The sequence below is a fragment of the Bacillus sp. 0102A genome (assembly GCF_036765155.1).
In the GTDB taxonomy this organism is placed as follows: domain Bacteria; phylum Bacillota; class Bacilli; order Bacillales; family Bacillaceae; genus Bacillus; species Bacillus subtilis_G.
This window is the reverse complement of the sequence record NZ_JBAIZW010000007.1, coordinates 230,687-288,357: the sequence shown is the minus strand read 5'-3', so window position 1 is coordinate 288,357 and position 57,671 is coordinate 230,687. Positions and strand designations below refer to the sequence as shown.

The following is a 57,671-nucleotide window of genomic DNA, read 5'->3' as shown; positions in this document are numbered from 1 at the left end:
CTGCGGCAGAGCAAGCGGTGAAAAAAGCGGAACAAACAAAAACACAAACAGATATCAACAAAGCGAGAGGACTCGTCAGCCAGCTGCCGAATTCTGAAGCCAAAACGGCCCTGCAAAAAAGACTGGATAAAGTACAGTCATTCAGAAATGTAAAAGATGCGAAAGACAAAGTCGTAAAAGCTCAAAAATATAAAACTCAGCAAACCGTTGATACAGCACAAGCTGCCATTAACAAGCTGCCGAACGGAACAGACAAAAAGAACCTGCAAAAACGCTTAGACCAAGTAAAACGCTATATCGCATCAAAGCAGGCGAAAGAGAAAGTGGCGAAAGCGGAAAAAAGCAAAAAGAAAACAGATGTTAACAGCGCACAATCAGCAGTGAGCAAGCTGCCGGCAGGTTCAGAAAAAACGTCCCTGCAGAAGCGCCTTGCCAAAGTAAAAAGCACCAATTTGAAAACGGCGAAGCAATCCGTATCTGCAGCAGAAAAGAAATCAACTCATGCCAATGCGGCAAAAGCACAATCAGCCGTCAATCAGCTTCAATCAGGCAAGGACAAAACGTCATTGCAAAAACGGTTAGACAAAGTGAAGAAAAAAGCGGCCGCAGCCGAAGTGAAAAAAGTTGAAACTGCCAAAGCAAAAGTGAAGAAAGCGGAAAAAGACAAAACAAAAAAATCAAAGACATCCGCACAGTCTGCAGTGAATCAATTAAAAACATCCAGCGAAAAAACAAAGCTGCAAAAACGTCTAAATGCCGTCAGGCCGAAAAAATAACCAAAAAGCCTTTAAGACCTTGTATTCTAGGTTTTAAAGGCTTTTTTCTATTCTAAGAACCCGAATACAACCTTTTTCCCAGTCACCGCACAGGCTTTTCCTACTATTGCTATCCAGCCATGAACAGCATAAAATGAACGTTATTACAGTTATCACCACATATGGAGGGATTGTGACTGGCAGGCAGGCAAGACCCAATGATGCAAAGGGAGTATTAGTGCCTAAAAAAGCAGGGCGTTTTAACTCTTCTTTTCGTGTTGGGCTTATAACGGCGCCATGGACAACCCCTATTCTCATGCCCCGTCACCGACGCGGGCATTTTTTGTTGTCCCTGCTCATTTTGTCATTTTCAGCCGGTATTTCTCACTTTTTTCATTTTGATTGTCAACTTTTCATTTGATACGATGAACAAGCCGACTTTTCTTCAGCAAAGGAGGTTTTGATTGCTTGCAAAGAGAGATTGCAAAAGAATTATTGCTCCTCACAGGAGGAAAAAGCAATATTATCAGCATCAGCCATTGTACGACCCGTCTTCGTTTTGAGGTAAAAGACGAGACGAAAATCGATATACATGCCATTGAACATCTGCAAGGTGTGCAGGGCACCTTTTTCCGATATGGGTTATTCCAGATTATCTTCGGAGCAGGCGTCGTCAACAAAATATATAAAGAAGTCGTTCACGTGTGGGAGGCCGCGCCTTCTGAGGAGCCTGTTCATCAGAAAAAGGCAAGCCGGAAGCTGACCCCTGTCGCAGCATTCGCGAAAACGTTGTCCGATATTTTTGTGCCGATTATCCCGGCAATCACAGCAAGCGGCCTGCTCATGGGGCTGATTGGCATGATTAAGGTGTTTCACTGGATTGCAGCCGGCAGCCCTTGGATCAAAATGCTCGACCTCGTGTCCAGCACAGCCTTTATTTTGCTGCCGATTTTGGTTGGCTTCAGTGCCGCACGGCAATTTGGCAGCAATCCCTATTTAGGGGCAGTGTTAGCAGGGCTCTTGACGCATCCCGATCTTCTGGACCCGTCTATGCTCGGCAGCAAAACCCCTGCTTCCTTAGACATATGGGGGCTTCATATTCCAATGATGGGCTATCAAGGCTCCATTATACCGATTCTTCTTTCCGTTTATGTCATGAGCAAAATTGAGAAGCTACTAAAATGGATTGTGCCGAAGTCGCTTGATGTCATCATCATTCCTTTTATTACAGTCATGGTGACAGGATGCCTCGCACTGATTGTCATGAATCCCGCCGCATCCATCATCGGCCAGATCATGACACAGTCGATTGTCTATATTTATGATCACGCCGGCATTGCCGCAGGTGCCCTATTCGGCGGCATCTACTCCACTGTCGTTCTATCTGGCTTGCATCATAGCTTTTATGCGATTGAAGCAACGCTGCTTGCTGACCCGCATGTCGGTGTGAACTTTTTAGTGCCGATATGGTCGATGGCGAATGTGGCCCAAGGCGGAGCGGGACTTGCGGTCTTTTTCAAAACGAAACAATCAAGCCTGAAAAAAATTGCGCTCCCCGCTGCCCTCACCGCGTTTTTAGGCATTGTGGAGCCCATTGTGTTCGGGGTAAATGTCAAATTGATCCGTCCCTTTATCGGAGCTGCCATCGGCGGCGCTATTGGCGGAGCATACGTGGTTGCGGTACACGTCGTGTCGAATTCCTACGGGCTGACAGGCATTCCGATGATTTCAATCGTGCTGCCGTTCGGCGCCGCCAATTTTGTTCATTATATGATCGGTTTTTTGATCGCGGCCGTCTCTGCTTTTCTAGCTACATTGTTTCTCGGGTTTAAAGAAGAGACAGAATAACTGGATTTATTCGTTTTCATTCATAAAACGGGGGATGAAAGGAAAAAAAAGCTATGAAAATTAAAAGAATCTTAAATCATAATGCTATCGTCGTAAAGGATCAAAGTGAAGAGAAGATTCTCTTAGGTGCAGGAATTGCTTTCGACAAAAAGAAAAATGATATTGTCGATCCGTCAAAAATAGAAAAAACCTTTGTCAGAAAAGACACAGCTGACTATAAGCAGTTCGAAGAGATTTTAGAAACATTGCCGGAAGACCATATTCAGATTTCCGAGCAAATTATCTCCCATGCCGAAAAAGAGCTGAACATTAAAATCAACGAGCGCATACACGTCGCTTTTTCAGACCATCTTTCCTTTGCGATCGAACGCCTGAGCAATGGAATGGTGATCAAAAATCCGCTGCTGAATGAAATCAAAGTCCTTTATCCCAAGGAATTTCAGATCGGCTTGTGGGCCAGAGCGCTGATTAAAGATAAACTGGGGATACACATTCCTGATGATGAAATCGGCAATATCGCCATGCATATCCACACAGCAAGAAACAATGCCGGTGATATGACACAGACGCTTGATATTACAACTATGATCCGTGATATCATTGAGATTATTGAAATTCAGCTATCAATCAATATTGTAGAAGATACCATTTCTTATGAGCGGCTTGTGACCCATCTCCGCTTTGCGATCCAGCATATCAAAGCGGGGGAATCCATTTACGAGCTGGACGCAGAAATGATCGACATTATTAAAGAGAAGTTTAAGGATGCATTCCTCTGTGCCCTAAGCATCGGTACATTCGTGAAGAAGGAATACGGCTTTGTGTTTCCTGAAAAAGAATTATGCTATATCGCCATGCATATTCAGCGATTTTACCAACGGTCAGTCGCACGCTGAGGCAAAAAAAAACGCTTTTGAGATGATCAAAAGCGTTTTTATATTCAGTTTATTGGTTGATCGCCGGATTGCTGATCGTATTCCACTTCGTATACGACATGTAATGGAAATACTGGTCGCGATACGGGTGTTTCGTATTGGAATTCCAAGGCTTTTCTCCGCCGCAGAAGTGGACAATGGCCGGGTTCTCTCTCGTTTCTCTATAAAGCTTCTGGCCTGACAGCGTCGCAGGCGTTTTTTGTTTTAGTATGATATAGGTTTGAGCGTTCCAGCGCGGATGAAGTTCATACCACTGATCATACAAGATCGCATTCAGCGCATCTTGGTCGTGAAGCACAAGAAAGTCTTCAGACGGGTTTTCATTGATAAAGTTGATGACTTTTTCAGTGATGTTTTGCTTTCTCCAAGAATCAAAGTCAATAATCATCATACCTGAGTTAAAATACTTCCCTGTATCACTGACGTTCATTTCTTTCAGGCGTTCATGCTGCCCCGCATCCTCAACAGCAGCAACCGTATATGGCGCAATATCCAAGTCCCACAGTTTCGAAATATCCTCCAGAATAATCGCGTCACAATCGATATAAATCATTCGTTCGATGCTTTCATCCTTAATTAAGTCGGGAATTGAAATGCGGTAATACGCCGCTTTTGTAATATGGCTGCTTTCCACCGCATGTTCATACATGTTGGCATCCACTTCTAAAAATTCAATCGGCACGCCGAACTTCAATGTGGATTCTTCCAGTCTTTTTTTGTTATCAGGCGTAATTCCGCCATCAATGACGTATAGTTTTAACTCTCTCTCCCGATCCATGTTTGTCAATAAAGAAACGAACATTCCACCTAAATGACGAGCATAATTATCATCAGCGCATGACACGATATGCATAATTTCATCTTTCTTCAATGGTATTCATCTCCCTTTGTGTTGTACAAGTTACATTCCCGATTTCAGAAAAGTAAACACTATTCATCAATACTTTTTTAGACAGAATGTGCTATACAACAAAAAAAGGCGTCATGTTTTGAACCTGCGATAAAGCCAATAAAGAATGTAAAAGCATGCGATCGTAATGGCTTCAGCCGAAACGATATACCATGGCCACGGCCCGAGAACATCCAAGAGAGAAGAGCCGCCCGGTTTTTTCGTCAAATACATATAATTCGCGCCAAGCCAGCGATCAAGCAAATAAATGCAGACCCCGTACACATTGACAATGAGGACGGTCACCCACAAAGAACGCTGTCTAAGCCTGTACGTCCCAATTACCGTCATCAGCAGGCAGGAGAGAAACACAGATCCGTGCGAAATAAAAAAGAGGATATATCGAATATGCGGAAAAGAAAACATACCGAGATCAGGAGTGGCAAGAGCCTGAATCGAACTGCCGATGCCGACAAAGTATAAAAATACAAACAGCTTCCTGCTTTTGGTCACCAGCATAATGGCCGACAAATACACCGACAGGTCACTAAGCTGGAGAGGCAATGAAGTCCGCACCGACCACCTGCCCGCGGCGATCATCCATATTTGATAACCGATTTGCGAACCAAGCAGCAGAAAGACAAACAAATAGCGCAAAAACTGGCTGAGTTTAGGCCGTTTGACCGTCTGGCGGAACAAAAACAACAGAATGGCCAAGACGGCGATCACTGCTAATGTCACCACATGCTCTGCTGAAAAAAGGTGAAACGGATCATGTTTATGAACGGCTTGAACATATTTTTGCAAGATGGCACCCCCGTTTGCAGGTTTTTGTTTATTTTGGTGTTGTTTTGGCCTTTTTTATTCAATCAAGCGAGAAAACGATAACAATTGTTGATCTGCTCGTCACATTGGAGCTCTTACCTTCGAAGAGCGAGCCATGCCGCATGATTCAAAACGGCGGTGTTCGAATTGACGGAGAGAAAATAACAGATATCCACGCTGATGCAGAGATAACTGAAAATATGATTATCCAAGTCGGCAAACGCAAGTTTTTAAAAATCCAATAGCCTGTTATCCCAAAACGCTTATGACCCCTCATTCATAAGCGTTTTCCGCAGGTATAAAGCACTGTCTTTTCAAAACCGCTTTCCAATTTGCAGGAGATTCTTTTAGCATCCCGAAATATTCCCCATCCATACATTAGGGGAGGTTTATTTTCGATGAAAAAGTTTTTGACTGTAGTGACGATGGCCGTTTTAACTGCCGGAACGGTTCTCTTGCCGGCACAGAGTGTCACACCTGCCGCGCGCGCTGTTCAAATACCAGACAGTGAGCGAGAGCTTCCATTCAAAGCAAAGCGTGCGTACTCAACCATTTCTCAGCTTAGTGAAGCAATCGGCCCCAGAATAGCCGGAACGGCCGCTGAAAAAAAGAGTGCCCTTTTGATCGCTTCATCCTTGAGAAAATTAAAGTTTGATGTGAAGGTTCAACGATTCGGTATTCCTGACCGGCTTGAGGGAACGCTTTCTTCAGAAGGACACGATATTCTTCTCCGAGCGGCATCCGGCTCAGCCCCTACAGAAAAAAAAGGGCTGACGGCTCAGCTTTACACTGCCGGCTTGGGCTATCCAAAGGACTTCACCGCTGACGCCAAGAGCAAAATCGCCTTGATTTCCAGAGGAGACCTTACATTTTACGAGAAAGCGAAAAATGCCCAAACCGCCGGAGCCAAGGCTGTCATCATTTATAACAACAAAGAAAGCCTCGTGCCTGTGACGCCAAACCTGTCAGGCAATGAAGTCGGCATTCCCGTCGTCGGAATTAAAAAAGAAGACGGCGAAACCCTTACCCAGCAAAAAGAAGCAACCTTAAACCTAAAAGCAATCACAAACCAGACCTCCCAGAACATCATCGGTATCAAAAAACCGAAGAACATCAAACATCCAGACATTGTATACGTGACGGCCCATTACGACAGTGTTCCTTTTTCGCCCGGAGCAAATGACAATGGCTCAGGAACCTCTGTCATGCTGGAAATGGCGCGCGTCTTAAAAAGCCTTCCTTCCGACAAAGAAATCCGCTTTATCGCTTTCGGCGCTGAAGAGCTTGGCCTGCTCGGCTCATCATATTATGTAGATCATCTATCGGAAAAAGAGTTGAAACGAAGTGAAGTGAACTTCAACTTAGACATGGTAGGCACAAGCTGGGAGAATGCGTCTGAGCTGTATGTCAACACATTGGACGGCCAATCTAACGCTGTTTGGGAATCCAGCCATACAGCCGCTGAAAAAATTGGGTTTGACAGCCTGTCTCTGACACAGGGAGGATCGTCTGATCATGTGCCGTTCCACGAAGCCGGCATTGATTCCGCCAACTTTATTTGGGGAGACCCTGAAACTGAAGAGGTTGAGCCGTGGTATCATACCCCTGAAGACTCGATCGAACATATCAGCAAAGAACGCCTTCAGCAGGCCGGCGATCTTGTGACAAACGCTGTCTATCAGGCTGTGAAAAAAGAGAAGAAACAAAAAGCCATTAAAAAACAAATGAAGGCCAAAGCCTCCGACATTTATGAAGATATCAAATAAAAAAGACGGCACGTTGCTGCCGTCTTTTCTAATCCACTTCTTTCTTAATCCCCAGCATTTTCTCATCTAAATAATGGGCGATCTCCGCGGCTTCCTTCAGCTCATCTGTTAATGGCTTAGGAACGTCATTGTTCAATTTATAGTAAATTTTATGCTCAAGACTCGCCCAAAAATCCATCGCGATCGTCCGAATTTGAATTTCCGCTTTAACGTATTCCACACGGTTCGTTAAATTCACAGGCATCTCAATGATTAAATGCAGGCTTCGGTAGCCGTTCGGTTTTGGCGTCTGGATATAATCCTTTACCTTTACGATTCGCAGGTCATCATGCTGCTTTAAGACATTCACGACATTATAAATATCCGAAATAAAGGAGCAAATGATGCGAACACCGGCAATGTCGTGAATGTGCTCCTTCATTTCCTTCGTCGTAATCTCGCAGCCCTTTCTCATTAACTTATTCACGATGCTTTCAAAGCTTTTGACACGGGATTTCGTATGTTCAATCGGGTTGTGTCCGTGAATGAGGTTATATTCCTGGCTGATAATTGAGAACTTTGTATCCAGTGCATCAAGCGCAAATTTATAAACTAATAATTCATTTTTCCAATCTTCCATTACCGTTTTTAAATCGTCCATATGTGTTACAGATAAATCCATTTTCGTCATCTCCTTTAACGGATCTTTATCCGCTGTCCCTGTACTAGACGTCCCTGCTTCCAGTATGGTTCTATGAATTTTTTTACAAAATGCGGTCAAATGTAACAAAAAAAGACCGCACGAAAAACAAGCGGTCTTTCTTTTTACCGGAAGTAGCTGATCAATAATCCGATTGAGAGCAGGAATCCGAAAAATGTATTCGTTTGGGCTGTTGATTTCATTGCGACAATCATATTCATCGGCAATTCTTTTTGGACGAAGCCCTTCACTGCCTGAACCGGCTTAGGCACGCTCAAAAAGACGACAAACAGCCACGGGCTTGCAGCACCGGTGATGACCAAGCCGACAACCCAGATATAAGCGACAGCAAACGACGCAGCTAAGACCGTGACAGCTCCCTTATGCCCCATCAAAATCGCTAATGTTTTGCGTCCGCCTTTTTTGTCCTCTTCAATGTCGCGAATGTTGTTCGACAGGTTAATCGCACCGACAAGAATCGCAATCGGGATCGAAATCAAAATGCTTTGCGTATTGATCCTATCTGTCTGAATGAAAAACGATATCAGCACAAACACCGAACCCATACAAATGCCTGAGAATAACTCACCGAACGGCGTGTATGCAATCGGCAGCGGCCCGCCTGTATACAGGTAGCCGATCGCCATGCCGACAAGGCCGATCAGAGCCAGCCACCAGCTGCTGCTCGCGCAAATATAGACGCCGAGTAAAATGGCTATCCCATATGATACAAGGGCTAATTGCAAAATCGTGATCGGCTTCATTCCGTGGCGTACAATCGCACCTCCGATTCCGACAGATTCTGCTGTATCTAACCCGCGTTTAAAATCGTAGTATTCATTAAATAAGTTCGTCGCAATCTGGATCCATAAGCAAGAAAACAGCATAGCCAGAAACAGCAGCAGATCAACCTTCACATAAAACATCGCCAAAACCGTTCCGAGCAGCACAGGCACAAACGATGCGGTTAACGTATGAGGACGGGTTAACTGCCAAAGGATCTGCCCCATGCTTTCTTTTTCCGGCGCTATCTGACCCTCACCCTTATTTGTTTGGTTCATCTTCCTCTTCCTTTCTATTAAAAGGCTTACTTTTTTTCAGCCGGCAGCTTTGATAAAAACTCCTTTTGCTTCCTTATCTATCATAATGACTTCTCCCCCATTTCACAAGATACCGCAAGAAGGCGTTTTCTTTCTTATTATACGCTTTCCGCCCCGATTTCATCAGGTTTCTGCTTTCACCTGAACGAACAAATACAGAAAAATTTTTTTAAGTGCATTACGCTTTTTAAAAGTTAAAAAGATCATTTTTACTCCTTCTACCTTTTCCTTTTATAATGAACCAGCCCCAGACAATTCATTCTTGCCCTAGCGGGTATAAAGATTCATTTTCAATAGCAAAATGCCGATATATTTATTTGAGGAGTTTAGGGAAAAAATGAAACTTTTTGAGCATCTAATCGTCAAATACTCATGTGATTGTCGAAAAAACGGGAAAGGACTTTTGATATGCTGCAATTGATGAAACAGCTGTATGAAAAGCCCGCTGTCAAGTGGACATGTCATACAGGTTTTTATTTGATAATACTGCTTGTTTTGTTTTTTATGTATGGTTTTCACACCGCGAACACCGGTTCATATATTTATAACGATTTCTAATTGGAGAGAGAATAAAGATGAAACTTTTACATGCTATTCAAACACATGCGGAATCTTATCCGCAAACCGTTGTCTTCCGCTCTCAAGGCCAGTCGCTCACGTATCAGGAATTATGGGAGCAGTCTGACCGTGCGGCTGCCGCGATCCAACAACGCTTTTCCGGGGAAAAGAAAGCCCCTATCCTTGTGTACGGCCATATGGAGCCGCACATGATCGTTTCCTTCTTGGGAAGCGTCAAAGCGGGACACCCTTATATTCCGATTGATCTGTCGATTCCGTCCGAGCGGATCGCGAAAATTATCGAAAGCTCTGGAGCAGAATTGCTGATCCATGCAGCCGGACTTTCAATTACAGACAGCTACCAAGTTCAGACGGTTTCAGCAGAAGAACTGCTGGAAAACGAAGACGGCTCTGTCAGCCAAGGTCAATGGGTCAAGGAACACGAAACGTTTTATATCATTTACACTTCCGGAAGCACAGGAAATCCGAAAGGCGTGCAGATTTCCGCCGCGAATCTTCAAAGCTTCACAGACTGGATTTGTGCAGATTTTCCAGTCAGCGGAGGAAAAACATTTTTAAACCAAGCGCCGTTTTCATTTGATTTATCTGTTATGGACCTTTATCCGTGCCTTCAATCAGGCGGGACTTTACACTGCGTGACAAAGGATGCTGTGAATAAGCCGAAAATCTTATTCGAGGAGCTGAAGAAGTCCGGGCTGAATGTGTGGACTTCAACGCCTTCCTTTGTGCAGATGTGTCTGATGGACCCGGGTTTTTCACAGGACCTGCTGCCTCATGCGGACACATTTATGTTCTGCGGAGAGGTACTCCCGGTTTCTGTTGCAAAAGCGCTACTTGAGCGTTTTCCGAAAGCAAACATCTTTAATACGTATGGTCCGACCGAAGCAACAGTAGCTGTCACATCCGTTGAGATTACGGATGACGTCATAAGCCACAGTGAGTCGCTTCCCGTCGGCTTCGCTAAGCCAGATATGAACATTTTCATTATGGATGAACAGGGACAGCCGCTTCCTGATGGAGAAAAAGGAGAGATCGTCATTGCAGGGCCGAGCGTAAGCCGAGGCTACCTTGGCGAACCTGAACTGACGGATAAAGCGTTTTTCTCTTATCAAGGCCAGTGGGCATACCGGACTGGCGATGCAGGCTATATTCAAGATGGTCAGATTTTCTGCCAAGGACGTTTGGATTTCCAAATTAAACTTCACGGCTACCGAATGGAGCTCGAGGAAATCGAGGTCCATGTCAGACAGTCTCAGTACGTTCGCTCTGCTGTCGTGATTCCGTATCAGCCAAACGGAACAGTCGAATATTTGATCGCGGCTATTGTGCCTGAGGAGCATGAGTTCCAGAAGGAATTCCAGCTGACAAGCGCCATTAAAAAAGAGCTTGCCGCTTCCCTTCCGGCGTATATGATTCCGAGAAAATTCATTTACCAAGATCACATTCAAATGACGGCTAACGGCAAAATTGACCGGAAACGCATCGGCGAAGAGGTTCTTGTATGACGCCTTACAGCTCGTTTTTATTCTTTATACTGCTTGGCATTCTTCTTCTGCCGACGATCATTCTCGGCCTGAACGGAAAAAGATTTCAAGCATACAACATGTTCATATCTATCATTATATTGGCTTTAATTTTTTCGCACGACTTACACGGGGTCATCGCACTGTGTCTGTTTACGATATGGCAGGTGCTCCTGATCAGCGGCTACTTGGCATACAGGCAGAAAGCGAATAGCGGCTTTGTCTTTTGCGGAGCTGTGATCGCGTCGATTCTGCCTTTATTCTTGTCAAAAATATGGCCGTTTCTTTCACACCCGCAGCCGCACCACCCGCCACATAATCTGATCAGCTTTTTAGGGATTTCGTATTTAACCTTTAAAGGCATTCAGCTGATTATGGAAGCAAGAGACGGTCTGCTGAAGGAACAGCTGCCGCTACACCGCCTGCTGTATTTTATCCTGTTTTTCCCGACGATTTCCTCCGGCCCGATCGACAGATACCGCCGGTTCGTCAAGGATGAACAGAAGGCTTGGACGAAAGAAGAATACGCCGATCTATTGTATACAGGGATTCATAAAATCTTTATCGGTTTCCTGTACAAGTTTATTATCGGCTACGCAATCAACACGTACTTCATCATGAATCTTCCCGCGATCACGCACAATAAGATTCTTGGGAACCTCCTGTACATGTACGGCTACAGCATGTATTTATTTTTTGATTTCGCCGGCTACACAATGTTTGCCGTCGGGGTCAGCTATATAATGGGCATTAAATCACCTGAAAACTTTAATAAACCGTTTATCAGTAAAAATATTAAAGATTTCTGGAACCGCTGGCATATGTCTCTGTCATTCTGGTTCAGAGATTATGTGTTTATGAGATTTGTATTTTGGATGACAAAGAAAAAGTGGATCAAAAACCGTATGGCCGTCTCAAACATCGGGTATTTCCTGCTGTTTATGCTGATGGGGGTTTGGCACGGGCTTGCCCCGCAATATATCATCTACGGCCTCTATCACGCCGTGCTGATGACGTGTTACAACTTTTTCGAGAAGTGGAATAAGAAATACAAATGGCTTCCGTCCAACCGCTGGACAACCGTTCTCGCGATTGTGATCACGTTCCACTTCGTTTGCTTCGGATTTTATATTTTCTCAGGAAAACTATTTCATCACCACCATTAAAGGAGATTAGAAAGCTATGGAATTTAAACAAGAGGTATTAGACGTTTTAGCAGAGGTTTGCCAGGATGACATCGTAAAGGAAAATCCTGATATTGAAATTTTTGAAGAAGGTTTGCTTGATTCTTTTGGAACAGTAGAATTGCTGCTTGCGATTGAAAACCGTTTTGATATTTTAGTGCCGATCACTGAATTTGACCGGGATGTATGGAATACACCTAACAACATTGTAAATCAGCTGTCTGAGTTGAAATAATGAAAAAGCGTTTTTTCGGTCCAATTATTTTGGCGTTTATTCTATTCGCAGGCGCCATCGCAGTTCCATCTTCATGGCTGTCAGGCTTCATCACCGATAAGCGGGTGAAAGAATCAGCAACAGCCTTGAACCCAAGTATGTTTCAAGGGCTTTATTTACAAGACCAGATGCTCAAAGATCCGGCATATCTTCCGATTTACGGATCTTCTGAGCTTTCCCGGCTGGACGAATTCCATCCATCTAACTATTTTCAGGTGAACAATGAGGGGTTCACGCCATACCTTGTCGGCAAAGGCGGATCACAGTCATTGATTCATTCTTTAAACTTCGCTGCCCATATGGATCAGTTGAAGGGCAAAAAAATCGTATTCATCGTGTCTCCGCAATGGTTTATTAAGCGCGGGTCTGATGAACAGCATTTCGCGCCGAACTATTCAGCGCTGCAAGGGCTTGATTTGGCGTTTAACGAGCAGGTCGACCCCGATGTGAAAAAGAAAATGATGAAACGCATGCTGCGCTTTAAGGCCGTGCAAAACGATGCAATTCTTTCCGAGCTGTACAAAGCAATCGTAAACGGGCAGACGTGGAAAGTGAACGCGCTAAAGCCGGCGGCAAAAGTGTATTACAGCATGCTGGAAAAGAAAGACCTGTATTATTCAGCGACGGAATCATCCGGTCCAAAGCGGCATATCTCACAGTCAGTAAAGGATAAGTCATGGACTGAATTAAATAAACTCGCAGAACAATCCGGCAAACGCCACTCCGGGTCTAACGATTTTTACATCGACAACCCTGTTTATAAAAAGCTAAAACCGAAAGTGCCTAAGCTGAAAGGGAAAAACAAAGGAAAATCGTATGCGGTGTCACCGGAATACGGTGATTTCGAGCTGATGCTTGATATCCTGAAGGATGCGGGAGCAGAACCTATGTTTGTCACTATCCCTGTTAACGGAAAATGGTACGACTACACAGGCTTTCCGAAAAAAGGCCGCACTGACTATTACCAAAAGGTGAATAAACAGATTAAAGCGAAGGGCTTCCAGATTGCTGATTTTTCAGGGCATGAACATGACCCGTACTTCATGAAAGATACCATTCACATCGGCTGGAAAGGCTGGGTGTATGTCGATAAAGCGATTGACGAATTTTATAAAACCGGAAAAGTCACTTCGTCCTGAGCATCTCATAGGACGCGGCTGCATATTTCCTGCTCAGATTTGAAATAGTAAAGGAATCACAGCCAACTGAATTAGAGGTGTTACATCCATGAAGATGACAGGCAATACAGTTTTAATCACAGGCGGTTCCGCGGGCATCGGGCTTGAACTGGCCAAGCGGCTTTTGGAACTCGGCAGTGAAGTCATCATTTGCGGACGCAGCGAAGCGCGTCTCAAGGAAGCGAAACAGCAGCTCCCAAACATCCACACAAAGCAAAGTGATGTTGCAAACCGTTCGCAGCGGGAAGCTTTGTTTGAATGGGCTCTAAAGGAATTTCCGGAGCTGAATGTTCTCGTCAACAACGCGGGCATTCAAAAGGAAATCGACTTTGCCAAAGGGACTGAGGAGCTTTTTGTGGACGGAGATGAAATTGAACTTAATTTCCAAGCGCCTGTCCATTTATCAGCCCTTTTCACACCTCATTTGATGAAGCAATCCGAGGCGGCAATTGTTCAGGTCACGTCGGGGCTTGCGTTTAACCCTTTAGCTGTTTATCCAGTGTACTGCGCAACAAAAGCGGCGCTGCACTCGTTCTCGCTTACGCTCAGACACCAGCTTCGCGATACGAGCGTGGAAGTGATTGAAATGGCGCCTCCTATGGTGGACACGGGATTAAACCAAAAGTCACGCGATAAACAAGGCCTGACGTACCGTGGCATTTCAGCTGAAGAATATGTTCAATATTTCTTGGACCGCTTGAAAGAAGGCAAACAAGAGATTACAAATGAACGTGTTGAAGGTCTTCGAAACGCCACTCGCGCCGATTATGACAGGGTGTTCGAACAAATGAACATGCAGGAGAATTAATTTCTCCTGCTTTTTTCTTATGAATTTCTTACAAATTTGAGCAAACCTATTGCGAATATTTGTTGAAGGTATACAATAGAATATAAATTATTTTCAAATAAGTTTGATAATATAAACAATTTAACAGCAGGGAGATTGACCATGACTAAACATACGATTCACGTTGAATTGACATCAACAAAAAAACCGAAACCAGATCCTAATCAGCTTTCGTTCGGAAGAGTGTTTACAGACCACATGTTTGTAATGGACTATGCGGCAGATAAAGGATGGTACGATCCGAGAATCATTCCTTATCAACCCTTTTCAATGGACCCGGCCGCAATGGTATATCACTACGGCCAAACCGTGTTTGAAGGGTTAAAGGCTTACGTGTCAGAGAATGACCATGTCCTGCTTTTCAGACCGGAAAAAAATATGGAGCGCCTGAATCAATCAAACGACCGACTCTGCATCCCGGAAATCGATGAAGAACAGGTTCTCGAAGGTTTAAAACAGCTTGTCGCAATCGATAAAGACTGGATTCCGAATGCGGAGGGCACGTCCCTTTATATCCGTCCGTTCATCATCGCAACCGAGCCTTTTCTCGGTGTTGCGGCATCTCATACGTATAAACTATTTATCATTCTCTCTCCGGTCGGCTCTTATTATAAAGAAGGCATCAAGCCGGTCAAAATCGCTGTTGAAAATGAATTTGTCCGTGCGGTAAAAGGCGGAACGGGAAATGCCAAAACCGCGGGAAACTACGCTTCAAGCTTAAAAGCGCAGCAGGTAGCCGAAGAGAAAGGATTTTCTCAAGTGCTCTGGCTGGACGGGATTGAGAAGAAATACATCGAAGAAGTCGGCAGCATGAACATCTTCTTCAAAATCAACGGTGAAATCGTAACGCCGATGCTGAACGGAAGCATCCTGGAAGGCATTACGCGCAATTCAGTCATCGCCTTGCTAAAGCATTGGGGCCTTCAAGTTTCTGAACGGAAAATTGCGATCGACGAGGTCATCCAAGCCCATCAAGACGGCATCCTTGAAGAAGCTTTCGGAACCGGTACAGCGGCTGTTATTTCTCCAGTCGGCGAGCTGATCTGGCAGGATGAAACACTGTCGATTAACAACGGTGAAACAGGAAAAATCGCCAAAAAACTATATGACACGATTACTGGCATTCAAAAAGGCGCTGTCGCAGACGAATTCGGATGGACGACCGAGGTCGCAGCGCTGACTGAAAGCAAGTAAGAAAAAGCCGGCCCACTGAAGGCCGGCTTTTCTATGCTTCAATCTTGTTAAAGAACTGCGGCAGATACCTTTTATGCGCCTCAAGCATTTCGTCTAAAATCTGTTTAGCGACCGTGTCGGACGGAACGAGCGGGTTAATCGCCATGGCGAGGAGCGCTGTTTGGTAGTCGCCTGTGACAGCCGCTTCTGCCGCGACACGTTCAAAGGATTTGATTTGCTGGACGAGGCCCCGGACAGATACCGGCAAGTCGCCGACAGCAATTGGCTGAGGGCCGTTTTTCGTCATCACGCAGTTCACTTCAACCGCGGAATCGTCTGGGATGCTGGCTATCGCACCATTATTGATCGTGTTTACCGGCTGAATATCGTGTTTATCATTGTAAATGGAGCTGATTAAATTACACGCGGCATCGCTGTAGTAAGCGCCGCCCCGTTTTTCCAGCTGCGGCGGTTTGATCGCAAGGTTCGGGTCTTTGTAGAGTTCGAATAGCTCTTTTTCGACCTTCTGCACCACTTCAGCGCGAGTGCCTTCCGTTTGTGATGCTTCCAGTTCGTGCTCCAGCATCTCTTTTGTTTTAAAATAGTACCGGTGGTAGCCGCAAGGGATGATATCGAGCGCTTTTAAAAATTCCGGCTCCCACTCTGCGCCTGAGATGTTTTTCATCGTCATCGCATTTTTCGGATCACCCATTGCTTCGATGACTTGATCCTTCACACTGACGCCGTCCAAGAAGACATCCAGCCCGAACACCATATGATTCAATCCGGCGAATTGGACTTCTACGCGGTCCACATCTACATCAAGCGCTTCGGCAACACCCATTTTAATGCCGATAGGAACATTACAGAGACCGACAACTTTCTTCAGGTTGGAGTAACGAAGCAAGGCTTCTGTCACCATGCCGGCAGGGTTTGTGAAGTTAACGAGCCATGCGTTCGGGCAGAGCTCTTCTATGTCCTTTGCGATCTCAAGGATGACCGGAATCGTGCGCAATCCTTTAAACAGGCCTCCCGGGCCGTTCGTTTCCTGGCCGATGACGCCGTATTTTAATGGGATGCGCTCATCCTTGGCTCTTGCCTGCAGAAGTCCGACGCGGAATTGAGTCGTGACAAAGTCTGCGTCTTTCAGCGCTTTTCTTCGGTCGAGCGTAAGATGAATGTCAATCGGGACACCGGCTTTTTCAACCATCCGTTTGGCGAGCGTGCCGACAATATTGAGTTTTTCTTCGCCCTCAGGGATATCGACGAGCCATAATTCACGGACAGGCAGCTCCTCATACCGTTTAATCAATCCCTCCACTAGCTCTGGCGTGTAGCTTGAACCTCCGCCAATCGTTACAATCTTTAATCCTTTTGTCATATGCTTGCTCCCCTTTGCTCGGTGACTTTTTCATATAACTCAATGATCTCCGCCGCCAGGTCCTTCACTGTCATCGCATTCATTAAATGATCCTGTGCATGAACCATCAGAAGCGTCATTTCCGTTTTTTCTCCGCCCGCTTCATTTTGAATCAGCTCTGTCTGATAGTGATGGGCTTTTGACAATTCTTCTGCGGCATCTTGAAGCTTGTTCCGCGCTTCTTCTGCGTCACCGCTTTTCGCAGCGGCAATGGCCTCCATTGCGGAGCTCCTTCCGTTTCCTCCGTGAAGGATGATTTGAAAAATGATTTGCTCCATTTTCTCATTCACGCGATTCACTTCCTTTCTCTACAGAGCCGCTTCTTTGTCATCTGATGCTGCAGGCGTTTGGGCCAGCTCTAGATCGTTTTCTTCTTTCAGCTTCTGTTTATCCCACATTCTGAAAAACGGATAGTAGACAACAAAGGATACGGCGAGATTAATGGCTTGCATGACCGCACCTGAGACTTTCCCCCCTGTCGCCAAATAGCCTGAAAAGATTGGCGGCATGGTCCACGGCACTGCGATCCCCGCCGGTTTGGCGACAAGCCCGGTGCTCATTCCGATGTATGTGAGTGTCACTGTGACAAGCGGCGTGATGATAAACGGAAGTAAAAGCATCGGGTTCATGACGATCGGCATTCCGAAAATAATCGGTTCGTTAATATTGAAGATGGCCGGCCCGATCGCAAGCTTTCCGAGCTGCTTCATTTGTTTGCTTCGGGCGCGCAGGAACATCGTGACAACCAGCGCCAAAGTTGCGCCGCTTCCGCCGATATTAATCCAGATATCAAAAAATTGCTGGGTGAAAATCTTAGGCAGCTCCTCACCGGCTTGGAAGGCAATCCTATTGGCATCCATGGCGCCGTACCAAATCGGTGCCATGACGCCGCCAACAATGTTTGCTCCATGAAGACCGCAGGCCCATAAAAGCATTTTGACGGCTTCAGCGACAAGGCTGCCTCCGAGGCTTCCGCCAAGAATAGAAAGCGGCGTCCCCAGTAGAACGCTTACAATATTATGAAGGCTTTCAAACGGTGTCGCTTCAACAATCAGCCGGGCTGCCCAAATCAGGAAGATGACGGCAAAGCCGGGAATTAACGCGACAAATGACTTGCTGACTGCCGGGGGAACACCGTCCGGCATTTTGAAGACCAAATTGCGCTGGATAATGAGGCGGTAAATCTCAGTTGATACCATCGCGATAATCATGGCGACAAACAGACCTTTGCTTCCCATGAGTGTTAGCGGAATTCCGCCGCCGACCATGATTTCTTTCGTCGAACCATCAGGCGTAAACGGCACTTGATACGGTGTCGCTAACAAAAATGCCGCAAGTGAAATAGCTCCGGCCGACAAGGCATCCACACCATATTTCTCGGCGAGCCGGTAGGCGATGCCGAACGCGGCGACAAGACCCATAATTTCAAAGGTGGCGTCAACTGGGTAAGCCAGTTTTTCAGACCAGGAGCTTCCAAACGTTTTGGCCATAAACTCAGCGTAGCCCGGGATCGGGAGGTTGCCGATGATGAGGAAAAAGGAACCGATGATAATCAGCGGCATCGTGAGAATGATACCATCACGCAGCGCCTGCAAATGACGCTGGCCCGCAATTCTTCCCGCTATAGGCATGACCTTTTCTTCTAAGATCTGATTGACTTTATTCACATAGCCCGCCCCTCTCTATGACACATGTCCAAGCTGTTCAGCCGATTTCAGCACTTCCGCCCCGTTGCACGTGCCATAATGGACGGTATTAATGACGTCTACCGGAACCCCCTTTGCCTCTCCTAATTTTTTCAGCTGCGGAAGCATATAACGGACTTGCGGGCCGAGAAGCAATACATCCGCTTTATTAATATGTTGTTGTACAGAATCCCCTGAAACTGCCCAAATGGTATAGTCTTTTCCTTGTTCCTGCGCACTTTTTTCCATCTTGCTCACCAGTAAGCTGGTAGACATGCCTGCTGCACAAACGAGTAATATATTCATGTAAAAGACCTCCTAGAGTTTGATCAATTTTGTCATGTCCTGCTGTTGATATCATCATATTATGAAATCGCTTTCATAAACACTCAAGGTTTTTCCGCAGGAAACGGAAAAAAGGTATATACAGGCTGTCAGCTCAGCATTTTTTGGTCAAACACTTCCGAAAGCTCTTGATACGAACGGCATTTGATCAGCTGGTTTACCGCCGACGGGTCATCCAACATGCTGCCGAGCAATTTGTACATGCTTTGCAAATCCGCTTTGTTCTCCTTTTCAACACAAAGCAGACAAACAAATTGAACACGCTGACTCTCCCAATCTATCGGTTTTTTCAGCGTACAAACCACCCAAAACGTTGTTTTCGTCTGCGGAACGAGCGGGTGCGGGATGGCAACAAGATTGCCAAAGCACGTTGGCGACATGGCTTCTCGTTCAAAAATGGAAGCGATGAGTTCATCATCTGCATAGCCGCAATCAACCGCTTTCCGCCCTAAAAATTGAATCACTTCTTCTTTTGAGCGCAGATCCTTCTGGAAGAAAACGAGGTCTTTTTTCAGGTAGCGGACCGCTTTTTCTTTTTCATCCCTTAGAATGGATTCTATTTTTGTAAAGTCGGTTCCGCCCAAGAGTGTGTTGACCTTCAGCACTGGTACAGGCAGCTCTTTTTTGATCGGGATGGTGCTGATGACAAAATCAATGGATTCATAGGATATCTGGTCAAGACTGTAATACTCAGCAGTTCCCAGAATATCGAGCCGCTTGCCGAAATGGGAACGGAGTTTTTCACGCAGAAGCTGAGCGCTCCCGGCACCTGATGCACACACAATGATACAGCGTTTCGGCGGTCTTTCTGTTTTTTTTCGTTCAATCGCGGCGCCAAAATGGAGGGCCAGATAACCCATTTCGTTTTCATGAATGTCAATGCCCGTTTCTTCCTTTATCACCATTCCCGCAATGATTCCGGCTTCAAAAGCGAGAGGATAATGTTCCTTGATCGCTGCCAGCATCGGATTTCGCAGGTTCATGCCGTATCGATTGCGGCTGATCGCCGGCTTCACATGCAGCGCCAAGCCAATTTTCAGCTCTTTGTCATGCAGAATGCCGAGCTTCAGTTCACGATCAACGGCCTTGATCATAGCAAAAGTCAGCTGATCGGTTTCTTCGTCTATTGAAAATGTGTCTTCCCCGCATTGGGATTGTGTCATTCGTTTTGTGCCGAGGAGATGCATGGCGATATAGGCCGCCTCGTCTTTCGGAAATGTAACGACGAGAGCTGATTCCAGCTCTTTTACGATGGCTTTTGCAGCCTGATATTCTTTTTGATGCAGGATATGATCCATATCTTCCGGGAAAAGAGAGACATAGTTTTCCGTTCTGATTCGTTTACAAGCGATGGCGATATGGATGATGAGGTTATTCAGTCCCAAGTTAGAGAGAGGAATGCGGTCGTTTTTCATTTTTTTCAGGATGGCGGAACGGATGATCTCAATTTCTTCCTTCGGCAAAATATTAGTCTTTTCATTCAGAACATCAATCTCCGTTTCTCTTTCATCGACAATGTACTCAGCCATACAATATCTCATCTGCACCTCGTCCCCGCGCAGCTTGAAGCCGTAATTCGGTCGTGTTTCCATGACGATGCGGTAAGGCACCAGCCGTCTCTTTACTTCTTTTAAGTCCGTTTGCAGCGTAGATTTTGAGATAAATAGTTCTTCAGCCAATTCATCGAGCTTGAGGTAATGCTCCGCCAGCAGCAGCCGTTTCATAAGATAAACCATTCTCTCCTCCGGCAACACCGGCAGGCCCTTTTTTTGCTGAAATACATCTTGCAGCAGCGTTCTGAATGTCTGCTCATCATGAATGCTGAGTTTGTAACCGGAGCCTCTTACCGATTGGACCAAGGCGCCATGACCGTTCAGCACACCTTGCAGTTCCTTTATATCATTGCGGACCGTCCGCGTCGTTACGTTTAATTGCGCGGCAAAAAACGAGCTAGTCACCGGGGATTCAGCCGCCATCAGCAAGCGCAGAATATCACGAAGTCGCCCATGAAGCATGAGAAAAACCTCCTATCAAGTAGATGCAGGGATAAAGTCAATAGGCAGAAAGGATGGTGAAGGAATGAAATGTATATAAATTCTATAATGGAGAGAATGGCAAGTCAATGAACATCGGGAGGACAAGAGGGAAAACGGACCCATAAAAAAACAGCCGGGTTCAGCCGGCTGTTCGGGATGAAGACGTGTTCTTTTGTTTTGATGCCTTCCGATCCTTCATGATTTTTCGTACAATCGGGTAAATGAGCGGCGCCCATTTGATAACGGTTTTGATCATCTTTTTCAAAGCTCCGATTCTCCCTTCTTTTTTCTCAACCATTCCCCTGATTGTCTTTTGCATAAACATGCTAACGCGACACGTACCTATTTCCCTTCACCCAGAAACGCCACAGATAATCGCGGGCCTCTCCGCTGTTGTCAATGCCGATGCGCGGGCCGGTTGAGATTTCTTCCGGTGTGTACCCGCTTTCAATGTAAAGGGGCTGTTCCGTGATCCAGCGTCCGTAGTCATTCATCGTGACGCCAAGCGCTTTCGTCAGCTTTCCAGGTCCGTTTGTCCATTCCCTCGGACGTCGGCCCGGCCTTCTCTCCTCCATTAACAGCTGCCCTTCATGGGGCTCAATCGCCCTGATTAGTACCGCTTGCGGCACATCCTCTTCTGCGGCAACGACATTCAGCAATGTATGGGTGTGCATGACGTATGTATACACCCGCCCAGCTTCCGCAAACATAATCTCAGTCCGCTTCGTCCGGCGGTTGTTAAAGCTGTGGGCCGCTCTGTCTCCAGCTCCCATATAGGCCTCTGTTTCCACAATATAGCCTGACGCAGTGCCTTCGTCTGTCTCTTTAACCAGAAGGCAGCCGAGAAGCGCCGGGGCAAGCTCAAGGGCGGTTTTTTGATAAAACGTGATGGGCAGCGGATGTCTTTCTCTCGTCACGAATCGACCTCTCCTTTTACCGATTTTTTTACATTGTACCATTCCCCAACCTGATGAAGAAAAACGGCTGTTTTAAAATCTTTCCATTCAGGGCATATTGTTATCGTTCAAAAAAGGAGGGTCAACCAATGAAAGATGAGCACCAAAACAAGCATCACGGAACAAATGCCCAAAGCAGCGAGGATATGCTTTCTCATAAGACATCCGGGAAAAACGAATCAGAGGATACTTTGACGAACAGGCAGGGGCACCCTGTCACTGACAACCAAAATGTGAGAACGGTCGGGAACAGAGGGCCTACAACACTTGAGAACTACGATTTTCTCGAAAAAATCAGCCACTTTGACCGTGAACGCATCCCGGAGCGGGTTGTCCACGCCAGAGGAGCGGGTGCACACGGGTATTTTGAAGCGTATGGAAGCTTTGGAGACGAACCTATTTCAAAGTACACCCGGGCCAAGCTCTTTCAGGATAAAGGCAAAAAAACGCCGGCATTTGTCCGTTTTTCTACGGTGAATCATGGTAAACACTCACCCGAAACATTGAGAGACCCGCGCGGTTTTGCCGTGAAGCTTTATACCGAAGACGGAAACTGGGATTTGGTCGGGAACAACCTGAAAATCTTTTTTATCCGTGACCCGCTGAAATTTCCGGATCTTGTGCACGCATTTCAGCCTGATCCAGTGACCAACATCCAAGATGGTGAACGTATTTTCGATTTCATTTCCCAATCTCCTGAAGCGACACATATGATCACTTTCTTGTTTTCGCCTTGGGGCATTCCGGCCAACTACCGGCACATGCAGGGTTCGGGCGTACACGCCTATAAATGGGTGAATGAGGAGGGCAAGGCCGTTCTCGTGAAATATCATTTCGAACCGAAGCAGGGCATCCGCAACCTGACACAGAAGGAAGCGGAAGAGATTCAAGGGAAAAACTTTAACCATGCAACACAGGATTTATATGAAGCGATTGAAAATGGCGATTATCCGGAATGGGAAGTGTATGCCCAAATTATGAGCGATAATGAGCATCCTGAACTGGACTTTGATCCGCTCGATCCGACAAAGCTTTGGTATAAAGATGATTTCCCATGGAAGCCAATCGGCAAATTGGTACTTAACAAAAACCCGGAAAACTACCATGCGGAAGTGGAACAAGCTTCATTCGGAACAGGAGTGCTTGTTGACGGCCTCGATTTCTCAGATGACAAGCTGCTACAGGGGCGGACGTTTTCCTACTCTGATACACAGCGCTACCGTGTAGGTGCAAATTACCTGCAGCTCCCGATTAACTCGCCGAAAAAGCATGTCGCCACCAACCAGGAAGGCGGGCAAATGCTATACCGGACCGATAGAGCAGAAGGCCAAAACCCGCACGTCAACTATGAGCCATCAATTATGGGCGGGCTGACGGAAGCGAAGCAGGATGGCAAAGATCATACGCCGCATGTCGAAGGTGATGTAAAGCGTGAAGCGATCGACAGAACGAACAACTTCGGCCAGGCCGGGGAGACCTACCGGAGATTTTCTGAATTTGAACGGAACGAATTGATCACGAATCTGGTCAATACCCTTTCCACATGCCGAAAAGAAATTCAGGATCAGATGATTGAAAATTTCACAAAAGCTGATCCCGACTACGGAAAACGCGTGGCGGAAGGGCTGAAAAAAGCCACCGAAAACAACAGCAACGGACCGATCGGCACAACAGAGACTGAACAGGCTACAATGCAGGCTGAACAGGAAAGTCATCCGTCTGACCCGTATTAAAAACAGCGAACAGGGCTTTTGGAAGTCCTGTTTTTTATTTTTCTATTGAAACGCTTTCAGCAATTGTGTTGTACTGGAAGAAAAGGGTGGAGAGGAAAGATGGAATTACAGCAGGACATGATGTCTCAGAAAAAAACAATCGGCGCTTTAGATCACGCCGTTTTCTTATGCATGGTATTTTGTTTTTGGTTTTCAGGCTATATTTATGTGCCTGTATTCAGCCTGTATTTGGAGGGCCTGCACTTTTCATATGGCGCCATCGGCATCATTCTCGGCAGCTACGGGGTTACGCAAATCCTTTTGCGATTCCCGCTGGGCCTTCTGTCAGACATCCTGTTTTCTATGCGCAAGCAATTGTTAATTGCCGGGTTTGGGTTTTCCATCCTCAGCAGCCTGCTTTTTCTGCTGTTTGATTCTTTCTTCTTCGTGCTGGCCGCCCGGCTGTTGGCAGGGATCACTGCCTCTATGTGGGTCATGGCGACCATTTTATACGCGCATTATTTCAACAATGGCAATGCCTCAAAAGCAATGGGCATCATGCAGTTTTTCACCGTCATGCCTCAGTTTGTCAGCATTGTGTTCTGCGGGCTTGCGGCAGCCCACTTAGGCAGGCAGGTTCCGTTTTGGATGGCGCTCGTTGCCTCGTCCGCCGGTCTGGTGATATGCTGCTTTATTAAAGACCCATCGGCTCCCCCTGTGAACCGTGACACAATCGGTTTGCCGCAATACATCAAAGACACATTGCGGCTTCCGAAACTCAAGCTTTTCACCATCCTGTCTATGACCGCCCATGCGGTGTTATTTATGACAGTGTTTGGCTTTACACCGCTTTTCATTAATCAGCTCGGAATGAACGATGCGGAACTGCTTTGGGTGATGAGTGCCTTTTTCCTCCCTCACGCAGCCGCCACATTATGCTTTGTGTTTCTGCGCTTTACAAAGCGAATCGCTTACTCCGTGATGCTGATCAGTTTTGCTGTCACCGGAGCCGGTTTGCTATTCGTTCCTTTTTCAGCTACATTGTTCACGGTTTGCGTCACACACGCCTGCATCGGGATGGCGCTCGGTTTCGTGTTCCCTTTGCTGCTTGGCCATGTCGTCGATATCAGTTCTGCTCGTTTAAAAATGTCAGTCATGGGATTCTATCAATCGTTTTATGCGCTGGGCATCTTCCTTGGACCCCTTCTCGCCGGAAAAATCGCACAGCTTTTCGGGCTTTCGGGGGTTTTTTATGGAGCCGGGGCGCTGGCATTTGCCGCCTTTCTTATCATGCTCATGCAAAAGCGCAGCATGGCCAATTAATAGCTTTCATATCGCTGAAAGCGCCACACAGAAAACATGGCCAGAAGCACGATGGACAAAATAGAGAATGTGAGCGACCATCCGAAAAAATCCGCCCGCTCTCCATGAAGAAGGATATGCTCCGCCTGCTTGCAAAGCGCAGCCGGAAGCCATTTCGCACCATCAGGAAATAGCGAAACAGCAAAAGAAACCGCGGCCGTCAGCCCGATCCCGGAAGCCGCGGCTGCTCCGAGAGACCGAAACATCGTGCTTCCAGCAAGGCCGGCAGTCACAATAAACATGATCCAAAGAGCGTAAAGGCCAAGGCTTGCGGCAAAATGGCTGAATGATGTGCCCTCAAACAACAGCCGGACGTAATAATAAGCAAGCCCGTATCCAGCTGCAAACGACGCGATTCCGATCACGCTTTGGGTCAGCCATTTGCTCACGATATAATGGGCTGCCGTCACAGGCCGCGACATGATCAGCGACGTTACGCCTTGATTTCTTTCATTCGCCACGCTGCCCATCACGCTGAAGATGACCAGAGCCATACCAAGCGTGTTGAATTGAGAAAGCGTGCTGACCATCACTTCAGACCCGGAAGGCATCGTAAAACTGATTTTCATGCCGTCCGGAAGGTTTCCTCCGTGTTCAATGATTTCCGGCATATAATAAATGGTCAGCGGCTGTGTCAGCCCGACGATCATCATCGCGATCGGCAGCCAGATCAGCTTGCCGCTTTTCCACCCATCGAGCCATTCTTTTTGCAATAGAGTCATCATCACCTTCATGCGTGCACCACCTTTAGATAGACGTCTTCAAGAGACTCCGTTTTCTGTTCGAAATGGGTAACGGTCAATCCCGTTCGGATACAATCACTCAGCAATGTCCGGCCAGCGTGTATACCAGGCAGCTCGAAAACAGCTTGTGACGGGTTCATATAGGCAATACCTGATACGTAAGGCTTCTCTTCAAGCCAGCCCCTCAGCTCCTCTTTCACTGTAAGGGTGAAAACGTTCGTTTGATGCTGGTTCTTAAGCTGCTGTAATTCGCCTTTCCATGAAACCTCCCCGTTTTTCATGATCACCACCTGATCACACACCTGCTCCGCATCGTGCAAAACGTGTGTGGAAAACAGAACAGCCATATGCTTCTTCAGCTCCCGCATCATATCGAGCACCTCGAACCGCCCGGACGGATCAAGAGCGGACACCGGTTCATCCAAAATCAACAGCTTCGGTTTATGGAGCAGCGCCTGTGCCAGACCGAGTCTTTGCTTCATGCCGCCTGAATAGCCGCCGATTCTTTTGTGTGCCGCTTCCTGCAAGCCGACAAATTCAAGCATCCCGCCGATTTCCTCTTGGCACTTTTTCTTTGAAAGCCCTGACAGTCTCCCGGCAAATGTTAAAAATTCGTTTGCGGTCATCCACGAATAAAAGGCAGGATACTGCGGAAGGTACCCGATCAAACGACGATCCGGCTTTTTCTCCCCTAACAGCTTGATGGTTCCAGAGGTTGGCGAAAGCAGTCCGGCCAGCATGTGCAGCGTTGTGGTTTTACCGGCTCCATTAGGGCCTAATAGTGCCACACACTCGTTTTCCTTCACGTGAAAATTGACATTCTTTACAGCTTGATGATGCCGGTACGATTTACATAATGACTCAATAGACAGCATACCGGATCACCTTTGCTTTCTGCCGACGGTAAAAAATAAAATCGGCCCGATAATATTGATACATAAAATGACCGCTGCCCACATCCACTTTGGCCCGTTTGTCCGGTCTTCTTTTATACAGCTGATAAGGGCAAACACCGCCAAAACCAACTGTAATACAATCAGCGGCAAAATCATTTCCCAAGAAATATTCATTGCTTGATCCCCCTTTTCTTCCTGTCCGGCCTAATCACAAAAAAGTAATAGCAAATCAGAGGCATCGGTGCTGTAATCAGTCCGACAATCCCCCAAACCCATGCCATGCGATTTCGTTTTTTCGCATCAATAAATAAAAAGATTCCCTGCGCCAATACGATGAGATAAGCCGCAGCCGTTATGATCATTTCTGTTTGTGTCATCGGCGCTCCACCTCGCATTCACCAAGATGTCTTTTTTTCTCTGCCGTAATCAAAAGCGGCAGCACCGCAAGCACACAAACCTGAAGTGCGATAAACACAGCGGGAGCTTGAGTGAATGCCAGGATTGCCGCACTCACAACCATCAGCGCGCAGAATACAAATAAGATGATCTCTTTTAGCAGTTTTCTTCTGCGTTCAGCTTTCATTTGTGACAGCTGGTAAAGCAGTTCTTTTTGATTCGGTATAGAGGGATTGGCTGTTTCATCAATTTTCTGCCATTCTGATTTTAAATGAAGAGATCGCTTTTCTTTATTCATCGTCCCACTCCTTTCTGATTTGCTGAAGCCCTTTATGAACTCTTGACTTTGCAGTGCCTTCTTTGATTTGAAGCATCACTCCGATTTCGGCGTAGGTATAACCGTAGTAATGCCTTAATAAAACCGGCGTGCGCAGTTTAGGGTCCAGCTTTGAAAACAGATCGAGCGTTTCGCTCCACTCTGCCCCTTTCGACGACACATCCCACTTGATCTTGCGGATTGCTTCCTCCGTAACCGCCTGATTCCGTTTCCATTCTCTCTTTCTCTTTTTCTGGTGATCGAGATAGAGCCGCGATGCAATAGAGATCAGCCACGTGGAGAATTTGGAACGGCCTTGGAAGCTTCTTAAATGAATGTACCCTTTCAGAAAGGTTTCCTGTACAAGTTCTTCGCTGAGATCAGGGTGAAGGGATAGCTTTAATAAATATTTGTATAAAAAAGAATAATGATAGTGGAACAGGGCTGTAAACGCCTCATCGTTTCCCTCTTTCGCCTGCTGAATCAGCTGCTGTTCTTCACATGTATCCAATGGCCGCGATCCCCCCTTTTTTTGTTTTTCTGTCTTATGAGACGACACCGGATTCGAAACCGTTCAGCTTTTTTTACAATTCTATTCAGCTATTGACAGATCAGGCTTCTCGGACGTTTGGCTGTACATCCGCATTTGTAAACCCCCTTATAGTCTGCTAAGCTATGTCTTTATGTCGATTTTAAATAACATCCAATATGGAGGACGATGCATTGAAAGTAGAAAGGCGAACGATTGAACATATTCCGAATGAAGAAAGACATGGTAAAGCAAAAGATTTATTCCCCGTATGGTTTGGGGCTAATATGCATATCACCACGTTAGTGACCGGTACTCTTCCCGTGGCAATGGGACTTAATCTGTTTTGGAGTGTTGCCGCTATTATTTGCGGAACCTTAATCGGTGCCATATTTATGGCGTCTCATTCCGCGCAAGGCCCTCAGCTTGGCATCCCGCAAATGATTCAAAGCCGTGCCCAATTCGGCGTAATCGGAGCGATTCTTCCCCTCTTCTTAGTTATGTTTATCTACCTTGGTTTCTTCGCAAGCAGCACGATTCTGGCGGCCGGAACCTTAAGCAGCTTTGTTCCCATTCCGGGATCATGGAGTATTATAGGCTTAAGCGCCGTATGTTTTTTACTCACCATTTTTGGCCATGATTTGATTCACAAAATGCAAAAAATCCTTTCTTGGACCTCTTTTGCTGTATTTTTTGCTGCAACGATTCTTATTTTTCAATTGCCGATTCCGGCAGGCAGCTGGATTCCCGGGGCGGTTGATCTGCCTGTTTTCTTGGTTGCGGTCAGCGCAGTCGCGACGTGGCAGCTTGCATACGCGCCGTATGTTGCCGATTATTCACGATATCTGCCAGTTAAAACACCGGCTTCTCAAACATTTTGGTACAGCTATGCAGGCACATCTGTCAGCTCGATCTGGATGATGCTGCTCGGCGCTTTGCTGACGACGGCATTGCCTGACTTTACGGCAAACTCAGGCAGCCAGATTGTCCAATTGTTCGGCCCCTTCTCGTTCATTATGCTGATCATTGTGTTATTCGGGCAAATGGCGATCAATGTCTTTAACCTGTATGGAGCTTTCATGTCCACGACAACAACGCTTGAGCCGTTTCTGAAGTTAAAAGTCACACCCAAAGTCAGAATCATCATGATCCTCGGTGTCACGCTTGTCGGCACAGTCTTAAGTCTTCTCGGACAGAGCAATTTTATGGCGCTGTTTTTGAATTTTATCTTTTTCATCAGCTATTTCTTAATTCCATGGACGGCAATTAATTTAGTCGATTACTACTTCGTCCGCCATGGAAACTATCAAGTCAAAGCCATGTTTGATGTGAACGGGCCGTATGGAAAGGTTAATTGGATCACCACGATTGCGTTCGTTCTGTCCATCTTGCTGGAAATCCCGTTTATCAATACATCCTTTTACATCGGACCGCTGGCAAAAATGTTTGGCGGCGGAGACATCGCATGGATTGTCGGCTTGGCCGTGCCTTCTATTCTTTATTATGTATTGATGAAACCGCGTCTGAAAAAACAAGCGGGTTATCAAGAAAAGCTGTCTTCCTTGTGAAGACAGCTTTTTATTTTGTTGCTATTCTTATTCAAACCGTTTCCACACGCGAGGCAGCACGTCAGAAAGCTCGTGAGCGAGCAGCGTATGGGCTGAGTGCTCGTCCGTCCAGAGCTCGGCGCACGCACCGTGCAGATAGACCGCGTTTAATATCGCATGTTTCGGGTCTTCATGGCAGCAGAGCATGCCCAATATCATGCCTGTCAGCGTGTCACCGGTGCCGCCCTTGGCGAGCGCCCCGTTTCCAGTTGGATTGCACCAGCAGTCGCCATCGGGGAACGCAATAATGGTTTGATTTCCTTTTAACACAATGACAGCCTGCAGCTGAGCCGCCCATTCCTTTGCATATTCCGCTCTTTTGTTTTGCAGCTCTTTCACAGGAACACCTGTCATACGGGAAAACTCGCCCGGGTGCGGCGTGAGGATGACAGGCGCCTTCCGTTTCGGATATGTGCGCTTTGCCAGCGCTCCGGCATCCAAAATAACAGGGCAATCCGCCGCAAGCACATGATCAACTGCCTGCTGTACGCTTTCGGTTTGCGGAAGTCCCGATCCGATAGCAATGGCGCGGTACGCCTCTTTAAGCTGAGCGTGCGCCGCTTTTTGCCAGCCGTCACGCCAATAGGTCGCCTCGGGCAGAACAGAAACGGTCAGCGGGATCACGCTTTCAGACGTTCCGATAACAAGCTTCCCTAGTCCGCTACGCATGGCCCCAAGCCCCGCCAGAAGCGCTGCGCCCGGCATGTCGTCGCTTCCCGCCAGAAGCAATGCGGTACCGTATGTGCCTTTATGGCTCTCCGCATCTCTTTCAGGAAGCGAGGCCCTCACATGCTCCTCCGTCCAAATTGGAATACTCATCTCTATCCCTCCTCTGCTTTCTCTTCCTATTTTTCCTGTACCTTTTCTATTTCAAACAAAAAAAGACAGCCTTAGGGAGCTGTCTTATTTCACAGGAACATCAAGATGATACAGGCGGCGATACCGCTCGTTTGCCGCCAGCAGTTCCTCGTGCGTTCCTTCCATTTCTGTTTTTCCGTTTTCGAGAAACACAATTTTATCCGCCGCTTCCACTCCCGCGAGGTGGTGCGTAATCCATAAAATCGTTTTTCCTTTCAGCACTTCAAACACCGTATCCATCAGTTCGCGTTCTGTGATGGGATCGAGTCCGACTGTCGGCTCATCGAGGATGATGATCGGCGTATCCTGCAGCAAAATCCGGGCGAGTGCGATCCGCTGGCGCTCCCCTCCGGAAAACCGGATGCCGGTTTCCTGAACAGAGGTATGATATCCGTCAGGCAGTGACTCAATGTAATCATGCAGTTTCACCTGCTTTGCAGCACGGCGCACATCCTCGTCGCTTGCGTCGCCATTTCCAAGCCTGATGTTGTTCAGAATGCTTGTATCAAACAGATGAGGTTTTTGATTTAACACAGCTACCGTATCAGCAATCTGATCCTTTAACAGCTCGGTCTCCACTCCGTTTAACGTCACAGATCCAGAGTCCGGCTTTAAGGCGCCCTCGATTAATGCGAGCGACGTTGATTTCCCAGACCCGCTCCGGCCGAGCAGCGCCATTTTTTCTCCTTGGCGCAGCGTAAAGGAAAAGCCGTTCAGCACTCGGCTGCTGTTATCATAAGCAAACGCCACATCACGAAAGGACAGTGTGACATCTTGGAGATCGAGCGTTTCAGCCGCTGAGTCTGTTTGTGACGCCTCCGTCTGAGGGGCCACTTTGTTCATGCGTCTGATGGAATCCTGATAGCCGGGCACTTCGCCCAAAGCATCTGAAAGCGGCAGAAAGGCTTCCGTCAAAGGGAACACCACTAGCACAAAGGCCGCAATCATCGTTTTGGCGAGTTCGCCGTCTGCATGCTGCCCCGCCGTCCAAAACAGCATCAGCAAAATGAGACCCGCGACAAAACATTGCGCGGCGAAATCTCGCCATCTTGTAAAGCGCTGTTTGTTCCGTTCAAGCTCAAACCAAGCTTGTTCTTCTTTTTCATAGGAATCAATAAAAGCATGCCGGCGTCCGCTGAACATCCAGTCGCTGACACCCATTACGGCATCTGTCAGCCGGCTGTACAGCACATTCCGCCCGCTTTTCAGCTTCGCATTCTTCGCTCTCGTCACGAGCAAAGACACAACCGGAAACAGTATAACAAGAACAAACAAGTAAAGCGCAAGCAATATGGCAAACGGCCAAGAGAAGAAGCCAAGCGCGATTACTGAAACTGCATACAGAAGCAAGGCCGAGATCGCAGGAAAAATCGTTTTTAAGAAGGCATCCTGCAAATGCTCAATATCCTCCGACAAAATGCCGAGCATATCCCCCGTGCGAAATCGGGAACGCAGCATCAAAGCACCCGGCTCAAGCATGTTGTAAAGGCGGACGCGCATGTCGGACACGATTTTTAAAATGATGTGATGGCCGACAAGGCGTTCCGCATATCGTGACACAGACCGTGCAATCCCAAAGGTGCGCACAGCGACAATCGGCACATAAATGAGCAGGATGTTTTCCGGCCTTGTCGCCGCCTTCGAGATCAAAAATCCTGAGGTGAACATGAGAAAAGCAGCAGAAAAAATCGTCACCGCGCCCAACAAGATAACCAGAACGAAAAGGCGGGCATTTTGCTTGATATACGGCAGAATCCATTCTTCTTTCTTCATGCTCTTTCCCCCAGTTGCGGCTTCACCAGTTTGGTGTACACACCGTTTGTCGCCAGCAATTCATCGTGAGTCCCGATTTCCGCAACCCTGCCCCCGTCAAGCACGATGATTTCATCCATATCGAGCATCCAGTGAAGGCGGTGTGTCGCGAGAAAGACGAGCTTATCCTGAAATAAATCAAGCATCGTTTCTTTTAATTCATATTCTGTTTCGATATCAAGATGGGCGGTCGGCTCATCCAGCAGCAGGATCGGACGGTTACCTAAAAAAGCGCGGGCCAGCGCGACACGCTGAGCCTGACCGCCGCTGAGCGCCCGGCCGCCTTCCCCGATCCTTCCCTCTAATCCGTCCGGAAGTTTGTCCACCAGCTCCGTCAGCCCCGCCGAGGCAGCGGCGCGGGCTGTATCCTCGGCCGACGCGCTTGGATGGTAAAAGCGAATGTTGTTCGCCAGCGTGTCATCAAAAATGTACGGATGCTGCGGGATATAAAGGAGGTTTTTCTGCCAGCTTCCGTCCTGCAAGTGGGACCGGCTTGAACCATTGACCTCGATCATACCGTCATCAGGCTCCAAAAATCCGCCAAGGACATCAATGAATGTTGATTTTCCGGCACCGCTTGCACCGATGATGCCGATTTTTTTCTTGCCTTTCAATGACAAATCAATATCTGACACCGACCGGCCGACTGACACACCTGACACTTTCAGCTCATCCTGACCGGACCACGTCCCAAGCTGAAGCGGCGCCTCTTTTTTAAAACCAGGCTGCGACAAGATCTCTTGAATGGTCTTGCCTGCTTCCTGTCCGTTCAGCGTTGCATGATAATCATTCCCCACTTCCCGCACCGGCAAAAAATACTCAGGTGCCAGAATGAGCGCCGTTAAGGCGGGACCAAGCAAAATATCTCCGTCAATAAGGCGCAGGCCCAAAAACACTGCAACTGTCGCCACTGACAGCATCGTGAAAAAATCGAGGGCGAATGAAGATAAAAATGCCACCCGAAGTGTGCTCATCGTTGCTTTGCGATACCGCTCACTAACGTAGAAAATATTTTTACTGTGCGACTTGCTCAAACCTAAAAAACGCAATGTCTCCAGCCCGCGAAGAGAATCAACGAAATGATTAGAAAGTCTCTGATAGGATTTCCACTGGCGATCCGCTTTTTTCTGCGCGACAAGGCCGAGGAGAATCATAAAGATGATCAGAATCGGCATCGCAGCAACTAAAATGACAGCTGACGTGCGATCCTGAAAAAACACATAAATGACAACCGCCGCCGGCACAATCGCCATGCTGACCATTTTCGGCAGAAATAGCTCCAGATAGCGGCGGAACTGGCTGATGCCTTCCATCGCCAGGGTTACCATTTGCCCCGTCCCCTCTTTCTTTGCAAAGCGGGGACCTAACCGGAACAGCTGATCAAGAAAACTCTTTCTCAAATCAGCTCCTGTCCGGGCGGCATATTGATAGACGATTTTCTGGCGTGCCACCGTCACCCCGTGCCGGGCGACAAAAGCGATGAGGAAAAAGCCGATCACCGGAAACAGGGAGGCCATGCTCTTCCCGTTGAACAGCCCGGTTACGGCTTCACTCAGCCACTCTGCCTGCATAATAATGGCAGCTGTCTGAATCAGCGTTAAACAAGTAATCACGGTGAGAATCCGCTTCATTCCTTTATATCGAAACAGGTCTTTTCCCATTAATAAGTCATAGGCTCCTTATGGCTGACGCGCTTCCGGAAGACATAATAGCTCCAGATCTGACTGCCGATGACAAACGGCAATAGGGTTAATGCCGCAATTGACATGACTTTAAGCGAATAATCACCGGAAGAAGCGTTAGCTACTGTTAAATCGTACGCGCTTTGAAGCGAGCTGACCATGACCCGAGGGAATAATGAAATAAAGATCATTCCTACAGTCAGCGCCAGCCCCGCGCCAGTCATCCCAAATGTCCAGCCGTCTTTTTTCTTACGGATAAAGACAGCCGCGAGCATAAAGCAGATGACAATCAAAACAACGAGCGGAATGGTTATCTCGCCGCGGCGTGTAAACATGTCTGTCTGATAGGCAGAAAGAGCCGCGAAAGCTAGAACCGCTACAAAAACAACACCCATTATCTTTTGCGCCATGTTCCGGGCGCGGTTTTGCAAATCACCGATCGTACGCAGCGTGATAAACATTAATCCGTGCTGGAAGCAAAGAAGTGTTACAGTCACACCGCCAAGTACAGAGTACACATTGAAATAATCGGATACTTGCGCGTGAATGTTCATATCGGCATCAATCGGCATCCCGCGGAATAATGTCGCGAACAGCACACCAAGCACAAACGGAGGAATCAGACTGCCGAAGAAAACGACCCAGTCCCAAACCTTTACCCATTTTAAATGATCAACCTTGCCGCGGAACTCAAACGCGACCCCGCGGCCTATTAATGCAAGCAGCACAATGACAAACGGAATGTAATAACCGCTCAGCATCGTTGCATACCAGTTCGGAAATGCCGCGAAAATGGCGCCTGCACCAGTCAAAAGCCATACTTCATTCGCATCCCAAAACGGTCCGATCGTGTTGATCAGCACTCTGCGTTCTAATTCATTATGGCCAAGAAAACGGGTCGCCATGCCGACCCCGAAATCAAAGCCTTCCAAAAAGAAGAAACCTACAAACAATACAGCAACGAGTATAAACCAAAGATCATGAAGAGACATGGTATACCTCCTGACTAAATGGATCTGTTGATACAGGAGCATCATGATGATCACCATGCTCCGCACCTTTTTTAATTTCACGGACGAATAAGAAGGCAAGCAGCGCCCCCAGAATCAAGTACATCACACCGAATGCGATGATTGAGAATAACAGAGAGCCGGCTGTTACGTTAGGCGACACAGATTGAGCAGTTGTCATTAAGCCCATAACCGTCCAAGGCTGACGTCCGATTTCTGTCATAATCCAGCCCGCGGAGTTCGCAATAAACGGGAAGGAAATCAACGCGATCATGATGCGCAAATACCATTTGCTGTTTTCAAGCTTTTTGCGGCGGTTTAACCAAAGGCCGCCTAACGCAGCAAGAATCATGACAACACCTGCGCCAACCATGATGCGGAAGCTCCAGAATGTCGTTTTTACAGGCGGAATGTAATCGCCTTTTCCGTATATTTTTTCGTACTCAGCCTGAAGTGTTTTCATCCCTTTGACACTTCCGCTGAATTTTTGATACGCCAGGTAGCTCAAAGCATAAGGAACTTTGATCTCATTTGAGCTTTTTTCATTTGTTGTATCGATCGTGGCAAAAGCCGTCCAAGCAGCAGGGTCACCGCTGTCTTCCCAAAGGCCTTCACTGGCAGCCATTTTCATCGGCTGTGATTCCATCAAGTGCTCAGCCTGCGCGTGTCCGCTAAGTGCGACGCCAAGACCGGCGCAAAGGCCGACAATCATTGCGAGTTTAAAAGATTGTTTGAAAAACGGCACTTCTTTTTTCTTCAATAGTTTAAAAGCACTCACTCCGGCGATAAAGAAAGCCCCGGTGGCAAGCGCACCGAAAATGACGTGCGGAAATTCAACCCAAAGCTGAGGGTTTGTAATCAGCGCGGCAAAGTCGTTCATTTCCGCGCGGCCGTTTTTGATCGTAAAGCCGACAGGCTCCTGCATAAAGGAATTCGCGGTTAAAATCCAGAAAGACGACATAATCGTTCCAAATGATACGAGCCAAATGCAGAGAACGTGAATTTTTTTCGGCAGGCGATCCCAGCCGAAAATCCACAATCCGATAAAGATCGATTCCATGAAAAACGCCAATAATGCTTCAATCGCAAGCGGAGCGCCAAATACATCTCCGACAAAACGGGAGTAATCAGACCAGTTCATTCCAAACTGGAATTCTTGCAAAATCCCCGTTACAACACCAACTGCGAAATTTATTAAGAATAAGTGTCCCCAAAACTTTGCCATTTTGAGGTACAGCTCATTTTTTTTCACAAGATAAAGAGTCTCCATCAACGCAACCATAAACACAAGCCCAATAGACAACGGCACAAACAAGAAGTGAAACAATGTTGTTGATGCAAATTGAATGCGGGCTAAAACTAATTCACTCATGCTTTCTCCTCCATTTCCGGTTAAAAACTGCATTTTGCTCACTATTTCACAAATAAAAGCGATACTTTGATCACCAATTCACAAAGTAGACGAAAAAAATATTTGTTCAATATTTCACAAATGTGTCAAAAAATCATTCAATATGATTCCTGATTGCCAGACTGATCAAATGACACATTCTCTTACTGGTTCATATTAAGTACTTTACAACGATTTATTTTAAAAATAAAGATCAAAATACCTAAAAAGTCCCGCACTGTGTGACGGATTATTGTCTATTTTGTTGATGATTTATGACGGACGCTAGGATAAATGACCCTTTATTATCGTACATCAACATTTCGTTCCTTGCGAATAAAATGCCTGTCCGTCACCAGCCCTCGCTTCTCAGCACTCCGTCATAGATCGTTTTTAGTCGGAATGCCTCTTTTCATTTGAACCGGGAAGATTTGAAAACCTGAATAGTAAATTTTTAATATATTAAACATTTCAATTTTTTTGTATAATTAATGTAGTGAACAATTTCACTGCATCAAGAATAGGGGAGGTTTTTCAATGGGAGAGCTTCAAACACAAATGCAATTGCAAACGGATACAATTCACGAAGGGGTTCGAAAAGAGAATTGGTTTGCTAGAGCCATGAATATAAAAGTAGGCATTATACCGCTTCCTGTGTATGCCTTGCTGTTTATATTAATCACTATTTTTGTTATGCATCACGATGTGAAAAGTGACATCTTGACATCCATTGCCGTCATGGCTTTTTTCGGGTTTACCTTTGCCCAAATCGGTAAATCGATACCGATTGTTCGTTCTATCGGCGGCCCAGCCATCCTAGCTACTTTTATTCCGTCCGCTGTCGTCTACTATCACCTGCTGCCTAATGATATCGTCAAATCCACCACAGAATTTACAGAAAACTCAAACTTTCTTTACTTATTTATCGCCGGGATTGTTGTCGGAAGCATCCTCGGCATGAAAAGAGAAACACTCATAAAAGCATTCATGAAAATCTTTATTCCGCTTATTGCCGGTTCTGTCGCAGCCGCTATTGTCGGACTGGCTGTCGGCACTTTGCTCGGGCTCGGATTTCAGCATACATTGCTGTACATCGTCATCCCTATCATGGCAGGGGGTGTCGGAGAAGGTGCTATCCCGCTGTCCATCGGTTATTCTGACATCATGCCGATGTCTCAAGGGGAAGCGTTTGCACTTGTTCTGCCGTCGATCATGCTGGGCAGCCTGTGCGCGATCATTCTAGCGGGATTGCTGAACAGAATCGGTAAGAAAAAACCGGAATGGACAGGCAACGGCAAAGTGGACCGATCTGAAGAAGAGTCCCCTGCGCTGGAAGAATCGCAAAGCGGGCAGCAAATGTTCAACCTTTCCTTATTTGCGTCAGGCGGTATCCTTGCTGTTTCTTTATACTTAGTCGGCATGCTCGCTCACGACTTTTTTGGATTTCCGGCACCCGTTGCCATGCTGTTACTGGCTGTTCTGATTAAGTTGTTCAGATTGGCGCCTGCCTCAATTGAAAATGGCGCGTTTGGGGTGTCCCGCTTCTTTTCAACCGCTGTGACCTACCCGCTGCTCTTTGCGATCGGGGTGTCCATGACGCCGTGGGACAAGCTTGTCGCCGCCTTTAATCTCAACAACATCATTACGATTCTGTCTGTCGTTGTGACCATGATGGCCGTCGGCTTCTTCACCGGAAAGTGGCTGAACATGTATCCGATTGAGACCGCCATTATCAATGCGTGCCACTCAGGACAAGGCGGCACCGGGGACGTCGCCATTTTAAGCGCCGCAGAAAGGCTTGAATTAATGCCATTCGCCCAGGTGTCTACCCGAATCGGGGGAGCCATTACAGTGTCCCTAACCTTATTGCTGCTTCACCAGTTTTATTGATACACCGCAAGCAAGTTCTTCGTAAACGAAAGAGCTTGCTTTTTTTGCATATTCCTGTTTTTGCAAATTCCCGCGCCATGCTATAGTAATAGTTGGAAATACCAGATAGAAAGGACTCTAGCATGCCTATGGAACAGATCTATTTCTCGTTATGATTCTCGGGCTGGGATTATATTTTATATCAGCCCTGGCAGCAAAACTCATTCCGTTCATAGACTTCTGGATTGACATCGTTCTTTGGGTTTGCGCTGCTGTTTATATCTTCTCTCATCAATCATTTATGGACGGCATTGTCTCGATCGCGACAATGTTCTACTGTTACTGGACCGCAATGGATCTCACAGTGTCAGAACGTGCGGAAAAACCTTCGGGAGACTGGCAGGAAATCGAGCTTGCCAGAAACAAAACACGCCTCCTGTCAGACATCATGCTGACCGCCGTTGTGTTTGCGGGCGCCATTATTTTTTTCATCTATGGACCTGATCCAAGCGCTCTCAAATATGTGATCCTTTTCGGCATGATCTCCGGCGGAGGAGCACTTGTAAAACGAATATGGAATGTTTTCAGTGTAACCGTTTTGTATTCGGCGTCCTTAGAAAAATTGCACATAAGCTCGCGTTATGAAACCCGTACATACCCGCTTTCCGATTTGAAAGACATCCAGCTTGAATCAACAGCTGATCTCTTAAAGCTCCATCCGCTTCTGACGATGTATTCATCTCGTTTAGATTTGACAACAAGCTTTCAGCAAGTCATCAAACTGTCTCTTCCCGGTGAAACGCTGTTTCTGACGGTGAAGGAACCGCAAAGATGGAAAGCGATTCTCCGGGGATACACAGACGCGGAAAACAACGAGGACACTGTGATTTCTGTTTTGCCGTTTTATCATAGAAAAAATGTGAAGCGGCTGCTTGGGAAGCTTTATTTTGCCGCCAGCGTAAAAGGCGTGTCAGCTTACGCCTTACTGGTGCTCGCATTATACGGATTACAAACCTCTCCATGGGTCATGGCCGTTGCCGTGATGTTGTACTGGATTTTCAATATGTACCTGTCAGACATTGTTTTGCGGGCGGCAATGGATGCCAAGCCTTGTGATCATCCGCATGTACAGGCAGCGGCCGACAAGATTTTCCGCAAAGCCGGCATTTCCCATGTCCGCATATACGAGACGGAGAGTGATGATTACAACGGAATGGCAGTCGGCATGAATGTCGGAAGGTCAATGGTCATTCTGACAAGCGCCACACTAACACTTCCGCAGCGTGTCATCGAAGGCATTCTGGCCCATGAAGCGATTCATATTAAAAAACGTGACGTTTTGTCATCACAGCTTTTGCGTTTTCTATATCTTGGAGCCGTCGTTGGGATCATTCTCTTATTTCAGCAGCATATCGCCCATCCCGCGGCCCATAAAGTGGCGCTTTGGGTTTTCATCATGGCAATCATCATCCTGTTTCAGCTCTATCAATCCTTTTGTTCACAATGGATGGAGGTGCGCGCTGACAATCTTGGCGCCTCACTGCTGGAAGACGGGTACAAACAAATGGCGGAAGCATTGAGAATCTTGGCGGTTCGGCAGGATGAAGATATACAGAAACAAAACGCCTACAGCTCTGAAGCAGATGAGGACGAGCTTACCATTGACTCTCTCTCCCGTGATAAAAGCTGGCTTTTCAGATTCATTGATTTTCAGTTCGCCCCTCATCCCCCTATGTATTGGCGTGTCAGCACGTTATTGTCAAACAAAGGACACGGGGTGTTGAAGCGCTGGTTCAGAGACCGGCTGAAGGAATCGATTTCTCTGAAATGAAACCGGCCAGCGTTTCGTTCGTATAACAGATATGGTGAGAAAAGGGAGTGACCAGAAGTGATTGTGATTATCTTATTCATTATAGCGATTATTGTTTTCGTTTCAGTCGTACAGCCAAAGCCCTTGGAAAACAAAAGCCGCCAGCATGCGGACAGCGGGTTTTTCGGCGGTTATTCAGACCACGGCTCGCACCATAACGGAGGATGCAGCAATGACGGCAGTTTCAGTGATTCCGGCGGAGGAGGAGAAGGCGGCGTTTAAGCGCCGCCTTTTTTTATTTCATCGATTCAATGTATGCGCCAAAAGACGCACCTGACATGCCCGGAGACACGCGCACTCGGTGGAGGGCGTACATTCCCTGGTCTCTCGATGCCGCGCCCGGTTCTGTCGTCACGCCCATTTGATAGCCTGTTTCTTTGGCTGCCTTCAGCGTCTCCTCATTGTAGCGCCCCACTGGATAACTGATGATGGAGGTTTGCTGGTGAAACATGCCGTCAAACAGCTTTTTTGAATCGGCCATCTCACTGTATTGCTGCTCAGGTGTTAACCCGTTCAGCTCTAAGTGGTCAATCGTATGGCTTTCAATTGATATGCCATGCTTCGCCATTTCTTTCATTTGGTCCTCTGTCAGATGATGTTTATGTCCGATCGATTTGCCGATCATAAAAATCGTCGCCTTCATCCCGTACAATTTCAGCACCGGATACGCGTCTTGATAATTGTCGGTGTATCCGTCATCAAACGTGATCAGCACGCATTTCTCACTCGGCTTTTTATCCTGCGTCAGCATGAGATACGCCTCTTTCGGCGTTAATGTCTGATAGCCGTTATCGTGCAGCCATTTCATATGCGCTTCGAATTCTTCCTTCGGGACACGGAGGCTGTTTCCTGAGGAAATGCTGTGGTACATCAAAATCGGCAGCTTTGCCGGTTTCTCTGTTTTGATCCATGCGGATGTATCATCCTCTTTTTTCTGAACATGTATTGTCTTTTCTTCCGGTTTCTTTTGTTCCGCTTTCGGCATCTGCTGCTCCGCGTTCGCCTCTTGATCAGCGCAAGCCGCCAGAGCCAAGCAGCTTCCCAAAAGAAAAATGCTTAAAATCAATTGTTTCATCGTTCTCCTGCTTTCTGTCTATTTCTTCCTCCTTTTTCATCGGATTGTTTGTGGGATTTTCAAGTGCAAGAGATAGGAATGTTATTCAATATAGTTTATTAATATTAGATAAATTAGCAGCAAAGATTACTGAATACTCGGAGATAGTAAATGTTCTATCGAGGCACTGACATCGGGGAATAGCGCTCACAAATAAAGAGCGGCTAAAGGGGCATTCCGCTTTTTAAATTAGAAACAATAAAAAGGGAGCAGATGCTCCCTTTAAGTTTACCAAACTCTCACATGTACAACACCGAGCACACTATTCCCTTTATATAAAGTAATATTCGCTGTTCCCACTGCATTAGCTGTAACTGTACCATATGAATCTACAGATGCAACAGATGAGTTATCTGACCAATATTTAGTCGCTACTGAATTGTAAACAGAGTCTGTTTCCCCTACATGTAACGGCGGCAAATTGTAATTTTGAATCTTTATAATGTGTGACGGAGAAACAGTAATATTCTTAGCATCTGTCACAGGAGAGGAGCTTATTTCATGCGCTGATGCCACCCCACTAACTGATAAAGCTAATGAAGAAATCGATAACGCGGAAACAATAGTTTTTTTTACATTCATTTGAAACACTCCTTTGTCATATTTTTTGTTGCACAGTATAAATTCCACTAAAGGGAATTTATACCTTGTAAATAATTGTTAAATAACTGTGAACATCTTTTAGAAGATTATAAATTGGAATAAATTGCAGATTAACTAATTGGATATACGAGTGAAAGCTAATATTTTCAATATGAAGTAGCTAGAAAACCGCTGTTTATCAAAACTAGATTAATAAGGTTAAGAAAACTGATTCAGAACCAGCGAGGTTAACAGCCCAAGAGCAGCGATTAAACCTGTCATTGGACCGCTGTCTTCGTACGCCTCGGGCATCATCGTCGACGCAACCATCGCAATGATTCCCCCGCCCGCAAACGCCGCGATTGCTGACATCACTTCTTCAGAAGCACCGTTTAAAAAGAAATAACCTGACCATGAAGCGAGAATTGAAATCACGAGCACTGCGGCCCAAAGCAGCAAAATTTTCGTTCTGGTATACCCGCTGCTTTTCATTCCTGTTGTACTGGACAGCCCTTCAGGTATATTGCTGATAAAAATAGCGATCACCAAAAGGAAACTGACCGATTGTTCTTCGAGAAGACTGGCGCCAATCATAATCGATTCCGGGACAGCGTCCATGACGGTGCCGATAAAAATGGCGATTCCTCCTCCGCCGGCAGCTGCTTGTCCCGATCTTTTTCTATGTGACGCGCCTCTTTTAGAAACCGCGTAATCAAAAATCGTAAAAACGACCGCCCCTGCAATAAATCCGGCGCCCGTCGACACGATCCCGCCTTCTGCCGCTGCATCCCCAAGAAGTTCGTAAGCAGCCGCGCCAATTAATACCCCTGTGCCAAAAGCCATAATATAGCCGATGATCTGTTTGCGAATCGAAAAAAACATGGACGCCAGCGCGCCCAGCAAAACAGCAGAGCCTGAGATCCCGCCCCACATTGCCGCATGCCACATCTCTATCTCCCCTTTCTTACCAACCACTACCCGCTGCGGTTTTTTCTGTAAACCTTGGAGCGAAAAAAAAACCGAACATGTCTCCATGTCCGGTTTAGAACTTAGCGAATTCTCACTTCTGTCTCACTGTCAAAGAAATGGCTTTTATTCATATCAAACGCAACCGTCAGCTCATCACCTGATTGAATATCGAGACGGGCGTCGATCCGCGCAATAAAGTCTTGGTTTTCGATCTGCGAATAAATCATGATTTCTGAACCAAGCAGCTCTGCGACATTGATTTTCGCTTTAATCGAAGAGTTCTTATACGATTCCACGACAATCAATTCATCATGAATATCCTCAGGACGAATGCCGAAGATGACTTCTTTGCCGATATAGCCCTTTTCACGCAGGACTTTCATTTTTCCTTCCGGCACGGTTAATGCCGCAGAACCGATTTTGATGACGCCGTCCGTCAGCTTTCCTTTGAAAAAGTTCATCGCCGGTGACCCGATAAAACCGCCGACAAAGACGTTTTCAGGGAATTCATATACATCCTTCGGCGTCCCGATCTGCTGGATTTTTCCGTCTTTCATGACCACGATCCGTGTCGCCATCGTCAGCGCTTCTGTCTGGTCATGCGTCACGTAAATCGTTGTGGTTTGCAGTCTCTGGTGGAGCTTAATAATTTCCGCACGCATTTGCACCCTCAGCTTGGCGTCCAGGTTCGACAAAGGCTCATCCATCAGGAACACCTTTGCATCCCGCACGATCGCCCGTCCAAGCGCGACCCGCTGTCTCTGTCCGCCTGACAGCGCTTTCGGTTTGCGGTGCAAATATTCCTCCAGCCCGAGAATTTTAGCGGCTTCCTCTACTCTTTTTTTGATTTCAGGCTTCGGCATTTTCCGAAGCTTCAGCCCGAATGCGATATTATCGTAGACCGTCATATGCGGATAGAGCGCGTAGTTTTGAAAGACCATCGCGATATCCCTGTCCTTTGGCGCTACATCATTTACCCGTTTCCCCTCAATATAAAAATCGCCTTTTGAAATTTCTTCAAGTCCTGCCACCATCCGCAGCGTCGTTGATTTCCCGCAGCCGGACGGGCCGACGAATACGATAAATTCCTTATCGTCAATGTGAAGGTTAAAGTCATCAACAGCCGCTTCCTTCTGCTCATAATATTTATAAATGTGCTCCATCCGCAATTCAGCCATCTTGATTCCCCCTTTGTTATTGTAAACGCTTTCCTGACTTGAGTGTAACAGCATTTCCATATCACTGAAATGGGCAGTGTTCATAAAATCAACCAGCCATTTTCGTGCATATTTCCAATTTATTCTGAACCTTTGCTTTGCAAGCAGATAAAATAGGCGAGCAGCGCGCCTTTATATGTTTTAATGTCTATCCCTGACCGCTCAACAAACTTGTCAATTCGATATTGCAGGCTGTTGCGGTGCAGATGCAGCTGTTTCGCCGTTAACGTCACGTTTGAGTTGTTTTCAATAAAGAGCTTGATTGTCTTTCTCAGCTCAGATTCATTTTCAAATAAAAGCTCAGCTTCTTCAGAGAGCAGCGTTTGCAGCTTTTCTTTTTCTGTTTCTAATAATAAAAAAGGAAAGATCATGTCAAAGGTCACACTTTGCATCTGAGGCAGCCGCTTTTCAGCAAAGAGGAAATACGTCTGTTCACGGGCGTAATGAGTACGGAGACTCTCATCCGGTTCATAAAATCTCCCGGCGTAAAAACGGACACTGAAGTAGAAATCACTCTCAAGAACCTTAGCTAGCGATTCCAGTTCATCCTTCCCCGCCGCCGCTTCACTTTCCTGCTCGACAATCACGCCTCTGTCCTCATGCATCCACACAATCACAAAAGACACCGGCCAAAAATGACGAACAGCTTCCGCAAATGACGTCCGCTCTATATTACCGATCAAATGAAAATGAACAAATCTCGTTCGCTTCTTTATATCCGCCGGCACTTCCCCTCTAGAAAAAAGAAACGCAAACCACTTGTTTTCTTCCGCCGACTTCAAAGACATTTGATTGACCTCATCCGCAGGCGTCAAAAATGACTGCAGCAGCATTATTTCTTTTTCGCTGATCTCTGTTTTTGGAATGGAGATATATCTCTGACTGTTCTCATCAAAAAAACATAGACAGCCTTCCTGTACGCAAAGCTCTTCAGACACAATCGAACCGGGATAAATAGCCAGCAGCGATTTCATATGTTCTCCTCTCTTATGTAAGGATCTGTATATCCAGTATAAGGCGAAACACACATGTTCTCCAATAAAAAAGAGTATATCCGGCACAGCAGACGAGAAATTGAAAGGGAAACCCCATTCGTTTACATATCGGTCTCAACGGAAATAGAAGAAATAATGCGGGACCAAAGGAGGATGATCATCAATGGCTTTAGAAACGTCAAACAAAAGTTTTATCAACGGAAAATGGACAGAAGGGGAAAGCGGACGTACAGAGGATATTTTGAATCCATACGACCAGTCTGTGATTACAACAGCATCTTTGGCAACAAGCAAGCAGCTGGAGGATGCGTTTGACATTGCACAACGGGCGCAAAAAGAGTGGGCCAAGAGCACAACAGAAGATCGAAAAGCAGTTCTGCAAAAAGCGCGAGGCTATTTACAGGAAAAACGCGATGACATCATCATGATGATCTCCCGCGAAACTGGCGGAACGATCATTAAAGCCACGATCGAGCTTGAACAAACCATTGCGATTTTAGATGAAGCCATTACGTATACCGGCGAATTAGGCGGCATCAAAGAGGTTCCCTCCGACATTGAAGGGAAAATCAACAAGATTTACCGCCTTCCGCTCGGCGTGATTTCATCGATTTCTCCATTTAATTTTCCGATGAATTTATCAATGAGAACGATTGCGCCTGCGATTGCGCTGGGAAACAGTGTTGTTCATAAGCCTGATATCCAAACCGCTCTTTCCGGCGGAACCATCATTGCGAAAGCGTTCGAACACGCCGGCCTTCCTGCGGGTGTCCTTAACGTCATGTTGACGGACTTAAAGGAAATCGGAGACGGCATGCTGACAAACCCAATTCCAAGATTAATCAGCTTTACAGGATCAACCGCAGTCGGGCGCCACATCGGTGAAATCGCCGGGCGCGACTTCAAGCGAATGGCCCTTGAGCTCGGCGGCAACAACCCATTTGCCGTCCTTTCCGACGCGGATGTCGATCGTGCCGTAGATGCAGCGATTTTCGGGAAATTTATTCATCAGGGACAGATATGCATGATTATCAATAGAATCATCGTTCATCAAGATGTGTACGATGAATTTGTTGAAAAATTCACCGCACGTGTCAAAGAGCTTCCGTACGGCGATCAAACCGATCCGAAAACCGTAGTCGGACCGCTGATCAATGAGGGCCAAATCGAGAAAGCGCTGGAAATCATTGAGCAGGCAAAAGCAGACGGCATCGAGCTTGCGGTTGAAGGAAAACGTGTCGAAAACGTACTCACACCGTATGTCTTTGTCGGCGCTGACAACAACAGTAAAATTGCCCAAACCGAGCTGTTTGCCCCGATTGCCACCATTATCAAAGCCTCCAGCGATCAGGAAGCGATTGATATGGCAAATGATACTGAATATGGGCTCAGCTCGGCGGTTTTCACTTCTGATTTAGAAAAAGGTGAAACGTTCGCCCTGCAAATTGACAGCGGCATGACCCATGTCAACGATCAGTCTGTCAATGATTCGCCGAATATCGCCTTTGGCGGAAACAAAGCAAGCGGTGTCGGCCGCTTCGGAAATCCGTGGGTGGTCGAAGAGTTTACCGTGACAAAATGGATTTCGATACAGAAACAATACCGCAAATATCCGTTCTAAACGAACAAATCCCTCTGCTTCAAACGCAGAGGGATGTTTCTTTATTTCGAAATATCAACAAACCCTTCGCCAAACACATCGCGTACGTCATGAACGATTACAAATGCTTTTTTGTCACAGCTTCTGATAATTTTCTTCAGTGTGGATAGCTCCTGTTTGTTAATGACAATATATAAAATCTCTTTTGACTGGCCCGTATAGCTTCCCTTCCCTGATAAAATTGTCACTCCCCGATCCATCAAGGTGTTTACCTTCTCTGAAATCTCACTTTTCTGTTCTGAAATGACCGTAATGGCTTTTTTCGTATTCAAGCCTTCAATAATGAAGTCCATCACTTTCGTACCGATATACAGCATCACGATCGTGAACATCATTTTTTCCGCGCCAATGATAAAGTAAGAGCTGAATACCACGATTAAATCAAAAAACAATAACGCATAGCTAATATTCCAATCTAAATATTTATTAGCGATTCTGGCCAAAATCGCAGATCCAGCTGTCGTCCCGCCGACCCGGATAATCATTCCGATCCCGACTCCCGCAAAAACACCCGCGAAAATCGTATTAATGATCAATTCATCAGACGGAGTGCTCCACCCATGTGTCAGATGGAGGAATAGCGAATTCGCCGCAACAGCAATGATGGTATAGACCGTGGTTTTACCGTCTAGAAATTTGTAGCCGATTAAGAGCAAAAATGCATTTAAAATAAAGTTTGTCACACCGGGAGACCATTGAAAGATATAGTATAAAATCAGCGTAATCCCAGTGACCCCACCTTCCCCAAGGTCATTGGGAATCGCAAACAAATTCACCGCAAGCGCGAAGAAAAAAGCGCCAATCACAAGCATCAGCACATCAAGCATTTTCTTTTTCACCACAAAACACTCCTTCTCCAGATAGTATCAACAAAAAAGCCCAGGAGTACGCTCTCGCAAAAGAGCAGAAACTCCTGGGCTTTTATCCCACCGTGTCATAACAGCCGGGCTGTTATGTGTTTTCTCTCGGTCACAGTCCAATATGCATTGCGGAACCCTAGAAAACCAATGTTTTTATCCTATCATTTTTTCTTTCCAATATTAGCATTATAAGGGACGGTTTGAATTGGTTCAAGAGGTATTTGTGGAGATTTATTCAATAAATTAAGAGAAATAAAAAAGATCATCAGCTGTTAATAAATGAAAGATTCGGTCGATATGATACAAAGTACCTTTTTAACCAGATATAAATCAAAGATTTTTCCCAATTTATCATTGACTACATGAAAATATATAGGCAAAATAGAACATATATTTAAAGAAATTAATTACATAGGAGGAAATATAATGTCAGGAAAGCTACTACACTGTAAAGCTTGCGGCCAAGAGATTGCAAAAGGTGTTAAGAAATGTCCGAATTGCGGTAAAGACCAACGTAATTTTTTTATGAGACATAAAATCATTACGTTTATTCTAGCAATAGTAGTCATTATCATAATTGCGAACATCGGAAACAACGGAGACTCTCAAGCTTCTACTACAACCGGCTCCGACTCTACAAAGTCAACTAAAACAGTACAAAAGGCCGATATCGAAAAACTATATACTAATGCCGATCAATTTAAAAATTATAAAGTCGATCTGTATGTAAAAGTTTTTGACGTTGAACAAGACGATGATGGTACATACCTTCAAGGCTATAACAATCCAGAAAAGTTAAGCAAAAATACTCTTATTATGATCGACGACCCTGATTTAGATATTAAAGATGACGACATTATTCATGTAGTAGGTACGGTGAAAGACAAATATGATGGTGAAAACGCATTGGGCGGATCAGTTTCAGCCCCTAGAATCATTGCCGATTCCATTGAAAAAAGCGACTATGCAACAGCTTTCGCCCCAGCTCAAAAAACAATTAACGTAGATAAAACACAGAACCAGCACGGATTTGCGCTCACACTTCAAAAAGTTGAACTTGCTGAAAAAGAAACTCGCCTGTATGTAAAGATAGAAAACAAATCACAAGATGAAATCAGCTTTTATGACTTCAATGCCAAAATTACAGCTGATAATAAACAGATTGAGCCTAAATCCGACCTTTCAGAGTATCCTGAAATTCAAAGTGAAATCTTACCGGGCGTTAAAACTGAAGGGATTATTGTCTTCCCTAAAATCGAAAGCAAAACAGCAAATATTATTTTAGAAGGTTCTTCCGAAAACTACGATATTACAATTAATCCATTTACATTTGAAGTAAACTTGGATCAATAAAAAGAAGGGCTGGGGAAACCTCAGCCCTTTTGTTTATAATTTTACACTCTTATACCCATTCACATTCAAAGACTGCCATCTCCAGGAGTCGGCACACATTTCCTCAAGGCCGCGTTTCGCTTCCCAGCCCAGTTCCCGCTTGGCTTTTGCAGGATCTGCGAAGCAGGTCGCGATGTCTCCAGGACGGCGGTCCGCAAAACGGTACGGAACCTCTTTCCCTGACACTTTTTCAAAGGCTTTGACCATTTCTAGCACGCTGTAGCCTGTGCCCGTTCCGAGGTTGTACGCATCGGCTCCTGTGGTGTTCAGTACTTTTTCCAGCGCTTTGACATGGCCTTCTGCCAGATCAACGACATGAATATAATCGCGTACGCCTGTCCCGTCTTTTGTCGGATAGTCATTCCCGAATACGCTTAATTGCTCCAGCTTTCCTACCGCTACCTGCGCTACATATGGCATGAGGTTATTCGGAATGCCGTTCGGGTCTTCACCGATTCGTCCGCTTGGATGAGCGCCGAACGGATTAAAGTAACGAAGCAGCGCAACGCTCCACTCATTGTCGGCTGTATACAAATCACGCAAAATTTGTTCCAGCATGAGCTTTGTCTGTCCATAAGGATTGGTCGCACCTAATGGGAAGTCCTCCGTAATTGGCGAAGTTTCCGGAATGCCGTAGACTGTCGCGGAGGAACTGAACACGATTTTCTTGACGCCGTATTTCTCCATGACCTCACATAATATAAACGTTCCCGTCAGGTTGTTATGATAGTATTTGAGCGGAATCGCAACAGACTCACCGACCGCTTTTAACCCCGCAAAATGAATCACAGCTTCAATTTTATTTTCCGCAAAAACAGAATCTACCGCTTCCCGGTCCAATAGATCCGCTTCATAGAACGTTACATCTTTTCCTGTAATCTCCTTGACGCGGTTCAGCGCCTCAGCCGAACTGTTGGACAGATTATCTAGAACGACAATCTCATAGCCGCTGTTTAATAATTCAACACATGTGTGGCTTCCGATGTATCCCGCGCCGCCTGTAACAAGTATTGCCATGATGTATAACCTCCTAAAGAGAATGTATTGTTTAATATTATAAAGTTTTCAGAAGCTTTCTACATCCATTTTCAAGAAGTTTAATTGTTTATTAATCGTTTCTTCATATTTTTTGCGTATCGTTCGATAAAGTACATCCCCCATTTCCACGCCATGTTACATGACTTTATGCAGCGCGAACAAGTATAGCTTCTGAAAAATCAATCTGCCGGTTGACGTTCTCTTTTCCAATATTCGCTATGCTTAATACGGAAAGGATTTGATGGCATGGCGATGAGCTCATATATTTATTTTTATTATTTTATCAATGTATCGAGAACGAACGGTAAAGCCCGGGACATGTTCGATCATTCCGCTTAACTAAAAATATAAGTGAGACATTTCGCGCGAAGCAACAGACACAAGCTGATGAACTGGCAGAATCGTTTACCAAAAGAGAGCTCGAGGTTCTTCAGCAAATGGCCTACGGGTTGAGAAATGAAGCGATTGCTGAAAAGCTTTTCGTCACCGAGAGCGCTGTGAAGACCCACGTTCACCGTATCCTGCAAAAGTGCAACGCCCAAGACCGGACACAAGCAGTCGTGTTTGCCATCCGTAACGGTATTGTGCAATAGAAATCTCTCGTCCCGCCATGATAAGATAAGACAAAGGAGATGATTGGAAATGAAAGAAGAAATCATTGAACGGTTTACTACATACGTAAAAGTCGACACGCAGTCTGATGAATCCGTCGACACCTGCCCTTCCACACCCGGCCAATTGACGTTAGGAAACATGCTTGTTGATGAATTGAAATCTATCGGCATGCAGGATGCAGCGATTGACGAAAACGGTTATGTGATGGCGACTCTTCCCTCCAATACTGAAAAAGACGTGCCGACAATCGGCTTTCTCGCTCACGTCGACACCGCTACAGACTTTACTGGAAAAAATGTGAATCCGCAAATCGTTGAAAGCTACGATGGAAAAGACATCGTTCTCAATGAAAAACTGCAGGTCATCCTGTCACCTGATCAATATCCTGAGCTATCTGGCTATAAGGGCCACACACTCATCACCACTGACGGCACAACCCTGCTCGGCGCAGACAATAAAGCCGGGATTGCCGAAATCATGACAGCCATGGATTACCTCATCAAACACCCTGAAATCAAGCACGGCCCCATCAGAGTAGCGTTTACGCCTGATGAAGAAATCGGAAGAGGACCGCACAAGTTTGATGTCAAACGGTTCAATGCGTCCTTTGCCTATACAGTTGACGGCGGCCCGCTTGGCGAACTTGAGTACGAAAGCTTCAATGCCGCGGCCGCAAAAATCACAGTCAAAGGCAACAACGTACATCCCGGCACGGCAAAAGGAAAAATGATCAATTCCGCGAAAATCGCAATGAAGCTGAACAGCTTGCTGCCGGCAGATGAAGCGCCTGAATATACAGAAGGCTACGAAGGCTTCTACCACCTGCTGTCAATTCAAGGAGATGTAGAGGAAACAAAGCTCCACTACATTATCAGAGACTTTGACAAAGAGAAATTCCAAAGCAGAAAAGCAACGATGAAGCGTGTCGTTGAGGAACTTCAAAACGAATATGGGCAAGACCGGGTTCACCTTGATATGAACGATCAATACTACAACATGAGAGAGAAAATCGAACCTGTCATCGAAATCGTCAACATCGCCAAGCAAGCGATGGAAAACCTCGGCATCGAACCGAAGATTTCCCCAATCCGCGGGGGCACGGACGGTTCCCAGCTGTCCTACATGGGGCTTCCGACGCCAAACATCTTTACAGGCGGCGAAAACTTCCACGGTAAATTCGAATACATTTCAGCGGATAACATGGTTAAAGCCGTAAACGTCATCGTTGAGATTGCAAAGAAGTTTGAAGAACAAGCATAATGCCAAAAACCAGTCCAAAAAAAGGACTGGTTTTTTACGTGAAAATGAAACATTTTTCATACGTCCTTCGTAAAACAAGTATCAACGGATGAGGGGGAAAAACAATGACAAAACATGCAATCGCTGCAAAAAGTTTATTGAAAAAATGGATCATGACCCGGCCGCTTATCACACAAAAGAAATCGAGCGCATTTCAAAAGATTAGAAAAATGTTCAAACGCTTCTTCTGATCAGTCATCCAAATCCTCAAAACCACAATCTGCATACCCTCGTACCGCCCAAATGCTCCGTGATTTGGGTTTTTTGTGTTTAATTAAGATAAATAGGGTATACATCAAACAAGCAAGAAAAAACCATCCAAAAACAGGTAGTTAGAATCACATAATTTTAGGTTAAAAGTTATATAAAGGAATTTATTTCCCCGTCGATAGTAACTATAGAACTAAACATCAACTAGAACATTCATCGTGATTCAAGACTATTTTCAGGTCATCAGGTTAAACTGTTTTAGAGGGGCAGTTATTTATTTTTGATTGATTTAGAATTTTTTGAATACTTTTTGACAATTTATCCGTACAATAGAGAATACCAAAACTTTTTTTGGGAGGTATGTAAAATGATCCTATTTATTATCATCGCATTATGCGGCTATCTTCTTTTTTCTTTCAGCAAGGACAATCGCCGCAAACCGCAAAAGACAAGCCCTCTGCCAGCAGCTGCACCTCATCATAACAACCTAATCGACCTTGACGCCATCCGCCAAAAACGCCGGATGCATCTTTCCTAAAACGATATTTAAACGAAAAGGCTGCTGAACAATGCAGCCTTTTTTCATTTTGGAAACATGATTTGGACTTGAAACCTTTTTGCCCCCTGTCCGTAATCTTTTACAAGTCAAATTCAAAAGGAGACTGCAGCAATGATCGATTTATTTATGAAACAAAAAATGTTCTCGTTTAAAGATACATTTTACATTTATGACCGGGATGAACAAGAGCGATTCAAGGTCGAAGGACGGTTCTTTTCGTTAGGGGACTCATTACAATTAACAGATTCATCCGGGAAAACGCTCGTTTCCATTGAACAAAAAGTGATGTCATTTCTGCCGCGATATGTGATTTCAATTGGCGGGAAAACGGTTTGTGAGGTGACGAAGAAATTAGCGTTTTTCAAACCGAAGTTTGAGATTTCCGGCCTTAACTGGCAAATTGACGGTGACTTGTGGAAGAATGAATTCCAGCTGACTGACGGGGAGAATGTCCGGATGTCAGTGAGTAAGAAGTGGCTCAGCTGGGGTGATTCCTATCATTTGCAGATTACAAACGAGGAAGATGTGCTGATTTGCACGGCCATCGCTATCGTGTTGGATATGGTCTTATATGACGATGAAGATGAGAGTCTTTTCTAAAAAGGTGTTGACAATTGATTCAAAAGTAATAATATTAAGATAATTAAAATGTAAATATGAAGATGTACCTTATCAAGAGAGGTGGAGGGACTGGCCCTATGATACCCGGCAACCGCTGTTTCAAACAGAATGGTGCTAAATCCTTAAGAACATTGCGTTCTTGCAGATGAGGCGGAGATTTGATCATTCAAGCTCTTCCTTACTCAAAGGAAGAGCTTTTTTCATGCTTACCATATTTCAGAAAAGAGGCGAATGACATGGCTCAACAAACAAATGTTGCAGGACAAAAATCAGAAAAACAAAACAAAGCTCCTTTCCGCGCCGATCATGTCGGCAGTTTACTGCGTTCCGCTCCGGTGAAAGAAGCCCGCCAGAAAAAAGCGGCCGGCGAGATCACAGCTGAACAGCTTCGTGAGATTGAAAACAAGGAAATCACTCGCATTGTCAAAAAACAAAAAGAAATCGGTCTCGACGTGGTAACAGACGGTGAATTTCGCCGTTCTTGGTGGCATTATGATTTTCTCGAAGGGCTTGACGGTGTGGAACCATTCATTCCCGCTGAAGGAATTCAGTTCCATAACGTAAAAACAAAAGCACGCAGCATCAAAGTGACGGGAAAACTCGATTTTACGAACCACCCAGCGCTTGCTGATTATCAATTTTTACATGAGATTGCCGGCGACGCGACACCTAAATTGACGATTCCGAGCCCGAATATGCTGTTTTTCGGTGAAAAGGCCGATAAAGGAATTTATGACGATCAAGAGGAATACTTTCATGATCTGGCCCAAGCGTACAAAAAAGCAATCAACGCCTTCTATGACGCTGGATGCCGCTATCTTCAGCTAGATGATACATCATGGTCTCTCTTCTTTGAGGAAAAAGGCAGAGAGGTCGTTCGGGCACTCGGCGGCGACCCTGAAACATTGCCCGCCTTGTTTGCCAAAACGATTAACGATGCAGTCGCGGACCGCCCTGATGATTTCACAATCACGATGCACATTTGCCGCGGCAACTTCAAGTCGACTTGGGCGGCATCAGGAGGCTATGACGCTGTAGCGGAAACGATTTTGGACGGCTTAAACTTGGACGGCCTGTTCTTGGAATATGATGATGACCGCTCCGGAAATTTTGATCCGCTCCGTTTTGTGAAACGCAAGGATCTGCAAATTGTTCTTGGCTTAATTACATCAAAATACGGCGAGCTCGAAGATCCTGAGGATGTGAAACGCCGAATCAATGAAGCGGCGCGCTTTGTCAGCCTTGACCAGCTGTGTCTCAGCCCGCAGTGCGGTTTCGCCTCTACAGAAGAAGGCAATCTTTTGACAGAGGAGCAGCAATGGGCGAAGCTGCGCCACGTCATCGACATCGCCAACGATGTGTGGAGATAATCTATCATTGACAGAAATATAAAATGTGTGAATAATAGATACTATCAGAAAATTTCATAAAAAGGTTTTCCTTATCAAGAGAGGTGGAGGGACTGGCCCTGCGATACCCGGCAACCGCTGTTTAACAGAATGGTGCTAAATCCTTTAGAGCATTGATTGCTCTTGAAGATAAGGTTGAGATTGTCACGCAAGCTCTTCCTTATCCAAAGGAAGAGCTTTTTTATATTTGAATGGAAAGAAGGAATGAACAACATGCCACAACAAACAACACCCGCAGAACAAAAATCACTTCAAAGACAAAAACCGCCATTTCGCGCGGATCAAGTCGGAAGCCTGCTGAGATCTGAGCCCGTCAAAAAAGCGCGGCTGCAAAAAGCCGCCGGCGAGATTACGGCTGAACAGCTTCGCCAGATCGAAAACGATGAAATCATCCGCATTGTGGAAAAACAGAAGGAAACCGGCCTGAACGTCGTGACAGACGGCGAATTCCGCAGAGCGTGGTGGCATTTTGATTTTCTGGAAAACTTGGATGGGGTTGAGCCGTTTATTCCTGAGCACGGCATTCAATTTCATAACGTACAGACAAAAGCACGCGGCATTAAAGTCACAGGTGATATCGACTTTTCAACTCACCCAATGCTTGAAGATTATTCATTTCTCCATAGCATTGCAGGTGACGCGACGCCGAAGATGACGATCCCAAGCCCGAATATGCTGTTTTTCCGCGGAAAGCTTGAAAAGGATGCATACAAAAACGACTATCAGCTTTTCCAGCATGATGTATCCAAAGCATATAAAAAAGCGATTCAAGCATTTTATGACAGAGGCTGCCGCTACCTCCAGCTTGATGATACGGCATGGGCTGTTTTCTTATCTGAAAAAGGCTTAAAACAAATCGAAGCGTTCGGAACAACGCCAGACGAGCTTCGCCAGCTGTTTGCGAAATCCATTAACGACGCGATTGCGGATCGTCCGGATGACCTGACGGTGACAATGCATATTTGCCGCGGCAACTTCCAATCCACTTGGACAGCTGAAGGCGGCTATGACGCGGCAGCCGAAACCATTTTTGACGGTTTGAATCTGGACGGGCTGTTCTTGGAATACGATGATTCACGCTCAGGCGGATTTGAACCGCTCCGTTATGTGAAACGCTCTGATCTTCAGCTTGTCCTTGGCTTAGTGACATCTAAATTCGGTGAGCTTGAACACCCGGATGATGTAAAACGCCGTATCGAAGAAGCGTCTCGTTATGTGAGCTTAGACCAGCTTTGCCTCAGCCCTCAATGCGGATTCGCTTCCACTGAAGAAGGCAACAAGCTGACTGAAGAACAGCAATGGGCGAAGCTCCGCCATGTGGTTGAGATCGCTAACGATGTTTGGAAATAACCAAAGAAAAAACACACTTGATTCCCTCGCGGAGAAAGTGTGTTTTTTCATATCAAGCGTTTGATTTAAGCACCGCCTGGCTGACAGCAAAATCGGCTTCTGTTTTTTCATAAACCTCATTCATTGTGACACCTTCCTGAAGTTCAGTCAGTGTCATGCGGCCATTATCAAAATCAAACACAGCCAAATCCGTAATCAGCCTGTGAACAACTTTCTGCCCCGTCAGCGGAAGGGAGCATGTTTTTCTCACCTTTGACTCTCCATGCTTATTGACATGCTCCATGATGACAACGATCCGTTTCGCCCCGTTGACGAGATCCATCGCGCCGCCCATCCCTTTGACCATTTTGCCGGGGATCATCCAATTGGCCAAATCGCCTTGCTCTGAAACCTCCATCCCGCCAAGGATTGCCAAATCGATATGACCGCCTCTTATCATCGCGAATGACTCGGCGCTGTCAAAATAGGAAGCGCCCGTCACTTCAGTGATCGTTTCCTTTCCCGCATTGATCAAATCCGCGTCTTCCGTTCCTTCCGCAGGATACGGGCCGATCCCAAGCAAGCCGTTTTCTGACTGAAGCATGACGTGAACGCCATCGGGTATCTCATTTGAGACAAGCGTCGGCATTCCGATCCCGAGATTGACGTTCATGCCATCCTTGATTTCTTGTACAGCCCGTTTGACCATTCGTTGTCTCGCTTCCTTCATTTCGCCTCACCCTTTCCCGCCTGCCGAACTGTTCGTTTTTCAATCCGTTTTTCATGGCTGGCGCCAAGCACCACATGCTGTACGTAAATGCCCGGTGTGTGGATGTGATCTGGATCAAGCTCTCCCGCTTCCACGATGTCTTCCGCCTCGGCAATCGTGATCTTGCCTGCCATGGCGGCAACGGGATTAAAATTCCTCGCCGTTTTCCGAAAAACCAAATTCCCCATGGTATCCGCTTTCCATGCTTTGACAATCGCCACGTCGCCAGTAATGCCTCGCTCCAGCACATACGTCCGGCCGCCGAATGTTTTATGTTCTTTTCCCTCAGCTATTGAAGTGCCGACACCAGTCGCCGTGTAAAATCCCGGTATGCCCGCGCCGCCTGCCCGAATTCTCTCGGCGAGCGTTCCTTGGGGAACGAGCTCGACCTCAAGCTCTCCGCTTAAAAACTGCCGCTCAAAAATTTTATTTTCGCCGACATAGGATGAGATCATTTTCTTAATTTGCCTGTTAGCCAAAAGCAAACCGAGCCCCCAGTCATCAACTCCGCAATTGTTGCTGACAACGGTTAAATCCTTGACTCCCTGATCTCTTATCGCCAAAATGAGCTGTTCAGGAATGCCGCACAGCCCGAATCCTCCTGCGATCAGCGTATCTCTATCACGAATCAATTCCGCAGCTTCCTTACTTGATGCCAGCACTTTCCCCATATTCATGCCCCTTTCGTTTTCTCCATCATCCTTACGAACGAAAGCGTTTACAATTATCTCGGTTGTTTTCTTCCCCTTTCCATATGTACGGGGAGCGGAGGCCAACTATTCCGATTAAAATATGGATTTTCCCGCTTAGGCATCATATAGAGCCGATGAAACTTTATAGTCAAAGAAGTAAAACCGTGCTGATCCATGTGGTTGCCCATCAAAATCATTCCAACATAGCAATCCAGCGTGTTAAGCCTTTATTTCCTCAAATTCAAAATATAAATTTTATTATTTTGAAAATAGTTAAAAAGGTTGATTTTCA

56 protein-coding genes, 2 pseudogenes and 3 riboswitches (1 of these 61 cut by a window edge) are annotated in these 57,671 nt (G+C 46.1%); of the genes and pseudogenes, 27 read left to right on the top strand and 31 right to left on the bottom strand.

The genetic code is table 11. The features are described 5' to 3' along the window. The 3 genes from V6D41_RS17160 to sacY all read left to right on the top strand — a co-directional run. Positions 1 to 776 carry the 3' end of a S8 family peptidase gene (locus V6D41_RS17160; protein WP_333519038.1) on the top strand. 1,162 nt of this gene lie to the left of the window's left edge, so only the last 776 of its 1,938 coding nucleotides appear in the window; the start codon falls outside the window, past its left edge; the stop codon is at positions 774 to 776. A gap of 447 nt (positions 777 to 1,223) precedes the next feature. Then, positions 1,224 to 2,603 carry a SacY negative regulator SacX gene (sacX, locus tag V6D41_RS17155; RefSeq protein WP_333519037.1) on the top strand — a complete coding sequence of 460 codons (1,380 nt, stop codon included), beginning with the start codon at positions 1,224 to 1,226 and terminating at the stop codon, positions 2,601 to 2,603. Positions 2,604 to 2,656: 53 nt separating this feature from the next. Then, positions 2,657 to 3,499, top strand: coding sequence for a transcription antiterminator SacY (gene sacY / locus V6D41_RS17150; protein WP_087993215.1), 843 nt, complete (start codon positions 2,657 to 2,659; stop codon positions 3,497 to 3,499). A 49-nt stretch (positions 3,500 to 3,548) separates the two neighbouring features. Here the strand turns inward: sacY and V6D41_RS17145 are convergent, their stop codons facing one another. Then, the gene (locus V6D41_RS17145; protein WP_333519036.1) at positions 3,549 to 4,409 is read right to left on the bottom strand and encodes a glycosyltransferase family 8 protein; all 861 of its coding nucleotides are present in this window, start codon (positions 4,407 to 4,409) and stop codon (positions 3,549 to 3,551) included. A gap of 111 nt (positions 4,410 to 4,520) precedes the next feature. Continuing rightward, positions 4,521 to 5,234, bottom strand: a complete 714-nt coding sequence (locus tag V6D41_RS17140) for a YwaF family protein (protein WP_333519035.1) — start codon at positions 5,232 to 5,234, stop codon at positions 4,521 to 4,523. A 68-nt stretch (positions 5,235 to 5,302) separates the two neighbouring features. Between V6D41_RS17140 and V6D41_RS17135 the strand changes: the two are divergent. Together V6D41_RS17135 and V6D41_RS17130 are read left to right on the top strand one after the other, a co-directional pair. After that, positions 5,303 to 5,497, top strand: a pseudogene (locus V6D41_RS17135) (tyrosine--tRNA ligase); the annotation flags it as partial. A 153-nt stretch (positions 5,498 to 5,650) separates the two neighbouring features. Continuing rightward, the gene (locus V6D41_RS17130; RefSeq protein ID WP_333519034.1) at positions 5,651 to 7,018 is read left to right on the top strand and encodes a M28 family metallopeptidase; all 1,368 of its coding nucleotides are present in this window, start codon (positions 5,651 to 5,653) and stop codon (positions 7,016 to 7,018) included. Between the two features lie 28 nt (positions 7,019 to 7,046). On the opposite strand, the gene ywaC is transcribed toward V6D41_RS17130, so the two are convergent. Both ywaC and V6D41_RS17120 read right to left on the bottom strand, forming a co-directional pair. Continuing rightward, positions 7,047 to 7,679, bottom strand: coding sequence for a GTP pyrophosphokinase YwaC (ywaC, locus tag V6D41_RS17125; protein WP_148963369.1), 633 nt, complete (start codon positions 7,677 to 7,679; stop codon positions 7,047 to 7,049). Between the two features lie 143 nt (positions 7,680 to 7,822). Then, entirely contained in the window at positions 7,823 to 8,758 is a 936-nt protein-coding gene (locus V6D41_RS17120) for a 1,4-dihydroxy-2-naphthoate polyprenyltransferase (RefSeq protein ID WP_333519033.1), read from the bottom strand. A 447-nt stretch (positions 8,759 to 9,205) separates the two neighbouring features. Here V6D41_RS17120 and V6D41_RS17115 point away from each other — a divergent pair, with 447 nt between their 5' ends. The 7 genes from V6D41_RS17115 (at position 9,206) to V6D41_RS17085 (ending at position 15,576) form a co-directional block, all read left to right on the top strand. Next, positions 9,206 to 9,355, top strand: coding sequence for a teichoic acid D-Ala incorporation-associated protein DltX (locus tag V6D41_RS17115; protein WP_039075082.1), 150 nt, complete (start codon positions 9,206 to 9,208; stop codon positions 9,353 to 9,355). A 17-nt stretch (positions 9,356 to 9,372) separates the two neighbouring features. Then, positions 9,373 to 10,881 (top strand): D-alanine--poly(phosphoribitol) ligase subunit DltA, encoded by a 1,509-nt coding sequence (gene dltA / locus V6D41_RS17110; protein ID WP_333519032.1) that lies wholly within the window; start codon positions 9,373 to 9,375, stop codon positions 10,879 to 10,881. Further along, positions 10,878 to 12,065 (top strand): D-alanyl-lipoteichoic acid biosynthesis protein DltB, encoded by a 1,188-nt coding sequence (gene dltB / locus V6D41_RS17105; RefSeq protein WP_333519031.1) that lies wholly within the window; start codon positions 10,878 to 10,880, stop codon positions 12,063 to 12,065. The genes dltA and dltB overlap by 4 nt, the downstream gene beginning before the upstream one ends. Positions 12,066 to 12,081: 16 nt before the next feature. After that, positions 12,082 to 12,318, top strand: a complete 237-nt coding sequence (gene dltC, locus V6D41_RS17100; protein WP_003222263.1) for a D-alanine--poly(phosphoribitol) ligase subunit DltC — start codon at positions 12,082 to 12,084, stop codon at positions 12,316 to 12,318. Next, a complete protein-coding gene (gene dltD, locus V6D41_RS17095) occupies positions 12,318 to 13,496 on the top strand; it encodes a D-alanyl-lipoteichoic acid biosynthesis protein DltD (RefSeq protein ID WP_333519030.1) in 1,179 nt (392 codons plus the stop codon). The genes dltC and dltD overlap by 1 nt, the downstream gene beginning before the upstream one ends. An 88-nt stretch (positions 13,497 to 13,584) precedes the next feature. Continuing rightward, a complete protein-coding gene (locus tag V6D41_RS17090) occupies positions 13,585 to 14,343 on the top strand; it encodes an SDR family oxidoreductase (protein WP_333519029.1) in 759 nt (252 codons plus the stop codon). Positions 14,344 to 14,484: 141 nt separating this feature from the next. After that, positions 14,485 to 15,576: a branched-chain amino acid aminotransferase gene (locus tag V6D41_RS17085; RefSeq protein ID WP_333519028.1), complete on the top strand. Its 1,092-nt coding sequence runs from the start codon at positions 14,485 to 14,487 to the stop codon at positions 15,574 to 15,576. A 31-nt stretch (positions 15,577 to 15,607) separates the two neighbouring features. Here V6D41_RS17085 and licH read toward each other — a convergent pair whose 3' ends face one another. From licH to V6D41_RS17050, 7 genes are all read right to left on the bottom strand, one after another. After that, on the bottom strand, positions 15,608 to 16,936 hold the full coding sequence (licH, locus tag V6D41_RS17080; RefSeq protein WP_333519027.1) for a 6-phospho-beta-glucosidase LicH: 1,329 nt from the start codon (positions 16,934 to 16,936) through the stop codon (positions 15,608 to 15,610). Beyond that, entirely contained in the window at positions 16,933 to 17,265 is a 333-nt protein-coding gene (gene licA, locus V6D41_RS17075) for a PTS lichenan transporter subunit IIA (RefSeq protein ID WP_333519026.1), read from the bottom strand. Before licA ends, licH begins: the two co-directional genes overlap by 4 nt. A gap of 18 nt (positions 17,266 to 17,283) precedes the next feature. After that, entirely contained in the window at positions 17,284 to 18,642 is a 1,359-nt protein-coding gene (gene licC, locus V6D41_RS17070; RefSeq protein WP_333519025.1) for a PTS lichenan transporter subunit IIC, read from the bottom strand. A gap of 15 nt (positions 18,643 to 18,657) precedes the next feature. Next, entirely contained in the window at positions 18,658 to 18,966 is a 309-nt protein-coding gene (gene licB / locus V6D41_RS17065) for a PTS lichenan transporter subunit IIB (RefSeq protein ID WP_333519024.1), read from the bottom strand. Between the two features lie 128 nt (positions 18,967 to 19,094). Then, positions 19,095 to 21,020, bottom strand: a complete 1,926-nt coding sequence (gene licR / locus V6D41_RS17060) for a transcriptional regulator LicR (protein WP_333519023.1) — start codon at positions 21,018 to 21,020, stop codon at positions 19,095 to 19,097. Positions 21,021 to 21,180: 160 nt separating this feature from the next. Next, positions 21,181 to 21,339: a hypothetical protein gene (locus tag V6D41_RS17055; RefSeq protein WP_087993235.1), complete on the bottom strand. Its 159-nt coding sequence runs from the start codon at positions 21,337 to 21,339 to the stop codon at positions 21,181 to 21,183. Positions 21,340 to 21,367: 28 nt separating this feature from the next. Beyond that, a complete protein-coding gene (locus tag V6D41_RS17050) occupies positions 21,368 to 21,958 on the bottom strand; it encodes a DNA-3-methyladenine glycosylase (RefSeq protein ID WP_333519022.1) in 591 nt (196 codons plus the stop codon). A gap of 128 nt (positions 21,959 to 22,086) precedes the next feature. Between V6D41_RS17050 and katX the strand changes: the two genes are divergently transcribed. Both katX and V6D41_RS17040 read left to right on the top strand, forming a co-directional pair. Beyond that, entirely contained in the window at positions 22,087 to 23,730 is a 1,644-nt protein-coding gene (gene katX / locus V6D41_RS17045; RefSeq protein WP_333519021.1) for a catalase KatX, read from the top strand. A gap of 99 nt (positions 23,731 to 23,829) precedes the next feature. After that, positions 23,830 to 25,032: an MFS transporter gene (locus V6D41_RS17040; protein WP_333519020.1), complete on the top strand. Its 1,203-nt coding sequence runs from the start codon at positions 23,830 to 23,832 to the stop codon at positions 25,030 to 25,032. Here V6D41_RS17040 and V6D41_RS17035 read toward each other — a convergent pair. The 6 genes from V6D41_RS17035 to sigY are packed head-to-tail and all read right to left on the bottom strand — an operon-like array spanning position 25,029 to position 27,933. Further along, positions 25,029 to 25,805, bottom strand: a complete 777-nt coding sequence (locus V6D41_RS17035) for an ABC transporter permease (protein ID WP_333519019.1) — start codon at positions 25,803 to 25,805, stop codon at positions 25,029 to 25,031. The genes V6D41_RS17040 and V6D41_RS17035 overlap by 4 nt on opposite strands. Continuing rightward, a complete protein-coding gene (locus V6D41_RS17030) occupies positions 25,802 to 26,689 on the bottom strand; it encodes an ABC transporter ATP-binding protein (protein WP_333519018.1) in 888 nt (295 codons plus the stop codon). The genes V6D41_RS17035 and V6D41_RS17030 overlap by 4 nt, the downstream gene beginning before the upstream one ends. Positions 26,690 to 26,695: 6 nt before the next feature. After that, on the bottom strand, positions 26,696 to 26,884 hold the full coding sequence (gene yxlE, locus V6D41_RS17025) for a sigma Y negative regulator YxlE (protein WP_333519017.1): 189 nt from the start codon (positions 26,882 to 26,884) through the stop codon (positions 26,696 to 26,698). Further along, positions 26,881 to 27,087, bottom strand: a complete 207-nt coding sequence (yxlD, locus tag V6D41_RS17020) for a sigma Y negative regulator YxlD (protein WP_019259859.1) — start codon at positions 27,085 to 27,087, stop codon at positions 26,881 to 26,883. The genes yxlE and yxlD overlap by 4 nt, the downstream gene beginning before the upstream one ends. Beyond that, positions 27,084 to 27,404, bottom strand: a complete 321-nt coding sequence (locus tag V6D41_RS17015) for a YxlC family protein (RefSeq protein ID WP_333519016.1) — start codon at positions 27,402 to 27,404, stop codon at positions 27,084 to 27,086. Before V6D41_RS17015 ends, yxlD begins: the two co-directional genes overlap by 4 nt. Then, complete coding sequence (sigY, locus tag V6D41_RS17010) at positions 27,397 to 27,933, bottom strand: RNA polymerase sigma factor SigY (RefSeq protein WP_253268674.1); 537 nt, start codon at positions 27,931 to 27,933, stop codon at positions 27,397 to 27,399. The genes V6D41_RS17015 and sigY overlap by 8 nt, the downstream gene beginning before the upstream one ends. Positions 27,934 to 28,145: 212 nt before the next feature. Between sigY and V6D41_RS17005 the strand changes: the two genes are divergently transcribed. Then, positions 28,146 to 29,519: a cytosine permease gene (locus tag V6D41_RS17005; RefSeq protein ID WP_333519015.1), complete on the top strand. Its 1,374-nt coding sequence runs from the start codon at positions 28,146 to 28,148 to the stop codon at positions 29,517 to 29,519. A 27-nt stretch (positions 29,520 to 29,546) separates the two neighbouring features. Here the strand turns inward: V6D41_RS17005 and V6D41_RS17000 are convergent, their stop codons facing one another. From V6D41_RS17000 to cydA, 5 genes are all read right to left on the bottom strand, one after another. Beyond that, positions 29,547 to 30,377, bottom strand: a complete 831-nt coding sequence (locus V6D41_RS17000) for an NAD(P)H-hydrate dehydratase (protein ID WP_333519014.1) — start codon at positions 30,375 to 30,377, stop codon at positions 29,547 to 29,549. An 84-nt stretch (positions 30,378 to 30,461) separates the two neighbouring features. Then, positions 30,462 to 32,189, bottom strand: coding sequence for a thiol reductant ABC exporter subunit CydC (cydC, locus tag V6D41_RS16995; RefSeq protein WP_333519013.1), 1,728 nt, complete (start codon positions 32,187 to 32,189; stop codon positions 30,462 to 30,464). Then, a complete protein-coding gene (cydD, locus tag V6D41_RS16990) occupies positions 32,186 to 33,889 on the bottom strand; it encodes a thiol reductant ABC exporter subunit CydD (RefSeq protein WP_333519012.1) in 1,704 nt (567 codons plus the stop codon). Before cydD ends, cydC begins: the two co-directional genes overlap by 4 nt. Then, on the bottom strand, positions 33,889 to 34,902 hold the full coding sequence (cydB, locus tag V6D41_RS16985; protein ID WP_333519011.1) for a cytochrome d ubiquinol oxidase subunit II: 1,014 nt from the start codon (positions 34,900 to 34,902) through the stop codon (positions 33,889 to 33,891). The genes cydD and cydB overlap by 1 nt, the downstream gene beginning before the upstream one ends. Next, positions 34,889 to 36,292: a cytochrome ubiquinol oxidase subunit I gene (cydA, locus tag V6D41_RS16980; protein WP_087993246.1), complete on the bottom strand. Its 1,404-nt coding sequence runs from the start codon at positions 36,290 to 36,292 to the stop codon at positions 34,889 to 34,891. The genes cydB and cydA overlap by 14 nt, the downstream gene beginning before the upstream one ends. A gap of 555 nt (positions 36,293 to 36,847) precedes the next feature. Here cydA and cimH point away from each other — a divergent pair. From cimH to V6D41_RS16965, 3 genes are all read left to right on the top strand, one after another. Next, positions 36,848 to 38,200: a citrate/malate transporter CimH gene (cimH, locus tag V6D41_RS16975; RefSeq protein ID WP_333519010.1), complete on the top strand. Its 1,353-nt coding sequence runs from the start codon at positions 36,848 to 36,850 to the stop codon at positions 38,198 to 38,200. Between the two features lie 151 nt (positions 38,201 to 38,351). Then, positions 38,352 to 40,010, top strand: coding sequence for a M56 family metallopeptidase (locus tag V6D41_RS16970; protein WP_333519009.1), 1,659 nt, complete (start codon positions 38,352 to 38,354; stop codon positions 40,008 to 40,010). Between the two features lie 57 nt (positions 40,011 to 40,067). After that, entirely contained in the window at positions 40,068 to 40,271 is a 204-nt protein-coding gene (locus V6D41_RS16965) for a hypothetical protein (protein WP_333519008.1), read from the top strand. A 13-nt stretch (positions 40,272 to 40,284) separates the two neighbouring features. Here the strand turns inward: V6D41_RS16965 and V6D41_RS16960 are convergent, their stop codons facing one another. The 5 genes from V6D41_RS16960 to V6D41_RS16940 form a co-directional block, all read right to left on the bottom strand. Further along, the gene (locus tag V6D41_RS16960) at positions 40,285 to 41,124 is read right to left on the bottom strand and encodes a polysaccharide deacetylase family protein (RefSeq protein WP_333519007.1); all 840 of its coding nucleotides are present in this window, start codon (positions 41,122 to 41,124) and stop codon (positions 40,285 to 40,287) included. A 267-nt stretch (positions 41,125 to 41,391) separates the two neighbouring features. After that, positions 41,392 to 41,745, bottom strand: coding sequence for an Ig-like domain-containing protein (locus V6D41_RS16955; protein WP_333519006.1), 354 nt, complete (start codon positions 41,743 to 41,745; stop codon positions 41,392 to 41,394). A gap of 219 nt (positions 41,746 to 41,964) precedes the next feature. After that, positions 41,965 to 42,693 (bottom strand): ZIP family metal transporter, encoded by a 729-nt coding sequence (locus V6D41_RS16950; RefSeq protein ID WP_333519005.1) that lies wholly within the window; start codon positions 42,691 to 42,693, stop codon positions 41,965 to 41,967. Between the two features lie 101 nt (positions 42,694 to 42,794). Next, positions 42,795 to 43,892, bottom strand: coding sequence for a maltodextrin ABC transporter ATP-binding protein MsmX (gene msmX / locus V6D41_RS16945; RefSeq protein WP_148963339.1), 1,098 nt, complete (start codon positions 43,890 to 43,892; stop codon positions 42,795 to 42,797). Positions 43,893 to 44,011: 119 nt separating this feature from the next. After that, a complete protein-coding gene (locus tag V6D41_RS16940; protein WP_333519004.1) occupies positions 44,012 to 44,905 on the bottom strand; it encodes a PucR family transcriptional regulator in 894 nt (297 codons plus the stop codon). A gap of 184 nt (positions 44,906 to 45,089) precedes the next feature. Between V6D41_RS16940 and V6D41_RS16935 the strand changes: the two genes are divergently transcribed. After that, the gene (locus V6D41_RS16935; RefSeq protein ID WP_333519003.1) at positions 45,090 to 46,547 is read left to right on the top strand and encodes an aldehyde dehydrogenase family protein; all 1,458 of its coding nucleotides are present in this window, start codon (positions 45,090 to 45,092) and stop codon (positions 46,545 to 46,547) included. A gap of 41 nt (positions 46,548 to 46,588) precedes the next feature. Here V6D41_RS16935 and V6D41_RS16930 read toward each other — a convergent pair whose 3' ends face one another. Beyond that, positions 46,589 to 47,425 carry a YitT family protein gene (locus tag V6D41_RS16930; RefSeq protein ID WP_333519002.1) on the bottom strand — a complete coding sequence of 279 codons (837 nt, stop codon included), beginning with the start codon at positions 47,423 to 47,425 and terminating at the stop codon, positions 46,589 to 46,591. Between the two features lie 69 nt (positions 47,426 to 47,494). Further along, a riboswitch (guanidine-I (ykkC/yxkD leader) is annotated at positions 47,495 to 47,597 on the bottom strand. Positions 47,598 to 47,872: 275 nt separating this feature from the next. On the opposite strand from V6D41_RS16930, the gene V6D41_RS21570 reads away from it, so the two are divergent. Further along, the gene (locus V6D41_RS21570; protein ID WP_442893076.1) at positions 47,873 to 48,799 is read left to right on the top strand and encodes a zinc ribbon domain-containing protein; all 927 of its coding nucleotides are present in this window, start codon (positions 47,873 to 47,875) and stop codon (positions 48,797 to 48,799) included. A 33-nt stretch (positions 48,800 to 48,832) separates the two neighbouring features. On the opposite strand, the gene galE is transcribed toward V6D41_RS21570, so the two are convergent. After that, complete coding sequence (gene galE, locus V6D41_RS16920) at positions 48,833 to 49,855, bottom strand: UDP-glucose 4-epimerase GalE (RefSeq protein WP_333519001.1); 1,023 nt, start codon at positions 49,853 to 49,855, stop codon at positions 48,833 to 48,835. Positions 49,856 to 50,217: 362 nt separating this feature from the next. Between galE and V6D41_RS16910 the strand changes: the two are divergent. The 7 genes and pseudogenes from V6D41_RS16910 to V6D41_RS16880 all read left to right on the top strand — a co-directional run. Next, a pseudogene (locus V6D41_RS16910) lies at positions 50,218 to 50,469 on the top strand (response regulator transcription factor); the annotation flags it as partial. Positions 50,470 to 50,518: 49 nt separating this feature from the next. Beyond that, positions 50,519 to 51,751: a peptidase T gene (pepT, locus tag V6D41_RS16905; RefSeq protein ID WP_333519000.1), complete on the top strand. Its 1,233-nt coding sequence runs from the start codon at positions 50,519 to 50,521 to the stop codon at positions 51,749 to 51,751. A 104-nt stretch (positions 51,752 to 51,855) separates the two neighbouring features. Beyond that, positions 51,856 to 51,981, top strand: a complete 126-nt coding sequence (locus V6D41_RS16900; RefSeq protein WP_333518999.1) for a hypothetical protein — start codon at positions 51,856 to 51,858, stop codon at positions 51,979 to 51,981. A gap of 299 nt (positions 51,982 to 52,280) precedes the next feature. Continuing rightward, positions 52,281 to 52,538: a hypothetical protein gene (locus V6D41_RS16895; protein WP_333518998.1), complete on the top strand. Its 258-nt coding sequence runs from the start codon at positions 52,281 to 52,283 to the stop codon at positions 52,536 to 52,538. A 132-nt stretch (positions 52,539 to 52,670) separates the two neighbouring features. Further along, positions 52,671 to 53,159 (top strand): LURP-one-related/scramblase family protein, encoded by a 489-nt coding sequence (locus V6D41_RS16890; protein WP_333518997.1) that lies wholly within the window; start codon positions 52,671 to 52,673, stop codon positions 53,157 to 53,159. A 66-nt stretch (positions 53,160 to 53,225) separates the two neighbouring features. After that, positions 53,226 to 53,332, top strand: a riboswitch (SAM riboswitch). Positions 53,333 to 53,416: 84 nt separating this feature from the next. Further along, entirely contained in the window at positions 53,417 to 54,550 is a 1,134-nt protein-coding gene (locus tag V6D41_RS16885; protein WP_333518996.1) for a 5-methyltetrahydropteroyltriglutamate--homocysteine S-methyltransferase, read from the top strand. A gap of 68 nt (positions 54,551 to 54,618) precedes the next feature. Continuing rightward, positions 54,619 to 54,725: riboswitch (SAM riboswitch) on the top strand. Between the two features lie 77 nt (positions 54,726 to 54,802). Continuing rightward, a complete protein-coding gene (locus V6D41_RS16880; RefSeq protein ID WP_148963329.1) occupies positions 54,803 to 55,939 on the top strand; it encodes a 5-methyltetrahydropteroyltriglutamate--homocysteine S-methyltransferase in 1,137 nt (378 codons plus the stop codon). Positions 55,940 to 55,991: 52 nt separating this feature from the next. Here the strand turns inward: V6D41_RS16880 and V6D41_RS16875 are convergent, their stop codons facing one another. Further along, the gene (locus V6D41_RS16875; protein ID WP_333518995.1) at positions 55,992 to 56,648 is read right to left on the bottom strand and encodes a 3-oxoacid CoA-transferase subunit B; all 657 of its coding nucleotides are present in this window, start codon (positions 56,646 to 56,648) and stop codon (positions 55,992 to 55,994) included. Beyond that, the gene (locus tag V6D41_RS16870) at positions 56,645 to 57,358 is read right to left on the bottom strand and encodes a CoA transferase subunit A (protein ID WP_333518994.1); all 714 of its coding nucleotides are present in this window, start codon (positions 57,356 to 57,358) and stop codon (positions 56,645 to 56,647) included. Before V6D41_RS16870 ends, V6D41_RS16875 begins: the two co-directional genes overlap by 4 nt. Between the last annotated feature and the right edge of the window lie 313 nt (positions 57,359 to 57,671).

Coding starts and splice junctions, on each gene's coding strand:
- dltB (WP_333519031.1), top strand. CDS start 10,878: ATGACGCCTTACAGCTCGTTTTTATTCTTTATACTGCTTGGCATTCTT.
- V6D41_RS16960 (WP_333519007.1), bottom strand. CDS start 41,124: ATGAAACAATTGATTTTAAGCATTTTTCTTTTGGGAAGCTGCTTGGCT.
- galE (WP_333519001.1), bottom strand. CDS start 49,855: ATGGCAATACTTGTTACAGGCGGCGCGGGATACATCGGAAGCCACACA.
- yxlE (WP_333519017.1), bottom strand. CDS start 26,884: ATGAATATTTCTTGGGAAATGATTTTGCCGCTGATTGTATTACAGTTG.
- cydB (WP_333519011.1), bottom strand. CDS start 34,902: ATGTCTCTTCATGATCTTTGGTTTATACTCGTTGCTGTATTGTTTGTA.
- dltA (WP_333519032.1), top strand. CDS start 9,373: ATGAAACTTTTACATGCTATTCAAACACATGCGGAATCTTATCCGCAA.
- licB (WP_333519024.1), bottom strand. CDS start 18,966: ATGAATATATTACTCGTTTGTGCAGCAGGCATGTCTACCAGCTTACTG.
- V6D41_RS16875 (WP_333518995.1), bottom strand. CDS start 56,648: ATGAAGGAAGCGAGACAACGAATGGTCAAACGGGCTGTACAAGAAATC.
- licR (WP_333519023.1), bottom strand. CDS start 21,020: ATGCTTCATGGGCGACTTCGTGATATTCTGCGCTTGCTGATGGCGGCT.
- V6D41_RS16955 (WP_333519006.1), bottom strand. CDS start 41,745: ATGAATGTAAAAAAAACTATTGTTTCCGCGTTATCGATTTCTTCATTA.
- msmX (WP_148963339.1), bottom strand. CDS start 43,892: ATGGCTGAATTGCGGATGGAGCACATTTATAAATATTATGAGCAGAAG.
- ywaC (WP_148963369.1), bottom strand. CDS start 7,679: ATGGATTTATCTGTAACACATATGGACGATTTAAAAACGGTAATGGAA.
- V6D41_RS16890 (WP_333518997.1), top strand. CDS start 52,671: ATGATCGATTTATTTATGAAACAAAAAATGTTCTCGTTTAAAGATACA.
- licH (WP_333519027.1), bottom strand. CDS start 16,936: ATGACAAAAGGATTAAAGATTGTAACGATTGGCGGAGGTTCAAGCTAC.
- V6D41_RS17130 (WP_333519034.1), top strand. CDS start 5,651: ATGAAAAAGTTTTTGACTGTAGTGACGATGGCCGTTTTAACTGCCGGA.
- V6D41_RS17000 (WP_333519014.1), bottom strand. CDS start 30,377: ATGAGTATTCCAATTTGGACGGAGGAGCATGTGAGGGCCTCGCTTCCT.
- dltC (WP_003222263.1), top strand. CDS start 12,082: ATGGAATTTAAACAAGAGGTATTAGACGTTTTAGCAGAGGTTTGCCAG.
- V6D41_RS17115 (WP_039075082.1), top strand. CDS start 9,206: ATGCTGCAATTGATGAAACAGCTGTATGAAAAGCCCGCTGTCAAGTGG.
- dltD (WP_333519030.1), top strand. CDS start 12,318: ATGAAAAAGCGTTTTTTCGGTCCAATTATTTTGGCGTTTATTCTATTC.
- cimH (WP_333519010.1), top strand. CDS start 36,848: ATGGGAGAGCTTCAAACACAAATGCAATTGCAAACGGATACAATTCAC.
- cydD (WP_333519012.1), bottom strand. CDS start 33,889: ATGGGAAAAGACCTGTTTCGATATAAAGGAATGAAGCGGATTCTCACC.
- V6D41_RS17030 (WP_333519018.1), bottom strand. CDS start 26,689: ATGCTGTCTATTGAGTCATTATGTAAATCGTACCGGCATCATCAAGCT.
- V6D41_RS16885 (WP_333518996.1), top strand. CDS start 53,417: ATGGCTCAACAAACAAATGTTGCAGGACAAAAATCAGAAAAACAAAAC.
- V6D41_RS17085 (WP_333519028.1), top strand. CDS start 14,485: ATGACTAAACATACGATTCACGTTGAATTGACATCAACAAAAAAACCG.
- cydC (WP_333519013.1), bottom strand. CDS start 32,189: ATGAAGAAAGAAGAATGGATTCTGCCGTATATCAAGCAAAATGCCCGC.
- V6D41_RS16870 (WP_333518994.1), bottom strand. CDS start 57,358: ATGGGGAAAGTGCTGGCATCAAGTAAGGAAGCTGCGGAATTGATTCGT.
- cydA (WP_087993246.1), bottom strand. CDS start 36,292: ATGAGTGAATTAGTTTTAGCCCGCATTCAATTTGCATCAACAACATTG.
- V6D41_RS17090 (WP_333519029.1), top strand. CDS start 13,585: ATGAAGATGACAGGCAATACAGTTTTAATCACAGGCGGTTCCGCGGGC.
- V6D41_RS17035 (WP_333519019.1), bottom strand. CDS start 25,805: ATGAAGGTGATGATGACTCTATTGCAAAAAGAATGGCTCGATGGGTGG.
- V6D41_RS17120 (WP_333519033.1), bottom strand. CDS start 8,758: ATGAACCAAACAAATAAGGGTGAGGGTCAGATAGCGCCGGAAAAAGAA.
- V6D41_RS17015 (WP_333519016.1), bottom strand. CDS start 27,404: ATGAATAAAGAAAAGCGATCTCTTCATTTAAAATCAGAATGGCAGAAA.
- V6D41_RS16950 (WP_333519005.1), bottom strand. CDS start 42,693: ATGTGGCATGCGGCAATGTGGGGCGGGATCTCAGGCTCTGCTGTTTTG.
- yxlD (WP_019259859.1), bottom strand. CDS start 27,087: ATGACACAAACAGAAATGATCATAACGGCTGCGGCTTATCTCATCGTA.
- V6D41_RS21570 (WP_442893076.1), top strand. CDS start 47,873: ATGTCAGGAAAGCTACTACACTGTAAAGCTTGCGGCCAAGAGATTGCA.
- V6D41_RS16880 (WP_148963329.1), top strand. CDS start 54,803: ATGCCACAACAAACAACACCCGCAGAACAAAAATCACTTCAAAGACAA.
- V6D41_RS16900 (WP_333518999.1), top strand. CDS start 51,856: ATGACAAAACATGCAATCGCTGCAAAAAGTTTATTGAAAAAATGGATC.
- V6D41_RS16935 (WP_333519003.1), top strand. CDS start 45,090: ATGGCTTTAGAAACGTCAAACAAAAGTTTTATCAACGGAAAATGGACA.
- V6D41_RS17040 (WP_333519020.1), top strand. CDS start 23,830: ATGGAATTACAGCAGGACATGATGTCTCAGAAAAAAACAATCGGCGCT.
- V6D41_RS16970 (WP_333519009.1), top strand. CDS start 38,352: ATGATTCTCGGGCTGGGATTATATTTTATATCAGCCCTGGCAGCAAAA.
- V6D41_RS16940 (WP_333519004.1), bottom strand. CDS start 44,905: ATGAAATCGCTGCTGGCTATTTATCCCGGTTCGATTGTGTCTGAAGAG.
- katX (WP_333519021.1), top strand. CDS start 22,087: ATGAAAGATGAGCACCAAAACAAGCATCACGGAACAAATGCCCAAAGC.
- pepT (WP_333519000.1), top strand. CDS start 50,519: ATGAAAGAAGAAATCATTGAACGGTTTACTACATACGTAAAAGTCGAC.
- V6D41_RS17055 (WP_087993235.1), bottom strand. CDS start 21,339: ATGGTTGAGAAAAAAGAAGGGAGAATCGGAGCTTTGAAAAAGATGATC.
- sacY (WP_087993215.1), top strand. CDS start 2,657: ATGAAAATTAAAAGAATCTTAAATCATAATGCTATCGTCGTAAAGGAT.